Raw genomic sequence first — 57,266 nt, forward strand, 5'->3', positions numbered from 1 at the left:
CCGGCTCCCTGGTCGGCAGGTCGGGACCGCCGGGGCCGGAAGAGCATCCGGCCGACAGCACCAGCACCGCCGCACCCGCGAATGCCGAGACGAGCAAGGCGCGAGGGCGCATCCACCGAACTCCTTCTACCGACCGACTACCGACGAATCTTCCGCAACCTCACCATCTGACCATGATGACGCAACCGCCCGACCGACCGGGTTCGCCTCGAGCGGAATGTCGGTGACCAGGGTTACGGTGGAGACCCCACCGTCCGATATAGGGAGAACCGGGTTGAAAGCCGACCATTCGTCGGGATTTGCCATCGACGACCTCACCGTCGGCGCGTACGCGCACGGCTTCGGCACCACCGCCGACGGCCACCCCTTCGCGTTCCGCACCATCCGCGCCACCTTGACACTGGAGATCTACCGCCGCGACCTCGGCGACGCCGTCCCCGGCCCGGAGGACGTACTCACGGTCGCCGAAGCCACGGTCACCGACATCGACCTCGACGACGAACGCAGTGTCGCCGCCTTGGTGCGGGATATGATCCCCGACGCCGCGACGATCGCCGCCGCCGCGGAACGGGACGTCACGACCGTGCGTGCCCTATTGGGACGGCTCAGCTCCGTCATCGAAGGTATGTAGGAAGTGATGACCCACACACGACTCGCCCGCACCGCGCTCACCGCCGCGGGCCTGCTGCTGGCGGTGGCCGCCGCCGCGTGCGACAGCGGAGCCGACGAGGCCGCGGTCGACGCCGCGCGCTCCTCGGCCAACGCCTCGCTGTCGTCCTCGATCGCCGTCTCCTCCAGCGCCGCCCACCCGCCGCTGCCGACGGCCGCCGACCTGGACGCCCAGATCAAGCGGGCGCTGGACCCGGCGCTACCCGACAGCGAACGCACCGCGCTCATCGAGGACGGGGAATCCTTCCGCCAAGCCATCCCCGACATGTACAAGGCGCTGCAGGACAACCCGCGCGCCGTCTACGGCGTGACCGACCCGGTGTTCGACAACCACGACGGCACCCTGACCGCCACCATGCGCTTGGACAAGGACGGCACCGGCGCCGCGGTCCGCACCACCGTCGTGCACTTCGTGCTCGTCGACGGCAAGTGGAAGATCTCGCGCACCGACCTGTGCGGCATCCTGCGCTCGGCCGACTACCGCACCCCGGCCTGCGGCTGAGCGGGCCCACCACGCGATGCGCCGTTCCGGATCACTGCGGTGGGGGCGGTTCGTCCACCGCAACCGATTCCTCGTCCTTGCCTTCTTCGTGCTGTTCGTCCTGGTCTCCGGCTGGTACGGCCGTGACCTGGCCGGGCGGCTGACCCAGGAGGGCTGGTTCGACGAGAGCAGCGAATCGGTGGCCGCGGCCGAACTGGCCGACCGCACCTTCGGCCGCGACACCGACAGCGACCTGATCCTGCTCTACACCGCACCCGAGGGCGCCACCGTCGACGACCCAGCGGTGCGTGGACCGGTCACCGCGCAGCTGGCCGGACTGCTGGGCGCCTATCCCGACCGCATCCAGAAGATCGACAGCTACTGGGACAGCCCGTTCTCCGCCCAGGCCACCGACGCCACCCACACCCATGCCTTCGCCAGCGTCGGATTACGCGGCTCGGGCACCGCGACGGTCGAGAACTACCTGGCGATCAAGGACCATCTCGGCGCCGGACGCGCCGGCGGCGGCCCCGGCGGCACGACCGTGCAACTGGCGGGATTGCAGCCGATCGTCGAAGGCATCAACACCGGAATGCAACGCGACATCAGGCGCGCGGAGATGATCGCCCTGCCGCTGGTGGCGATCCTGCTGTATTTCGTGTTCGGCGGCGTGATCGGGGCACTGCTGCCGGTGCTCATCGGCGGCATGACGATCCTGGGCACCCAGGGCGGACTGCGTGCACTGACCGACCACATCCAGGTCAACGTCTTCGCCAGCGCCGTGCTGACCCTGGTCAGCCTGGGCCTGGCGATCGACTACGGCCTGTTCACCGTCACCCGCTTCCGCGAGGAACTCGCCGCGGGCCACACCGTCGAAGAGGCCACCGCCCGCACCGTCGCCACCGCAGGACGCACCGTGCTGTTCTCGGCGGCGATCATCGCCCTCAGCCTCGGCGCGCTGTTCATCTTCCCCAACGGGGTGCTGCGCTCGGTGCCGCTGGGCGGCATCAGCTCGGTCCTGCTCGCGGCACTGCTGTCGGTGACCGCGTTGCCCGCCGCGCTGAGCATCGCCGGACACCGCATCGACTTCCTGGGCTGGAAACGCTTCTCCCGCAGCAGGACCGAAGCGCAGATCGACGCCGGATTCTTCTCCCGCCTGGCACTGTGGGCGATGCGCCGCCCCCTGGCGGTGGCCGTGCCGATCGTGCTCACCCTGCTGGCGCTGAGCATCCCGATGCGCCACATCGAATTCGGCGGACTCAGCGAACGGTATCTGGCCGACGACAACCCGGCGCGGGTCGCGCAGGAACGTTTCGACGTCCTGTTTCCCGGTTTCCGCACCGAACCGCTGAAACTGGTGGTGGTCGGCGCCGACGCGCGGCAGCTGAGCGACATCCGCTATAGCGCCAACCAGATCCCCGGCCTGACCGGACGCTTCGAGCCCGCCGCACCCACCACCGACGGCATCAACGTCCTGGCCGCCGGACTGATCGACAAACGCGACGCCGACAGCGTGATCACCGCGCTGCGCGCCATCCCCGAACCACCGGGGGTGGCGGTGATGGTCGCCGGTGTGCCCGCGCTGGAACGCGACAGCATCAACGGACTGCTCGACGGCCTGCCCCTGCTGCTGGCCCTGCTGGTCTCCGCGGCGCTGGCGCTGATGTACGCGGCGTTCCGCTCGCTGGTGCTCGCGCTGAAGGCGGTGGCGATGAGCGCACTCAGCCTTGTGTCCACTCTCGGTGTGCTGACCTGGGTATTCGTCGAGGGCCACGGGGCGGGGATCTTCCACTTCACGCCCGGACCGTTGATGTTCGCGGTACTGGCGCTGATCGTGACAGTGGTGTTCGGGCTGTCCACCGACTACGAGGTGTTTCTGCTGTCGCGGGTCTCGGAGGCACGCATCGGCGGCGCGGATGCCCCCGAGGCCATCCGCTACGGCATCGCCCACACCGGCGGCGTGATCACCTCTGCCGCCGCCATCCTCATCGTGGTCACCGGCGCGTTCGGGTTCTCGGACCTGGTGCTGATGAAATACATTGCCTACGGCATGATCGCGGCGCTGATCCTGGACGCCACCGTCATCCGCATGCTGCTGACACCCGCGGTGCTCAAACTCATCTGGCGATAACGCCCGTCCGGCCGGGCGGCCGGCGGCGCAGAGCCCGGCTACGCGTGCTTCCGGGCACTCGAGGCCGATCTGCGGGCGCCGCAACGTGCGGTGGGTCCGTGCGGCCGACCGCGGTGGCGGGCCCGGGTGTCAGTTGCAGGTCTTGGCGAGCATTTCGACGATCTCGGCGGTGGAGCCGGTCTCGCCGAGGAGTGGGAAGATCCGTTCGACGCTGTTGCGGTGCGCCTCGATATCCAGGTCGGCCATGGCGTCGGTGGCGAGCGTGATGTGGTAGCCGTGTTCGTAGGCTGCGCGGGCGGTCGATTCCACGCCGATGCTGGTGGTGAGCCCGGCCAGCACGATCTGTGTGACGCCGCGGCGGCGTAGTTGCAGGTCGAGGTCGGTGCCGTAGAAGGCACCCCAGGTGCGTTTGGTCACTGTGATGTCGTCCGGGTGGCCGGCGAGGTCATCGACGATGACGTCCCAGCCCTCGGGCAGGGACCCGGGCAGGCTCGGGGTTTCGTTGCGTCCTGGAGCGGCATCCGATCCGTCCGCACGGGCTGTGACCCGCACGAGGATGACCGGGGCGCGGTGTTCGTGGAAGGCGCGGGCCAGCTCGACCGCCCGGGCCAGTACCTCGGGGCCGGTGTGGGGGACCGTGGGAGCGTTGATGATGGCGTTTTGCAGGTCGATGATGACCAGCGCGCTGGAGGAGTCGAGTGCGGTGACAGTCATGAAGTGTGCCTTTTCTGCATGGGCGGCTGCGCCGCGGGCGTCTGGCGTGTGGCTCGGGCCTGTTGTTGCGTGGCTGCGTCTGAAAGTCTTGGCGGCCACTTCACTTGGCTTCATGCGAAACGCCTGCTGCCTGTGGCCGGGGATGGGTTGTTGCCACCGCGAGCTCGGGTGTGAGGAGAGAGTCTTCGCGGCGGGGTAGCAGCAGCGGGCTGGCGAGGATCAGCAGTCCTGCGATCGTGACAGCCGTGCGCGGGCTGGTGGCGTCGGCGAGCAGTCCGCCGAGCGCGCTGAGGATGGCGATGGCGGCGCTGCTGCCGATCGACCAGGCCGACAGGGTGCGGGCGATGCGGTCGTCGGGTGTGTGCTCGAGTCGATAGGTGGCCAGTACCGGGTTGTACAGGCTCATACTGATGATGATCGCGAGTTCGATAGCGATCACCGTCGCGAGGCCGGCTATGCCGGGCTGGACGAACGCGAGGCCGATCAGCCAGACTGCGCGCAGCGTACCGACGGTACGCAGGACCCGGTGTTGGCCGTACCGCGCCACCACACGGCCGGCGAGGCGTGAGCCGATGAGTCCGCCGAGGCAGGGGGCGGCGAAGGCGAGGCCGTACTGCCAGGGCGGGAATCCGAGCTGGCGCAGCAGTAGCACCGCCAACAGCGGCTCGGTGGCCATGATCAGTCCGTTGACGAGCAGCTGGTTGAGGTAGAGCGCCCGGAGCCCGGGATGAGCCAGCAGGTGCCGCCAGCCGTCGAGCAACTCACTTGTCCGGACTCGGTGTTTGACGGTTCGCTGCGGGTGTTCCTCTCGTCCGCGAATCGCCGTGACACCCAAAGCGGAGAGCAGGTAGCTGACCGCGTCGGCCACCACGGTGGTGACCGGCCCGAACAGGCCGATCGCCGCCCCGCCCAGTGGCGGCCCGACAGCGATGGAACTCCAGTTCGTGGACTCGAACCGCGCGTTGGCCACGAGCAGATCCCCCGGCCGCACGAGTGCCTTCAGGTAGGCGCCGCTCGCCGCATTGAAGGCGATCTTGGCCGCGGCGACCACGGCTGAGACGACCACCAACTGGACGAAACCGATCCGGCCGAAGGCGTAAGCCAGCGGGATCGTTGCCATGACCGCGAACCGGGCCAGGTCCATCGTGATCATCACCGGTCGCTTACGGCGGAACTCCACCCACGGCCCGAGCGGCAGCGCGATCAGCGCACCCACTGCCGGACCCACCGCTGACAGCACGGAGACCTGCAAGGGGCTGGCGTGCAACACCAGCACGGCGATCAGCGGTAGTGCGCCGAACCCCAGCCCGGAGCCGTAGGCGCTGACTGCGTAGGACGCCCACAACCATCCGAACTGCCGACCCAGGGATCGTCTGGCCACCAAATCGCGTACCTCCCGCTTCAAGAACTCGCTGTTGACAGCAGCGATCAAAGCAAGGTCGAGAAGCCGGATCAAACAACCGGCCGGCGGCGATCCACAACCGTGTGTTGTGTGAAAAGGATTCTGCCGCATGGATTTCGACGCCGCGCGGCCCTGGATCGGCGCTGCGGACGCCGGCCGGTCCCGAGAAGCTGCTACGACGCGGGCGTTCACTGCGGTAGGCCAACCCGCACCTGCACTCTCACCAGCGAGGACGCCGCATTCGCTGTGTTCGGCGCGCACAGCCGGTCCCCGACTGAGCAGGTCGGCCGACGTGGTTACCGGCCATGCGGCTCGATCCGAGCACCGGCCATCCGGCGCCGGCCACGCCGCCGTGTGCGCAGCGACGACCACACGCCGCGCCGACCGGCCGATCTCCGCGGGTCAGCGGCGAACGGGAAGCACCAGTTGCGCACCCGTCACCGGGTGGTCGAGAACTTCCACCGGATGCTGGTAGACGCGCGTGAGCAGTTCGGTGGTGAGCACCACCCGCGGCGGTCCGTCCGCGGCGATGCGACCGGCGTCCAGCACCGCGACCCGATCGGCGTAGGCGGCCGCGATACCCAGGTCGTGCAGGACGACGACCACCGCCGCGCCGTCGGCGGCGCGGGCGGCGGCCAAACGCAGCACGGCCTCCTGATGGCCGAGGTCCAAAGCGGCGGTCGGCTCGTCCAAAAGCAGGGTGGCGGTGTCCTGCGCCAGCACGCGGGCCAGCGCGACCCGGGCGCGTTCACCGCCGGACAGGGTCGGAAACGAGCGGGTGGCGAGGTGTTCGACGTCGGTGGCGGCCATCGCGGCCGCGATCTGCTCCTCGTCGAGTTCCCGGCGCTCGGTGCGCACCCAGGGCGCGCGGCCCATCGCCACCACTTCGCGCGCGGTGAAGGGGAAACCGACGGTGTGGGTCTGCGGCAACACCGCCCGCCGCCGGGCCATGTCCAAGGGCGTCCAGTGCGCCAACGGTCGCCCGTCGAGTTCCACCGCTCCCGCGCCGGGCGCCAATTCGCCCGCCAGCGCCGCCAGCAACGTCGACTTACCCGCACCGTTGGGCCCCACCAAAGCCACGACCTGTCCCGCGACCACTTCGAAGTCGATGCCGTCGAGCACCCGACGCGCCTGCCCGCCGCTGCGCCGGTCCACACTCACCCCCGCCGCCCGCACCGTCACATCCCCCCGCTGCGGCCACCCCGGCAACTCATGCACCGTCCGCAACAAACTCACCCCACACCTCCAGGCCGCGAGTAACACACCGTCGAGCAGGCTTCTCGGCATTCACCGCATCCAAGTGCCACGCGAGGAACGGCACGCGGGCTCATGCCCAGCCTCCGGAGCGGGCCCGGGTGCGGCGCAGCAGCCAGAAGAAGACGGGACCGCCGATCAGGGAGGTGAGCATGCCCAAGGGCAGGTCGGCGTTGTCGACCAGGGAGCGGGCGGTGACGTCGGCGGCCAGCAGCACCACCGCGCCGACGACGGCGCTAAGGGGGATCAGCACCCGGTGGGCGGGCCCGACCAGCATCCGCACCAGGTGCGGGACGATCAACCCGACGAACAGGATGATGCCGGTGAACGCGACCCCGGCGGTGGCCAGCACCGCCACCACCACGATCACATTGCGCCGCAAACGCTCCACGTCGACACCCAGGTGACGGGCCGCCGACTCCCCGAGCGCCAGCAGATCCAGCCTCGGCGCCAGCAGTACCGCGGCGGCGACACCGACCGCGGTCAACGGCGCCACCACACCCACCGACTCCCACGTGGCCCCATTCAGCGAGCCCAGCTGCCAGAACACGATCTGATCGCGGGCGGCGGGGGAGGCCACGAACAGCAGCAGCGCGATCAACCCGCCCGCGAACGCGTTGATCGCGACACCGGTGAGCACCAGCGTCACGACCTCGGTGCGCCCACCCGAGCGTGCCAGCAGATACACCAGCGACGTGGTCGCCAGCCCCGCGACGAACGCCGCCGCGGCCACCGACCAGGCCGCCACGAACGCCCCGCCCACCACGATGACCGTGCCCGCGCCGACCGCCGCCCCCGCCGACACCCCGATCACCCCCGGCTCGGCCAAAGGGTTGGCGAACACACCCTGCAACAACGCACCCGCTGTCGCCAGCGCCGCCCCGACCAGCATCGCCAGCACCACCCGCGGGAACCGCACCTGCCACAGCGTCACCTCGCCCGAGGGATGCGCGGGCATCGGCCCGATGTCCCACCCGATCCGGTGCAGCACACTGCCCGCCACCTCCCCGGGCGTCGTCGGCACCTGCCCGATCGCCGCCGACGCCAACGCCAACGCCACCAACCCGGCCACCGCGACCGCGAACATCAGCACCACCCGCGAACGGCTACGCGACTTCGGCACCGGCGTCACCGACGGCCGCGCCGCTTCGGTCCGCGAAACACTCATGCGGGCCCGGTGCCGTACACCGCCGCGCTCAGCGCCGCGATCACCCGGCCGGTGTTGGGGCCGAAACTCAACAGCACCGCATCGGACATGTCCACCACACGCCGATCGCGGCCGGCCGGGGTCTGCGCGATACCGGGCACCTTCTGCAACCCCTCCACACCACCGACGGACTTCAACCCGTCCGACATCACCAACAGGACATCCGGCGCCGCACCGATCATCGCCTCACTGGTGATCGCGGTGAACGGCTCGGTCAATCCGGCGACCGCGCCCGCGTCACGCGCGCCCAGCGCCGCGATCAACGCATCCGCTCCCGACCCCGGACCGGCGAGCATCGTGATCGCGCTCGACCGCAGATACAGGAACGCGATGGTCAACCGAGGATCCTGCGCGGGCACCGCGGCGCTGGCGGCGGCGATCTCGTCGCGGGTGCGCCGCGCCAGCGCCTGCCCCCGCTCCGGCACACCCAACGCGGCCGCGACCGCCTCGATCTGCGGCCCCACCCCGTCCATGGTGCGCTCCGGGTCGAAATAGACCACCGTGACACCGGCCGCACGCAACTGCTCGCGCACCGCGGGCGCGGCGCTGGTGGTGTCGGTCAAGAACACCGACGGCCGCATCGCCAGCACCGACTCCACATTCAGCGACCCGTTGCCCCCGGCCACGTTCGGCACATCCCGCACCGCCGGAAACGCCGCCGACGTGCTGCGCCCCACCAGCTTGGGCCCCAACCCCAGCGCGTACACGATCTGGGCGAGGGTGCCGTAACGGTCCACGGCGATGATGCGGGAGGCATCGGCGACGGTCACCTCGGCGCCGTCGAACGACCGCACGGTCACCGGCAGCGCGGGCGCGGGCTCCGGCCCGATCGGCACCGGATCCAGATCGCTCAGCGTCGCCGTCGTCGGCCCGTGCCCGCCGTGCGAGGAACCGGCGTCCGTGGCACACGCGACCGACCCGGCCAGCAGGCTCGCCGCGAACAAGGTCGCGAGCCCACGCCACCACCCGGTTCGGACTCGGTTCCCACGCCCACCCCCGGTCGCTGCAGTGCTCATGCAGGCAAGGCTAATCCGCGGCGCGCGCACTGACGTCGTCGAGGGCCGCGGCGATCGCCCGCGGCAGCTCCAGGGTCTCGGCGGCCAGCACGCCGGTGAGCTGCCCGATATCGCGAGCGCCGACGATCATGCTCGCGATGCCGGGCCGATCCCGGATCCAGGCCAGCGCCACCGCCAGCGGCGAGGTACCCAGCCCGTCCGCGGCGGTCACCAGCGCATCCACCACCCGGGTGGCGCGCTCGTCGAGACCACTGCGGATCTCCGCCGCGGTCGCCTCATCGGCGCCCCGGGAATCGGCGGGAACACCGTCGCGATACTTGCCGGTCAAGATGCCGCCCGCCAACGGCGCCGAGGCGATGACCCCGACCCCGTGGAACCGCGCCGCCGGCACCACATCGGCTTCGGCACCCCGCGCCAGCAGCGAATACGGCGTCTGCGCCGCGGTCACCGGCGCCACCGCGGCCAGGCTGGCCAGCTGCCAGGCCCCGAACCCGCGCACCCCCGCATACCGCACCCGGCCCGAGCGCACCGCCTGCTCCAGCGTCGAGGCCACCTCCTCGAGCGGCGTGCGCGGATCCCACACCGCCACATTCCAGATGTCGAGGTGGTCGGTGCCCAACTCCAACAGCGTGCGATCCAATTGACGCAGCAACGCCCGCCGCGAGGTATCCACCGTGACCTGCGCGGGCACCGGCACCCCCGCCGGGGGAAACCCCCACGGCGCGGTCCCCGCGCACCCGCTGAGTACCAGCTCGTCCCGCGAGACCAGATCACCCAACAGTTCGGCCAGGATGCGCTGCGCGGCCCCGCCCGCATAGGCGGGGGAGGTGTCCACCAGCGTGCCGCCCGCCTCCACGAACGCCACCAACTGTCCCGCGGCGTCCTCGGCGTCGGTGTGCGAACCCCAGGTATGGGTCGCCAGGCCCATCCGCGACACCCGCAGGCCGCTACGGCCCACCGTCCGCTGTTCCATCACCGTGTCCGCGCATTCGTCACGGCGCCAAGCCTAGAGTGTGGATACGCGACCGGGCGTCCACCAGCACAGTGGGTCGCGCTTCGGTGCGCGGGGAAACCGCCGCCCTCGCGGTGGCGGCAGCCCGACAGCCGGGCACGCCGTCGCGTCCTCGACACTGTACTGTCGCTGCGAGATTGGGGCGGTAGTCACGGACAAGCGACCGACCGCTGCATCAATGCCCAGGTAGGGACGCGTATTTCGGGCGGAAGTGGAGGATGGTTCGTGGTTGGCGAGTCGATGACCTGGGTGCAGGCCTTGGTGCTGGGTCTGGTGCAGGGACTGACGGAGTTTCTGCCGGTTTCCTCCTCTGCGCATCTGCGCATCGTGTCGACGGTCTTCTTCGGCGACGACGCGGGCGCCTCGTTCACCGCGGTCACCCAGCTGGGCACCGAGGCCGCGGTGCTGGTGTTCTTCGCCAAGGACATCTGGCGGATCGTGTTGGCCTGGTTCGCGGGCCTGCGCGAGCGGGTGGGCCCGCGCGATCGCCGGGAACTGCCGCTGCACGATCAGCCCACCACGAAGCTTCCCGTCCTCACCGCCGAGCACAGGCGCGTTCTCGACGAGCAGGCCCAGCGCGAACTCGACTATCGAATCGGCTGGTATGTGATCATCGCCACCATTCCCATCGGGGTGCTGGGGTTCTTGTTCAAAGACGAGATCCGCACCGGCGCCCGCAATCTGTGGCTGGTGTCGTTCATGCTGATCTTCTTCGCCCTGGTCATCGCCGCCGGTGAGCACTTCGGCCGCAAGGAACGCTCGATCGAGCAACTGACCACCCGCGACGGTTTGGCCATGGGTTTCGCGCAATGCCTGGCGTTGATCCCCGGTGTCTCGCGTTCGGGAGCGACCTCGACCGCGGGCCTGTTCCTGGGCTTGGAGCGCGAAGCGGCCGTGCGGTTTTCGTTCCTGCTGGCCATCCCCGCCGTGACCGCCTCGGGCCTGTTCAGCCTGCCGGACGCGTTCGAACCCGCTGGTGAGGGCCTCAACGCCAGTGGGCCGCAACTGCTGGTGGCCACCGTGCTGGCGTTCGTGGTCGGCTACGCGTCGGTGGCGTGGCTGTTGCGTTTCGTGGCACGGCATTCGCTGTACTGGTTCGTCGGCTACCGCGTCGTGCTGGGCGCGATCATCATGGGCCTGCTGGCGGGCGGGGTGGTCTCGGCGACATGATCGCTAGGCTGGCCGCATGACGGTGATCCTGTTGCGCCACGGTGTGTCGACCTCCAACAGCGCCCGCACCCTGGCCGGTCGCAGCACCGGCGTCGAGCTCACCGAGCGCGGCGAGGAGCAGGCGAGGGCCGTGGCCGAACGCCTCGCCGGGCTGCCGATCGAACGCATCGTGCACTCCCCGCTGCTGCGCTGTCAGCGCACGATCGCACCGCTGGCGGAAAAGTTCGGGCTGGAACCGGTATTCGACGACCGGCTGCTCGAGGTGGACTACGGCGAGTGGACCGGCCGCCCCATCGCCGAACTGCTGGAAGAACCGCTGTGGAAAGTCGTGCAGCGCCATGCCTCCGGCGCGGTATTCCCCAGCGGGGAGGGTCTGGCACAGGTGCAGGCGCGCGCGGTCGCCGCGATCCGCGACCACGACCGCGCCCTGGCCGAGCAGCACGGCCGCGACGCGCTGTGGGTGGCGTGCACGCACGGGGACGTGATCAAGTCGGTCCTCGCCGACGCGCTGGGCATTCACCTCGACGGCTTCCAGCGCATCGTCGTGGAGCCCGCCTCGATCAGCGTCGTGCGCTACACCCCGACCGCGCCCTACGTATGGCGGCTCAACGACACCGGCGCCGACCTGTCCGCGCTCGCCGCTGCCGGCGCACAACGCCCGGCAGCGACCTCGGCAGCGCCCGGACCGGAGAGCTCCGGGCCAGTCCCCGGTGGCGAGCTCGGCAATACCGGCAGTGCGGATAATGGGAATGCGGAGCGTCGAGATTCCTTGTAAACAACCGAGCGGTCGTTGTATGGAATCCCCGCACCGCGGGTAGTCGATCAGGGTCACGTATCAGGAGGTGCATGTGTCACGCGCAATCCATGTATTCCGCACCCCCGATCGTTTCGTCGCCGGGACCGTCGGTGAGCCGGGCGATCGCGCGTTCTATCTGCAGGCGGTGCAGGAGCCGCGCGTGGTCAGCGTGCTGCTGGAAAAGCAGCAGGTCAAGGTGCTCGCCGACCGGATGGGTCTGCTGCTGGACGAGGTGGCGCGCCGCTTCGGCGCGGAAGTGCCCCCGCAGGCCGAGGACGTCAGCGACAACGCGCCCCTGGTCACCCCGATCGACGCCGAGTTCCGCGTCGGCACCATGGGCCTGGGCTGGGACGCCGACGCCGGGGCTGTGGTGGTGGAACTGCTGGCGATCACCGAGACCGAGGTCGACGAGTCGGTGGTGCTCGACGACACCGAAGAGGGCCCCGACGCGGTGCGGGTGTTCCTCACCCCGATCCAGGCCCGCGAATTCGCGTTGCGCTCCACCCGGGTGATCGCGGCGGGCCGCCCGCCGTGCCCGCTGTGCGGCGAGCCGCTCTCGGCACGCGGACACATGTGCGTGCGCACCAACGGCTACAAGCGCGGTGACATCTTCGGCGCGGCCGAACTGGAGGAGTGATTCGGTGGCCGAGACCGGGGACGGATTCCACAGCGGCGAACTGACGGTGATCGGGCGGATCAGCACCGCCAGCAACGTGACACTGGTCTGCGACGTGAACGACACCGCCATCGACGGCGCGCCGCTGCGGGTGGTCTACAAACCGATCCGCGGCGAACGGCCCCTGTGGGACTTCCCCGACGGCACCCTGGCCGGGCGCGAGGTCGCCTCCTATCTGATCTCCGAGGCCGTCGGCTGGGGCGTGATCCCCGAAACCATTCTGCGCGAGGGCCCTTTCGGGATCGGCATGGTGCAACGCTGGGTCGTCGGCGCGGACAACCACACCGACCGCGGCGACCGCCTGGACCTGATCGACCTGTGCCCCGCGGGCGCGGTGCCGAACGGATTCCGCGAGGTGCTGCGCGCGGTGGACGACGCGGGCAACGAAGTGTCACTCATCCACGCCGACGATCCGCGACTCCAGCGCGTGGCGGTGCTCGACGTGCTGCTCAACAACGCCGACCGCAAGGGCGGGCACGCCCTGGAAGGGCTGGACGGGCAGGTCTACGGCGTCGACCACGGCATCTGCCTGCACGCCGAGTACAAACTGCGCACCGTGCTGTGGGGCTGGGCCGGTCAACCCGTCGGCGACGGCCTGATCGCGGACATCACCGCGTTCGCCAAGCAACTGCCCGGGGCGTTCGCCGACACCCTCAGCGCGCACCTCACCGACACCGAGATCGACGCGTTGATCGAGCGCACTCAGCAGTTGCTCGACGAACCGGTGATGCCGGTGCCGCGCACCTCGCGCCCCATCCCGTGGCCCGCCTTCTGAACCCGGCGCCGCGCAGGACGGTTTCCTGGCACAGTTGAAGCTTCGAACGCGCGGCGCCACGACGAGGAGGACGCGATGCCCCACTCCACTCCGGACCGGGCGGCACCGGCGGTGCGGATCGTCATCGGCGCACCGACCTACCGCGTCGCACTGCATTATGTGCACCTCTACGACAAGAAGCCGTATCCCGACACCGACCTGCACCTCTACGACAACGGCGTCTACTGGCTGAGCTCGGCGGGGGAGAACCACTTCGGCGTCTACGTCCTCACCGAAGGCTCGGTGGACTCCGGGCGCTTCACCATGCGGTTCATCTCTTTGCCTTCCGCGGACTGGGGCGATACGGTCGCCTATCACGAACTCGAGTTCGACGTCGCCCGCGGCGAATTCACCCAGCTCGCCCTCGCCGACACCGATCCCGACATCCCCGAACTGGACGGCACGTTCGCGATCACGCCCAACACGATCGCCGATCCCACCCGCCGCGCGGGCAGCTGATTCAGCGAAACCGAAATCATTGACATCCAACGATTTGCTGGAAGGCGCAGGTCGCGACGGGCGAGCACACCCGCCGGAGGGCCGTGGGCACCGGGCCGGGGACCGATGATCCCCACCACACCTTTACCCTCGTAAGCATGCAGTCCTGGTCCGATACCGCCCTCCCCACCGTCCCCGGAGCAGGACCGCCGTTGCGGTTGTACGACACCGCCGACCGTCAGGTGCGCCCGGTCGCCCCCGGCTCCACCGCGACGATGTACGTCTGCGGCATCACCCCCTACGACGCCACCCACCTCGGCCACGCCGCGACCTACCTGACCTTCGATCTGGTCAACCGTCTGTGGCGCGACGCCGGCCACGAAGTGCACTACGTGCAGAACGTCACCGACGTCGACGACCCGCTGTTCGAACGCGCCGCCCGCGACGGCGTGGACTGGCGCGAGCTGGGCGCCGCGGAGACCGATCTGTTCCGTGCGGACATGGCCGCGCTGCGGATCGTGCCGCCGCGCGACTACATCGGCGCCATCGAATCCGTCGACGAGGTCGTGGAATTCGTGCAGAAACTACTGGCCTCGGGCGCGGCCTACGTCGTCGACGACGCCGAATTCCCCGACGTCTACTTCCGCGCCGACGCCACCGAGCAGTTCGGCTACGAATCCGGCTACGACCGCCCCACCATGGAGCGGCTGTTCGCCGAACGCGGCGGCGACCCCGACCGCCCCGGCAAGCGCGACCCCATCGACGCGCTGCTGTGGCGCGCGGCGCGTCCGGGCGAGCCGTCCTGGCCCGCCCCATTCGGCCCGGGACGCCCCGGCTGGCACATCGAGTGTTCGGCGATCGCCTTGAACCGCATCGGCCCGGAATTCGACATCCAGGGCGGCGGCAGCGACCTGATCTACCCTCACCACGAATACTCCGCCGCGCACGCCGAGTCGCTCATCGCCGGCCGCCGCTTCGCCCGCCACTACGTGCACGCCGGCCTGATCGGGCTGGACGGGGAGAAGATGTCGAAGTCGCGCGGCAACCTCGTGCTGGTCTCGGCGCTGCGCCGCGACGGCGTCGACCCGGCGGCCATCCGCCTGGGGTTGCTGGCCGGGCATTACCGCCAGGACCGGATGTGGACCGACGCCCTGCTCGAGCAGGCGCAGCGGCGGCTGGAGCTGTGGCGCGACGCCGCCGCCCGCCCTGCGGGACCCTCGGCCGCCGACACCGTCGCCCGCGTGCGCCAGCACCTGGCCGACGACCTGGACACCCCCAAGGCGCTCGACGCGCTCGACAGCTGGGCCCGCCGAGCCCTCGACTACGGCGGCCAGGACACCGACGCCCCGGCGCTGATCGCCACCGCCGTCGACGCGCTACTCGGTATCCGCCTGTAGACCGATCCTCTTGCCCGCAGCCCCTCGCCCGTGATGGGGTAGCCGCGTGTGCAAGCTTCCCGGCGCGGGTCTGTTCGGTCCCGGCGGCAAATTGGCGACCCTGGCGGCCGGACGACTACGGCCTGTGGCCGACCCCGCCGATCCCCGCACGATCGCGGCGCGTACCCGGTTCTTCGGGGCCGACACCGTCGACCCCGCAACCGGCGCACCGCGCACCGACCGGGTCGTGCTGTCGTGGGCCGGCTGCACCACCTACGCGGTGGCCATCGGCGGTTCGGTATTCCTGCTCGATGCCTGGGTGCCGCGGCTGACCAGCACCGGATACGTCCCGGCCACCCCCCAGCAGTTGGCGGACCTGGCGCCTACGGCGATCTTCATCGGTCACGGGCACTTCGACCACGCGGGCGACGCCGGCCGCATCGCGCAGGCCACCGGGGCCACCGTGCACGGCACCGCCGAGCACTGCGCGAATATCGCCGCGCAGGTCAGCGACCCGACGTTCCCCACCGTCGCGCACGGTGACGCGGACACCCCGATCGGCACCCGGGAAGACTGCACCGTCGGCGCGGTCGAGGTCACCGTCGTCCGGCATCTGCACTCCGCACGCACCCCACCCGATCCCGTCGGCGGCTCACCACGGTTTTTCCCCCGCCCCGAACCGGGAATCGTGCGCACGCACCCGCCGACACTCGAAGGCCTGCTGCAAGGAGCGCCGCGGCTGCGTGACGCCGAGGGCGGGGTACTGCTGTACCAGTTCCGGGTACCGGGCTTGTGCCTGGTGTGGCACGACTCGACCGGGCCGCTCACCGAACGCGCACCACACGTGTTCGACGTCCTCGCCGCGCTACCGGCCACCGACGTGCAGATCGGCGCCGTACAGGGCTACAACCAGATCAGCAACGGCCTGCGCGATCCCCGCACCTACCTCGAGGCGCTGTCGCCGGGACTGTTCGTTCCGTCCCATCACGACAACTGGCTGCCCGGACTCACCGCGAGCGCGGCGACCTACGACGCGCCGCTGCGCGCGGAACTGGACAAGATCCCCGAGGCACGACGACCGGAACTGCGCGCATTACACGACCCCATTGACTACATCCGGCCCCAGCGGCTGACGTTCACGCTGTGACGGCGCCCGGCGGCGCCGATACCGCAATCGCCACTCCCGCAGAGGCGCCGTCGCGGTCAGGTTTCGGCCCGCGACGGCGCGGGCGCCGCTGCCCTGTCCGCGCCGATCGAACACCGCGTCGTTCCGGGTGCCGCATCCGGAAAAGTGTTGCCGCACCGTGTACTTCGGGTCGAGCAGCGGCGACGGGACCTTCTAGGCGGTCAATGCCGCGACGGCAGTGGCGTACATGGTGTTCTTGATCGCGCCGAGGGTGCCGGGATCTTTGCCGCCCAGCGGAGCGAGCAGGGCCGCGGCGGTGTCGGTGACCGCTCCTTCGGCGGCGGTGGCGTCGACGATGTCGAAGGCCGCGGCGTCGATGCCACCGAAGCGGCGGCCGGTGGTCATCGAGGCGACGGCGCTCTTCGGGGTGAGTTTGGCCTGGATGAGCGCGGCCATGCCCGGGGTGAAGCGGATGTGGATGTCGACTTCGGGAAAACAGAAGTAGCCGCGGTCGGCGCGCATGACCCGGTAGTCGTGGGCGATGGCCAGCATGGCACCCGCACCGAACGCGTGGCCGGGCAACGCGGCGGCGGTGGGCATGGGAAAGGTCAGTACGCGGGCCAGCAGCGCCTGCACCTGCTCGACGTACCACTCGGCGCGCTCGGCGTGAGCGCCGAGCCAGTCCAGATCCAGTCCGTTGGAGTAGAACTTGCCGCTCGCGGTGGTGACCAGGCCCTGGGCGCCGTCGGCCACAGCGGTGTCGAGGTGGGCGCCGACCTGGTCCAGGAAATCCGGGGAGAAACGGTTTTCGTCGCCGCCCAGATCCAGAACGGCAATCTTGTCGTGGTAGTCGAGTGTGGGCATGGTGTTCCTTCCATTCGAGGATCGGTGGCGGGGGTCACAGCGGCGGCGGGCCGACGGCGAGCACGGCGCGCACGGCGCCGCGCAGGTACTCCCGCGCGCGCGGATCCGCCAGCCGGTCACGGCGCAACAGCACGGCGGTGGGCAGATCGACCAGGCACAACGTCATGACGTCGACGGCGTGGCGATCGCCGCGCTGCCACAGCCGGCGCGACAGCCGCACCAGCAGCTCGACCAGTACCGCGTCGGTGGCCGCGAGGTCGGCGGCGACGCTGTCGGGCACCTCGCCCAGCAGTTCCTCGCGCCGCACGGCCAGCAGCAACCGCGAGGAGTCCGGGTGGCGCTCGGCGAAGACGGCGGGCGCCTCGGCGGCCGCGACCACGGCCTCCACGTCGTCGCGCCGGTCGAGCGCCGCGGTGACCAGGGCGGTCTGCAGGTCGAGGAAGCGGCGCGCGGCGCGCAACCAGGTGCGGCCGAGCAACTCCGCGCGGGATCCGAAGGTGTGGTAGATCGCGCCGTTGGAGATGCCGGTGGCGGCGGCGACCGCGCGTGTGGTGACCGCGGCGGGGCCGGAGCGAACGGCCAGTGATTCCGCGGCGTCGAGCACGGTATCGGGGTCGTGCGTCCGGGGGCGGGGCATGCCGACACAATAACAGAGCAGATGCTCTGTTATCGAGCGCGCGCCGTCCGCGGACGCATCATGTTCGGGCGCTAGGTATTTCAGCAGGTAACAGGTACCGAAGAGTCTTCTCGGGATACGCAACGGTACTTCCCGGGCTCGGTCCGGCCGACGCTACGATGCGGTACTGTTCGGTCCCTCCCCCTGACCGAACGAAGAGAACGGCGCACTTATGTCACGAGTGGTCACCAAGGAGCAGTACTTCGACACCGGGTTGGAAGTGCTCGCCGAACTCGGCTTCAAGGGTCTCAACATCGGTGTGCTGTGCAGGCAACTCGGCGTCACCAGCGGGTCGTTCTACCACCACTTCGGCAGCTGGCAGGGATTCGTCGACGCCCTGCTCGAGCACTGGGAGAACCGCCAAGTGCGCATCCTGGGCACCATGCCGTTCAACAAGGGCAACCCCGACGACGACATCCGCGCGATGTCCGACCTCGCCGCCGGCCTGCACCATGCCGCCGAAGCCGCCATCCGCGCCTGGGCGGCCAACGACGAATCGGTCAACCTCGCCCTCAAACGCGTCGACGAATCCCGCAGGCGCACCGTTCACAAAGCGGTCAAAGGCATCGTCCGCGACGACGACACCGCCGCCGTGGTCACCTCACTGGGCATGGCGATGCTCGTCGGCTACCAGCAGATCGCCGCGGGCGGGGAGAATCTGTCGCTGGACCAACTACTGGCCGAATACGCGCGCCTGATCTACAGCCACGCCCAGCGCTGACCCCGCCCGGCTAGCCCAGCAGTTCATCGACATAACACCAACGCCACGCCTCGCCCGGCTCCACACTGCGCATCACCGGATGACCACTGGCCCCGTGATGCTTGGTCGCGTGATTGCCCGGCGAGGAGTCGCAGCAGGCCACGTGCCCGCACGACAGGCACATCCGCAAATGCACCCACGCCAGCCCCTCCGCGACGCACTCGGCGCATTCGTCCGGCCCGGCGTGCGCACGCACCAGCGGCGCGTCCCGCAGATGCGCGCACACCTCCTCACCCACCGGCGCGGCCAACGGTTCCGCGCGCTCCTCCTCGGCCTCATCGAAGCGATCGATGATCGACTCCTCCAGATCCAACTGCGCCAGCACATGCTGCAGGATCTGGTAGTCGACCGTGCCCGAATCCCGCACCCGCAGCACCGATTCGCGTTCGGCACGCAACATCGCCAACCGCAGCCGTCGGTACTCCGCAGTGGGCGTCACCAGTTCCGATTCCGCCCGCCCCAGCCGCTCCCACGCCGCATTCGCCTTCCACGACACGCGATCACGCAACGTTTGCACCACCCCGGTCGGCGTATCCGCAGTGATCTGCTCTTCGAGCGCGGCCAAACCGGCCGTTGTCGCCTGCTGCAACACATTCGCCTTCTGCAACGCGTCCTCGGCGCGACTGGGCGCACGCAACCGCAGCCACCGCACCAGCCACGGCAGCGACGTCCCCTGCACCAGCAACGTCCCCGCCACCACCACCAGCGCCAGCAGCTTCAGCACGGCCAACAGCGGCGTGTCCTCCGACAGCAGCAACACCGCCGCCAGCGTCACCACACCGCGCATCCCCGCCCACGACACCACGACCAGTTGACCGGCCGGCACCGCCGCACCGTTGCCGAGACTGTGCGACACCAGCGAGGAACCGAACACCCAGATCGGCCGCGCCAGCATCGTCACCGCCACCACCGCCAGCGCCGACAGCACCAACGTGGCGTGATCGAGATCGCTGTGCCAAGCACCCTCCACGATCCCGCGCACCTGCAACCCGATCAACACGAACACCGCACTCTCCAGAATGAACTGGATCGTCCGCCAATTGATGCGCTCGGCGATCCGCGACGCGGCACTCTGCCAAGCCGGCGCGTTGTGCCCGAGGATCATGCCGCACACCACCACCGCGATCACCCCGGAGGCATGGATGCTCTCGGCAGGCAGATACGCCGCGAACGGCGCCAGGAACGACAGCGTCGTGTCCATCACCGGATCGGTGATACGCCGCCGCAGCATCGCCAGCAGATACGCCACGACCACCCCCACCGCCGCGCCGCCACCGGCCGCCAGCAGGAAATCCGCCCCCGCCTCCCACACCGACACCGTGCCCGCCGTCGCCGCCAGCGCGGTCCGCAACGCCACCAGCGCGGTCGCGTCGTTGAACAACGACTCGTCCTCCAGAATCGTCACGATCCGCCGCGGCATCCCGATCCGGCGCGCCACCGCCGTCGCCGCCACCGCGTCCGGCGGAGCCACCACCGCACCCAACGCGACCGCCACCGCGAACGGCACCGGCAACAGCCACCACACCACCACCGCCACCGCGAACGTGGTGAACAACACCAACCCCACCGACAACAACGCGATCGTGCGCACATTCGCCCGGAAATCCACCAGCGACGTGCGGATCGCGGCGGTATACAGCAAAGGAGGCAGGAAACCGAGCAGAATGATCTCCGGCTCCAGGTGGATCTCCGGCACGAACGGCAGATACGACGCCGCCACACCGCCCACCGTCAGTACCAACGGTTCGGAGACCCCGAACCGGCGCGCCAGCGCCGCCAACGCGGCCGCCGACGCGACGAGAACAACCAAGCCGATCGCGACATGCACGGTGGAATTCTCGCAGAGCGCACGATCGGCAAACCGCCCGCGCGGTAGATGACACGTGCGCGGTCGGCCGAACTACTGTGCCCGGGCGCACCCACGCGCCATGCTTGTCGACGACAAGGAGGTAGACATGGAGGAGTTCGCGTCCTGGCGGGCGAACGGACGACGCCACACTCATCGCGGCCACCAGATCTTCTGGCGCGACGGAGGCTCAGGCGCCGACGGGACGCTGGTATGCATACACGGATTTCCCACCGCGTCCTGGGACTGGCACCGCATCTGGCCCGGTCTGTGTGAACGTTTCGCCCGCGTCATCGCCCCCGACATGATCGGTTTCGGCTGGTCGGCCAAACCTCGCCACTACGACTACCGCATCACCGACCAAGCCGACCTGCACGAGAACCTGCTGCGCGAACAAGGCATCAGCCGATTCCACATCCTCGCCCACGACTACGGCGACACCGTCGCCCAAGAACTCCTGGCACGCGACGCCGAACGCCGCGCGGCAGGCGACGAATCGCTGGCGATCGAATCGGTGCTCCTGCTCAACGGCGGCTTGTTCCCCGAGGCCCACCGCGCCCGTCCGGTGCAGCGACTGCTGGCAGGACCCCTCGGCCCGCTCGTCGGCGTCCTGGGTACCGAGCGCACCTTCCACCGCAGCCTGGCCACCGTCTTCGGGCCCGACACCAAACCCACCGACATCGAACTGCACCAATTCTGGCTGCTGTGGTGCAGCAAACACGGAAAACGCAACGGCCACAAGCTCATCCGCTACATGGCCGAACGCCGCAAACAGCGGCGGCGCTGGGTGGGCGCACTGCAGCAGTCCCAGGTCCCGATCCGGCTCGTCGACGGCGTCACCGACCCCGTCTCCGGCGGCCACATGGCGCACCGCTACCGCGAACTCATCACCGACCCCGACGTGGTGGAACTGCCCCGAATCGGCCACTACCCACAACTGGAAGCACCGGAACAGACCCTCGCGGCCCTGCTGGAATTCCACGCCGAGCGAGTACACAAGCCCACCGCCTGACTCCCTCCGGCGAACCGTGTTCCGGACCGGCTGCCAGGCCGGTCCGGAACACTATCGTGTAGACGACCGTCGAGGGATGGGGCCGCCACAACCGAAACAGGTTCGCGTGCAAACACTCTCGCGTTCCCCACCCGAGCACCGAAGGAGCCGCCGATGCCCGCCGCCGACCTGCACCTGGACACCATCGAACTCGACCGCACCGGGCGAGTACTCACCGCACGCGTCGTCGCGCCCCCGCTCAACTTCGTCACCCCCGCCGTCGTCCGCGACCTCGACACCCTCACCGCCGCGGTAGACACCGACGACACCATCGGCGCGGTAGTGCTCACCGGGGGACTACCCGGCCGCTTCCTCACCCACGCCGACCCCGCCGCCCTCGGCGGCATGATCGACCGGCCACATCCCTTCGTCCCCGCCCGCGCCGCGGCACCGTTCCTGCGCGCCGCCTCGGTCGCGCTGCGCGTACCCGGCGCAACCGGCCTGATCGAACGCCACGGCGGCGGCCTCGGCGCGGGCCTGGTCTGGGGCCACCGCTGGAAGCGCACCACCTTGCGGATGAACCGCTCCCGCGTCGCCTACCTCGCCGCCATCAACGGACCCGCACTAGGCGGCGGCCACGAAATCGCGCTGGCCTGCGACCTGCGCTACGCCGCCGACGCCGAGCACGTGCGCCTCGGCCAGATCGAGACACTGGCCAACCTCATCCCCGGCGGCGGCGCCACCCAACGCCTCACCCGCCTGCTCGGCGCCGCCAAAGCCATCGAGATCACCCTCGAAGGCACACCCTTCACCGCCCGGGAAGCGCTGCGCCTCGGACTGATTCACCGTCTGCTCCCCGCCGAGGACCTGCTCGCCGAAAGCCACGCCACCGCCGCACGGCTGGCCGCCCGCAACCCGATCGCCATCGCCGAACTCAAACGCGCCGTCTACTTCGGCTCCGACAAATCCCTCTCCCGCGGCCTGGACGCCGAACAAGCCGGATTCATCTCCGTCGGCACCACCGCCGCAGCCGCCCGCACCACCAAAGCCTTCTTCGAAGACCTCGACCGCCTCGCCGACACCCCCTTCCTCGCCGACCCGCAACCATGGTTGGACGGCACCCGCGTCGACCAGGTGAGCAAATGACCAGCCGCGCGGCCGCCACCCACACCCACGAGCCGCACCCGGACCACCCCCGGCATAGGGGGTGGCTGACCACGACGCGGTGAACCCAGACGGCAGGTTCCCAGGCCCGCTCCCGCCGTATCGCAACGGCGACCGCCACCTCCTTACCGTTCGGCGGCGACGGCGTGCATTGGCTCGCGGTGCAGGACCAGCTTGGTGGTGCGGGCCCGGTAGGCCTCGGGCGCGTCCTCCCAGTCCGCGGTAAGGGTCGTGACCAGTTCGGCGGGGAAGTGGTGCCGGGCAACGAACTCCAGCAGTTCCGGCAGGATCGGCCGGACATTCGAGACGCCGATCTCCAGGGTGGCGTCATTGGCGTACATATGCATCAAGGGGACCTTCGTGCCGACGGGCAGGTAATAGCCCACCGGACGGCAGAACCCGCCCGGCGCCAGCGAGCGCAGCGCGGCATCGACACCGGCGGCCGATGACGTGCCTTCCACAGCGATGTCGTAGTCGCGGCGGGGGATATCAGCGAGCCGGAGTCGGCCCTTCGACGCTGTGCAATGCACTCTGGCACCGAGCTTTTCGGCGATCTCGAGCCGCTCGGTCCGGTGATCGACGTAGTCGACTACCTGCGCACCGTGCCGGACCGCCAGCCCGGCCGCGTACAGTCCGATACTCTGCGCCGCGCCGCCCAGAACGAGGACCTTGCCGTCCGGTCGCACCCGCAGGGCGGGCACCACGCAGCGCCAGGCGTCAGAGAGGTTGTCGCTGGCCGCGGCGACCCTCAGGGGGTCGACACCGGCGGGGATCGGCACGAGCATGTGATCGGCGAAGGGGATGCGCAGCAGGTCCGCGACCATGCCACCCCAGGGGCCGCTGGCCGGGCCGAACCCGAACGCGGCCAGGGTCGAGGTGCGTGTGGTGGAGCATTTCGCGGTGAGGCCCAGGCGGCACTCGTGACAGTCTCCGCACGAGACCGCCCAGGGGACCACGACCACGTCACCGCGGCGCAGGGTGGTGATGTCCGCACCCACCTCGATCACCTCGGCGACGCATTCGTGGCCGATACCGAACGGACCCCGGAACGGAACCGGCCCGCAGATGCTGCCCACGACCGGATCGATCAACCCCGCCCGCATACCGAGCTGCATCGCGCGAGACACACGCCGATGGATCGGCAGGGTGTCACCATCGCATCGACCCGCCACGAAGGGACGCACGATCGCATCGCGCGCATCGGTCAGCACGGGTGTGGGGCGGTCCCGCCATTGCAGGTGCCCCGTGCGAACGAGTTGCAGCTCACGCATTCTCGCGCTGCCCCTGCGCCAGTGCGGCCAGCTCCTGGAATTTCACGATATTCGCGGCAGCGCCCCACGTGCCCTCCGGCTGTTCGCGGATCAGCACCCACACCCGCAGCGCGTCACCCGCGGTGAGCCCGGCGGCCGCGAGTATCTGCTCGGTGACCTCCTCGACGAGCCCGGCCTTGCGCCGTTGCGAAAGCCCGCCCTCGGGAACGGTCACATCCACACGGAACCGCGGCAGGTCGTCCTCCAATGCGGCGAAGCACCCGTCGGCCACCTCCTCGACTCGGCACCACGCTTGCGCACGGAAGAACGCGGTATCGGGCGCGCCTTCCCATTTCAGCAGGGTTTTCGGCAGCGACTTCATCAGCTCGCCGCGCGCCTGGGCGGTCAGGACTCCGGTGGGCAGGGTCAAGTGGATCATCGGCATCGGCGTACTCCCTCGTGTCGGTCCGCTGTCTATAACGGTCGTTATAATCTGGGGACGCTACTATATGACAGCTGTCATAGACAAGGAGGTAGGGATGCCGGAATCCCCGGACTCACGCCAAAAGCTCGTGGCCGGAGCGGCCGATATGATCCGGCGACGCGGCCTCAACGCCACCAGCGTGCGCGAATTGGCCAAGCACGCCCACGCACCGCTGGGATCGACCTACCACTACTTCCCGGGCGGCAAGACCCAAATCGCCACCGAAGCGGTCACCTTCGCCGGCGACCTCACCGCGGCACTGCTCGCGCGCGAGCTCGAGAACGGACCCGTCCAGGGATTACGCGTCTTCCTACGGATGTGGCGAAAGCTAGTGGTGGACTCCGACTTCCGAGCCGGATGTCCGGTGCTGGCGGTCTCGATCGAAGACCTCCCCGAAACCGAAGGGGCGCCGCACGAAGCAGCTGCCGCCGCCTTCGGCCGATGGACCGACCTGCTGACATCGTCGCTGCGCGAACACGGCGCCGACCCCGCTGATGCCGAACTCACCGCCACGCTGATCGTCACCGCCGTCGAGGGAAGCGTGGCGGTGTGCCGTGCCGAGCGCAGCACGCGAGCGCTGGACCACATCAGCCAAAAGCTCGAACTGATGGTCCAGGACGCGATCGCGCGGACGCACGGCCAGAACTGATCGACCAGCGTTCGATAACTCCATCAACCGCAGCCGGTGCACAGTGGCACGATCCGCACCCTCAAGCGGTCGGCGCGGGCTCACGCTCACTCACACCGACCTGCTCCCCGGAATCGACCGACGCCCGCGTCACCGCCACCCAGGTGTTGTTCACCGCCGCCGTCCCCGAAAACGTGTCCGTCAACGCCGGGTCGTGCAGCAGGTTCACATTCGCCCCCGGCAACGACGCCGCCACCGTCCACCCGACACCCGGCTCCTGATGCCCCCACCCATGCGGAATCGCCACCGTCCCGACCCGGATGTCATCGCTCACCTCCACCGGCACCACGATCGACCCGGTCCGCGAACGCACCGTCACCGGCTCACCGTCCCGCAACCCCCGCGCCGCGGCGTCCTCCGGATGCATCAGCGCCGTGCAGCGATCCCGCCCTTTCACCATCGAAGGCACATTGTGCAACCACGAATTGTTGCTGCGCAGATGACGCCGACCGATCAACTTCAAGTCGTAGCCGTCGACCGGCGCGGTCACCGCCTTTCCGCGCTGCGCGTCCGTCAGGACCTCACGCGCGGCCGCCACGAAATCCTCCGGCGCCACCTGCACCTTCCGATCCTTCGTGCCGAGCAACGACCGCAACCTCGGCCGCAACGGCCCCAAATCGATGCCGCCCGCCGCCGCACGCGCCTTACCCACGGTCAATCCCTTCCGACCCCGCCGCAACACCCCGTACGGACCCGCCGCAACCCCGAGCGCAGCGATCCGCACCGGGCTCACCCGATCGAACAACCCGTTCAACAGCCGCGCGGTGAACCGACGCGCGGGCAGCGGCACCACCTCGGTCACCAGCCGCGCCATGATCTGCCAATCCTCCAGCCCATCGGCGGGCGGCTCGAACACCCGCGCGTCGAAACGCAAGTTGTTGCGCACACTGAACACCGGGAACAAGATGTTGACGTCCTCCCGCTCCAACGGTGAGATGGGCGGCAAGATGATGTCCGCGTGTCGCGTCGTCTCCGTGATGTACATGTCCACGGCCACATAGAAATCCAGCGAATCCAGCGCCGCCCCCAGCCGGCCGCGCTGCGGCGTCGACAACACCGGATTCCCCGCATACGTGATCATCGCGCGGATCCGGCCCGGCCCGTCGGTCAGCATCTCCTCCGCCAGCGCCGCCACCGGCAACTCCGAACGAAACGACTTGTAGGTCCCGGAACTATCCGTCCACGCCCCGTACCCCACCGGCAGATACTTCGCATACCGCGGCGCATCGATCGGCGGCGTCGCGAACATCTGACCGCCCGCCCGATCCAGATTGCCCGTCACCGCGTTGATCGTGTTCACCAACCAATGCGTCAACGTACCGGTCACCTGCTGACACACCCCGATTCGCGCGTACAGCACCGCCGAGGACGCCGCCGCATGCTCCCTGGCGAGCCCGCGAATCGTCTCCGCGTCCACCCCCGCGTACACCGCCATCTGCTCCGGAGACGCCTCGGCCACCAGCGCACGCAACCGCTCCCAGCCGGTGCTCGACGCGCGAATCGCCTTCTCGTCGCACAGATCCTCGGCGACCAGCACATGCAACATCGCCAGCAGCAGATACACATCCCCGCCCGGCGCCACCGCGACGTGCTGATCGGCCAGCCGCGCCGTCTCGGTCCGCCGCGGGTCGATCACCACGACCTTCCCGCCACGCCGCCGCACATCCCGGATCCGCTGCTTCGCATTCGGCATGGTGGTCACCGACCCGTTCGACACCGCCGGGTTCGCGCCCAGAATCACCAGCCGATCGGTGCGATCGATGTCGGCCACTGGCATCAGCACATTCGAGCCGAACATTCGCCACGCGACGAACTCCTGCGGGAACTGATCGATCGACGAGGCCGAGAAGAAGTTCCGCGTCATCAGGACCGACCGCAGCAGCACCGCGTACAACACCGACGAACTATGGGCCGCCGGATTACCGAGATACATGCCGACCGCGCTGTTCCCGTGCTCGCGACGCACCCGCCGCAACCGCCGCCCGATCTCGCGGAACGCCTCGTCCCATCCGATCGGCTCGAACGACGAACCCACCCGCCGCACCGGCGTACGCAACCGATCCGGGTCATGGTGCAAACCGCCCATCGCCGTCGCCTTCGGGCAGATGTACCCCTTCGACAGCACGTCCTGCGGATTGCCCTCGATCCGCGTCACCTGGTCATCGGAGACCGTGACGAGAATTCCGCAGTGCGCCTCACACAACGTGCACTGCCGGGCAATGGTGGTAGCACTCATGTTCCACAGGCTAACCGGGGACACCACGTTCCGTACAGGGCTGTACGTAAGATTGACGAGCGCGCACGCGCCCGACACGCCCACCCGCCGCGCGCAATCCGGCGCTGCGCTCACGCTTCCGGGCGCACGCCCTACTTTCCCCGCCGCACAGACCATTTCGGACGTCCACAGGCCTCATGATCACGCTGTCCGATCGGCCGATGACCTCTCGGCTCCGAGCTGAACGATCCACGCGGGCGAGCATCCGACCCAATTCGCGCCGCCGCGACTCGGCTCCAGGACACCCGCCGACGACGCGACACTGCTAGGCATGGACGGGCCCTTCCCTCAGCATTAATCGTCACTGTGACGATTAATGCTGAGTTTCGAGAGGGAATCAAGAGGGGAGAAGACGAGCTACGCCGTCGGCACCTCAGCGACCCCACGGGTGACAGGCGCCGGCTTCGCCGCCGCGAATCCCGGCAGGAATCGGTTCACCACGGGAATCATCAGGTGAATCAGTGGGCCGATCCCGAAGGCGTACACCAGCGTTCCGATGCCGACGCTGCCGCCGAGAACGAACCCCGTCGTCAACACGGCCACCTCGATCGCCGTGCGCACCATCCACACCGATCGCCCGGTTCGCCGAACCAGTCCAGTCATCAGTCCATCGCGCGGGCCCGGCCCCATGCCCGCGCCGATGTACAACACACTCGCCACCGCGTTGAGCACCACGGCGGCCCCCATGGCGGCGACCCGCACCGCGAGCAGATCCCACGACGGCAGCCACGCGAGCCCGGCATCGACCGACACGGCGATCACCACGACATTGCTCACCGTGCCCAAGCCGGGCATCTGCCGCAGCGGAATCCAGGCCAGCAGCACCGCGACACCGGTAACCGCCGTGACGGCACCGAAACTGATCGGCACATGCCGCGCCACGCCTTGATGGAACACATCCCACGGATCCAGTCCGAGCTCCGCCCTGACCATGACGGCCATCGAGAACCCGTACAACCACAATCCGACATACAACGCGATCAACCGACGAACCAGCACCGACTCAGCCTGCCCGCAACTGGACACCACAACCAGAGCCAATCACCGATCACTGGACCTCGCAACAACAGCCACCGAAGTCATCCGTAGGTTTTTCTCCGAGCACCCCAATTCGTCACTGTGACGTTTATCCTCAGACGGAAATCTAGACCAGGGGAGCTCACTCTAGGGAAAACCCAAGATTCACCAACTAAGCCGAGAATCACCGGAAAATTTCCACTAAGCGGACAAACGCGCCAAGAGGGTTAGACGGCCCGCGACGCACACCGACCACCCGAGAGCCCAGACCCAACCCGACAAGGGCCGCCCGCGCATCAAACGCGTACCGAGCCAGCGACATACTGCGACAAGCCGCCCCACGACCTGCGCCGAATTTCCGCCGATAATCAACATTATGTCAACTAGAGTGTTGCCCGGTGCCTCCGGACTCCTCCGAATTCAACCTCGGATTCCGGGCTCGGCACCGGACCCAACCCCGAACATGGTCCGGTGCCGAGGTTTTCGGACTCAGGCCAAGATCTCCGCCAGTTCCGCGTGCAGATCGAACAAGGCGGGAATCTGATCCGCCGGTCGGCGTCCCATACCACACTCGGTGGCGATGCCGAACGCGGCGACCGTCGAACGGGCGGCTTCGATGCGCCCCAGCGCGCCCGCACGGCCGTCGGTGGCGTGCACCAGGCCCAGGTACAGGTCCGTTTCCGGCGCGAGGACGAGGTCGGCGAGGGGCTTGAAATAGGCGGCGTCGGTACGCGAGCGTGGGACCGGCAGGTGGAGCCAGTTGACCGGCCGGTCCAGCCCGGCCAGGATCCGGCCGGCGACCGCCGCGAGCCGGCTGGTGTCGGTGGGCTCCGCGAAATGACGGTGACCGAAATCGCCGTAGCAGAGGTGGTAGCCGAGTTCGACCGCTTCGGGCACCGCGGCCCCCAGCCGGACGAGCCGCTGCCCCACTTCGTCGAGCTGCGTCGGGTAGTCCGACCCGAACCAAGAAGGAAAGATCCCCTCGAAGATGGCGAATTCGACCGCCGCATCCCATTGCACCGCGAGGTCTTCAGCCGGGATCGCGGCGACGATAGCGGCGAGTTCTTCCAGCAGACGCGCCTCGTATCTGCGTTCCAACTCCCCCTGCGGCCCCGCGACGAACGCACCGATCACCGCGATAGGCGTCGGCAAGCTCACCTGGAACCGGATGCCCGTCGGAATGGTCCCCTCCTCGCGCAGCTGCCGGAACACTTGCCAGGATTCCAGGGCCGCCTCCGCGTAACCCAACGGACCGAAGTCGATCGACGCCGCGTTCACGCCGGGCTTGGGCTGCACCCGTTCGCTCGGCCCGTACTCCGGGCTGGGCGGCGGAACCGTTTCCAGGTCGGGATGCGCCTGCATCTTCGGCAGCTGCCACACCACCCAGTTGTCCCGGATCCCGGTCTCACCATCCGGGATGCGTTTCAAGTGCGGCCCGATCCGCCGCGCCGCTTCAGAGAAGACCGTCCGCGCGTCCGTCAACGGGACACTGCCGCACAGATGAACTCCGCGACCCTCACCCACCGCAACCTCCTACACATGGCTTGCCGCTGATCGAGCCGACCTGCTCGAACCAGATATTTGCCACACACCATCCCCGAGACTCGGAGCCGGAGCGGGCAATCGCTCAGGTCGTACTACGCGATGCAGCGTAGGCGCGCACCGACGGCCCAGATCCCCAACAATGGGAAACAACCAGCGATCGGTTCACTGGCCCGATACCGGTAAGGCAACCCCGCTGTCCCCCGGGCCCAACGAATCGTTCAGGGTCTTGCCGAACATGCTGTCGGGCAACAAAAATCACGACATGACGGTCGAACCTCCGGCGGTCACCGCTGTACGCCATTCGCCGACCCCGGCATTCCGGGCCGCTCAGGAGGTTGTGTCCCATCTGCGAACTACTCGTCATGGTCAACGGCCTGCCCGGCTCCGGGAAGTCGACATTGGCCGCGCCGCTGGCACGGGAACTCGGCGCGCACTTGATCTCCAAAGACCCCATCAAGGAGGCGCTGGGCTCCGGGCTCGACGACACCACTGTGCTGCCGAACATCGGCGCGATCGCGATGGAGGCAGGGTGGGCGCTCGCCGCCGCACTACCCGGCGTCGTCCTGGTGGACTCCTGGTGGTTCAAGCCGCGCGACGCGCGCTATGCCGCCGCCGGGATCGCGACTACCGGCGCCACACGCGCCGTTGAGGTCTGGTGCGCGGTGCCACCCGAGGTTGCCCGTGCGCGATTTCGTGGCCGCACGCGCGCCGATCTCTACCAGGATGACGCGCATTTGGCCCAGGATTGGGACCGATGGGCGCGATTGGCCGAACCCCTCGCACTCGCTCCGGTCGTCACCGTCGACACCACCGCTCCGATCGACTGTCCGGAACTCGCCTGCCGGGTGATGGCCGCGGCGACAGTCGCCATCGGCGACGTCCTCTAACGACATAATCTGCTGTAGTCCGGACTGCCCTGAGACTCTCCGGCTCGTGGTTATCCTTGGCTCTATGCCGTTTTGGATGGGTTGATGATTTTCGGGTGTGTGCGCTGATGGGTGTTATGTGACGCATATATAGATACGCATAGGAGCGTACCGGAATATTTATTGGCTCGGCAGTATGCGGAACCTTGATGAAACAGTCAGCGACCGATCAGCTTCGGCGGCGGCTTGCCACATCTTCGCACCTGAGATTCATGCGCGCCGACCCGCACCAGCACTCCCCTATTCCATTACGGACGAGGAAGGCCCCCGAACCAGCCTGCTCCCCCGCGCAACAACGGCATTCGCGAACCCAGAGCAAGCTGAACTAACGTTCGAATGATGCTTGGACATTCACATGCGACCAGTGGCGCGTTGGCCTGGTCGGCGGCAGCGGCGACGTTGCCGGTAACGATCTTGACGTTTCCGACGCTCCAGGATGCGACGGGACATCTCGGCACCGTCGATCTGCTGCTGGGGGTCTTCCTCACCGCCGGGGCGGCATTGCTGCCCGATGCGGACCATCCCCAGGGCACGATCTCGCACGCCCTCGGTCCGATCACGCACACTGCGTGCAAGCTGATCTCCTGGGTCTCGGGCGGCCATCGCGGCGCCACCCACTCCTTGGCATTCGTCGCGGCCGTCGCGTATGGCACGTGGGCCGGCGAGCACTGGCTCGGACGCTGGTTCACCCTGAGCCTGGTCTTCTTCCTTCTGGCCCTGGCCGTGCGCGCGCTGCATCTGTGCCCCTCCGGCAACAACTTCAAGGCGTGGGGTCCGATCGTGGCGCTCGCCTCCGCGGGCACCTTCGCGATGGAGCATTGGATCGCCGACAAGCCAGTCTGGCTGCCGTTCGCGGTGGGACTGGGCGCGCTGGCTCACCTGATCGGCGACTGCCTCACCGATCGTGGCTGCCGCCTGTTCTGGCCCTTCGGCCTCCGCGTCAGCCTCCCCATCATCGATCGCACCGGGAACAAGGTCGAAACGTTCATCGTGGCCCCATTGTTCACGCTCGGCACACTGGCCATCCTCTGGTACACCATCACGCACCAGCCCTGATACCTCCGCGCTGCTGTCCAGGCACTCCCTGTCCCGGCTCCGGCGAGGTAGCCGCGACGAACGCTCGACAGCAGCGCGGCCCCGGGCGAACCAGATCACTTCGTGTTGCCCGCAGCCGATCCTGTTTCGTCGACCCTCTCTCCCTCCTTGCTGTTTTGGGATGTTCCCGAGGTTGGTCGTCGGGTGAATGATGTAATATATAGTTTGATGCGCATATCTACGTAAGGAGATATTTTTTGCGGACCGACCAGTCCTCCCTGGTTCCCGCCCGGCCTCGTTTCTCCCAGGAACAACGCACTCCCCCGGCTACCCTGATGCCATGCTCGCCTCGACCATGCAGCCGCAGCGGTGGACGCCGGCCCCCTCCCCTGCTCGGGCACGGCAAAGCCGCAGTACGCCTCCCCTTCCGGGCGTACGGCGTCTCGAATTGCCCGGCGCCGGGCCGGAGGATGTGGCGCTCTCCCCCGGCGGCAGGATCATCGCGGGGGTAGCCGACGGTGCGATTCTCAGCATCAATCCGGCGACCGGTGACGTACGAGAACTCGCGAACACCGGCGGCCGCCCGCTCGGTCTGCATGCCGACACCGATGGACGTCTGCTGATCTGCGATTTCGAGCGTGGACTGTTGGAGCTGGACACTTCGGGCGTGCTGACTGTACTGGTGGACGAGATCGACGGGGAGCCACTCCGATTCGCCAGCAATGTCGTGCGCGATGCCGACGGCACGATCTACTTCTCCGCATCGTCGCGCCGGTACTCACTCGACGAGTACATGGGTGACATCCTGGAGCACTCCGGTACCGGTCGCTTGTTCCGCCGAGATCCCGCGGGCAAGGTGGAAACGCTCATTCACGATCTGCAGTTCGCCAACGGCGTCGTCCTCGCGCCAGATCGTTCCAGTGTCGTCGTCGCGGAGACCGGCGGCTACCGGCTCACGCGCTATTGGCTCACCGGCCCGAAGGCGGGCACGCAGGAACGGATGATCGAGAATCTGCCGGGATTCCCCGACAATCTGGGACTCGGCAGCGACGGCCTGATCTGGATCACCCTTCCTTCTCCGCGAAATCCGTTGCTGGACCACCTCCTTCCACTGCCGGGGATTCTGCGGCGCATCGTGTGGATGCTGCCGGAGTGGGTGCAGCCGAAGCCGGCGCGAACGGTGTGGGTGATGGCGGTCGATTTCGAAGGTGAAGTCGTGCACGACCTCCAGATGGAGGGCACTGATTATTCGATGGTGACCGGTGTGGTCGAGCAAGACGGCGTGCTGTATTTGGGCAGCCTCCGTGAGCGGGCGGTGGCCGTGTCGCGCGTGCCGTAGGACTCCTCCGCCCCAACTTTTCAGTGCACATTTGTACACTCATGCCATGACGGAGAAGGCGCGCCAACGGCAAGCGGAGGTCAGGGCGCTGGCCCGGCTCGCTGGGGACGAACTCGGCGGAGCGGTCGACGGGATCGCGGCCGTGCACCGCGCGATCGCACACCGAGCCTTCGCCGCCGTGCGCTGGGGCGTTGGCCCGGCGGCGGCTCCGGTCGAGCGGATGCACGATGTGATCGCCGAGAGTGTCTATCGTGTGGTCAGCGGATCGGCGGTGGCGGCGGGCATGGTCGCGGAACGGACCGCGGATCTGCCGGGGGCCGCGCCGTCCCGCACGGTGTACGGGTCGGGTTTGGTCGCTGCGGTACAGGGACTCATCGGTGACGAGCTCGAGCGGACGCGACCGATTCTGGCCGGCCCGATGACCTTCCGGATCGACGGCGCTCCCGTGCCCGCCGAGCGGGTCGGTGCGCGTGTGCGGCGGCCGGGTGCGCATGTCGTGGTTTTCCTGCACGGGTTGGTGGAGACCGAGCACGCGTGGCGGCTGGGCGGCGGGCCGACCTATGCCGAGCGACTGGAGTCCGATACGGGCTGTACGGCGCTACAGGTCCGGTACAACAGCGGTCTGCATATCTCGGAGAATGCGGCACAGTTGAGCGAGCTGATGCAATGCCTGGTCGAGCGGTGGCCGGTGCCGGTGGAGCGGGTTTCGCTGGTGGGTCATTCGATGGGCGGACTGGTGGCCCGGAGCGCGTGTTTCGTGGCGAGCGAAGCCGGGTTGCCGTGGGTGCGGCTGGTGCGGCGAGTGGTGTGTCTGGGTTCACCCCATATGGGCGCGCCGCTGGAGCAGTTGGTGCACTACGCGTCGGCGGCACTGGTGCGGTTGCCGGAGACCCGTCCGTTCGGGCGTCTGTTGCGTCGTCGCAGCGCCGGCATTCGGGATCTTCGGAATGGCTCGTTGGTGGAAGAGGATTGGCGGGATCTGGATGCCGACGCGCTGCGTCGCCGGGTGATCCGGGAGGTGCCGTTACTGATGAGTGCGGAGCACTATTTCGTCACGGCTACCGTCACGCGCAGTCCGCGGCATCCGCTGGGCCGCGTGATCGGTGACGGGCTGGTTCTCACCCCGAGCGGTGGCGGCCGTAGCCGGACGCGTCGCATCGGCTTCGACGTGGACAAGGGTATGCATCTCGCGTCGGCGCATCACTTCACGTTGCTCAATCATGGTGCGGTCTACCGCGCGCTGCGCACCTGGTTGGCCTCGGAAGCAGTGCAGGTTCCCGGCGAAGCCTCCTGTTGAGCGATCCTCGGGCGGGACAGGGCGCGGCCGTGTCCCGCCCGGGCGTTCAGAGGAGGTCTTCGGGGTCGGCGTCGGCTTCGAGGCGCACGTCTTCGGCGAAGTGGGATTCAGGGTCGGCGTGGTCGGTGTTGGCGGCGTAGAGCAGCAGGCAGCCGCGGATGCCGTCGAGGAGGTCTTCCAGGAGGTCGAGGGCGGGGCGGGCGGGGTCGAGGCGGCTGATGCGGAAGCCGGTGAGCATCGCCTCGCGGGTGTCGGCGTCGACACCGAAGCGGTGGGCTTGGGTTTCGATTTCGGCGACGCGGGCGACGAGGCTCCACGGGGCCGGGACGCGGCCTTCGTGCACGGCCATCGCTTCGGCGATCAGTTCGAGGACGACTTCGGTGGGGGTGTCGCCCGCGGCGAGTCGTTCGAGCACGAGGGTGGGGGTCTCGACTTGGAGTGCTTCGATGTCGTCGGCTTCGGCGACGACATCGGTGGTGGGTACGCTCGCGGCCTCTCCGGCGACTTCGGCGGCGGCGTAGAGCCAGTGCGCCGCGGCGACGGAGGCGGAGGCGGGGTCGAGTTCGGTGAACAGTTCGATGCTGCCGAGCGGGTCGGCGCGCAGGAGTGCGTCGGCGGCGTGGACCTGGGCCGGGGAGACGTCGGGGCGGGACAGTTCGACGGCTTGGCGGGCGCGGCCGGAGAGGTCGCCGCGTTCGGCGGATTCGATGGCTTCTTGTTCGGTGCGTACTTCGGCGGCGATGGTGTCGAGCAGGGCGTCGTCGTCGATCTCGTGCAGGGTGCGTCCGATGCGGTGGGCGGATTCGACGACGCCGCTGTAGGAGACGAGCAGTCCTTCGTCGGTGGGCAGGTGGGGGCTGCGCAGTCCGGTTTCGACTTCTTTGAAGTTCCGGCGTTCTTCGGCGCGGCGCCATGCTTCGCTGTTGGGGACGTCGGGGTCGCCAGCGGCGCTGGCCGGGTGGGTGTAGGTGCGCCATTGGAACCGCGAGAGGGTGGTGAGGTTCGACGCCAGATCGGTTGCCTGGTCCCTGGTCACCTGCGGGGGCAGGGTGGCCACCGTCTGGGCGAGGTCGCCTCGTCCGGTCGCCCAGGTGGCGACGAGGGCGGCGCGGTCGGCATCGAATGCGTATCTGGTCACTGGGCAAGTCTGGTCGATCGGCGGCGGATGCGCTCGGTCAATTGCTTCGCTCGTGTGAGGTTGTGCGGCGTTTCGCCTGGACGCGCTGGAAGGATGGGGGCATGACTGTCGATCATGGTGATCCCGGCGACGGGCCTTCGGTACCGCCGCCGCTGGCGCCGGTGTCGCATCCGGCTCGCCCCTCGGCTGCGGAGGAGGCGAGAACCGTTGCGGCGTCGGTGAATACCGCGACGCTGGCGAGTCTGGCGGAGGATGGTTCGCCGTGGGCGTCGTTGGTGACGTATGGGTTGTCGGCGGGGCAGCCGGTGTTGTGTGTGTCGCGGCTGGCCGAGCACGGGCGCAATCTGGCTGCGGACGGGCGGACGAGCTTGGCGGTGGTGGCGCCGGATCCGCCCGCGGACCCGTTGGCGGGGGCGCGGATCACGCTGTCGGGTGTGGTCGAGCGGCCGGCGGGCGAGGAGGCGGTCGCGGCGCGGGCGGCGTATCTGGCGGCGGTGGCGGCGGGGCGGATGTACATCGATTACAGCGATTTCTCGTTGTGGGTGTTGCGGGTGCGGCGGGTGCGCTGGGTCGGCGGGTATGGGCGGATGGATTCGGTGAGTGCCGAGGAGTATGCGGCGGCGGAACCGGATCCGGTGATTCCGGTGGCGGCTCGGGCGGTGGCGCATCTCAACGATGATCACGCCGAGGCGTTGCTGGCGATGGCGCGGCGGTTGGGTGGGTACCCGGATGCCACCGAGGCGAGTTGTGAGCGTGCCGACCGATACGGCTTGGATTTGCGGGTGGTGACGCCGCGGGGTGTGGCTCGCACCCGGGTCGGCTATGTGGAGCGGATCAACGCGGTCGAGGAGTTGCGGGCGGCGACGGTGGAGTTGGCGCGGCGGTCGCGGATGGCGTGAGCGCGGATCGTGACGGTTGCGCGACCGGCGACACGCGATTTCCTGCCCGGGCAGTCAGCAATCTTACAGTTACGCTACGGCGATGCGTACACGCACTCACCGGCGCGGGTTCGTCGCGCTGTCGGCTGCCGCGGCGGTACTGATGGCTTCGGGTGTTTCCGCTGCTGCGCCGAGTCCGGGGCTGCCCGCGTTCGATGCGGAGTTCCTGTGGGGTGTGGCGTCGTCGGGGTTTCAATCCGAAGGTCATGCGCCGGACAGCAACTGGTCGCGTTTCATCGCGTCGGGTGGAACGGCGGATCCGTATCGGGACTCGGTGGACTTCGCGCGGCGCTATATCTCCGACATCGATCTGGCGGCGCGTCTGGGCGTGCGGGTCTACCGGGTGGGTATCGAGTGGGCGCGGTTGCAACCGGCGCCGCATGCCTGGGACGAGGCGGCGTTCGGGTTCTACGACAATGTGATCGCCCGGATTCTGGCGGCGGGGATGCGGCCGATGCTGACCTTGGATCACTGGGTGTATCCGGGGTGGGCGTTGGACCGGGGCGGGTGGCGTAACCCGGGCATGGTCGAGGATTGGCTGGCGAACATGCGCAAGGTGGTGGGCCGGTATGCCTCGCGCGATCCGCTGTGGGTGACGTTCAACGAGCCGGCCGCGTATGTCGGCACGGAGTTGCGGACGGGTGGCATCGGTGTCGACGAGGCGCCGGTGATGCTGGATCGGATCGCGCTGGCGCACAACGAGATCTACGACGTCATCCACGGTTATCGGCCGGATGCGCAGGTGACCAGCAATCTGGGCTATGTGGCCGGTGCGGAGACGGAGGTGAATCAGCCGATCGTTGATCGGATCTCGGCGAAGCTGGATTTCATCGGTGTGGATTACTACTTCGCTCCGCTGCCGCAGACGGGTGAGTCGGAGCAGGGCGGCGCGGAGGGAGGTCCTGCGATGTGGGAGCTGCCGGTGCATCCGGAGGGTATCTACTACGCGTTGCGGCATTACGCGCGCCAGTTTCCCGGGCGTCCGCTGTATGTGGTGGAGAACGGTCTTCCGACGGAGAACGGGCAGGTTCGTCCGGATGGGTACAGCCGCGCCGATCATCTGCGGGACACGGTGTATTGGTTGCAGCGGGCGAAGGCCGATGGGATGGCTGTCATCGGTTACAACTATTGGAGTCTGACGGACAACTACGAGTGGGGTTCGTACGCGCCGCGGTTCGGGCTCTACACGGTCGATGTGCTGACCGATCCGAAGTTGTCGCGCCGCCCGACCGACGCGGTCGATGCGTATGTCCGGCTGATCCGCGCGGGTGGTGTGGGGTCGGATTATCAGCCGACGCGAGCTCCGCTCCCCTGTGTCCTGATCGATGGGCCGGACACCTGCGCCGGGGACGACCCGGCTTAGGGGCCGCGGGCAGGCGGATGCCGGTTGTGGCCGAGCGGTGGTGGTGTTCCGGTAACGTCGGCGGGAGAGCACGTGTCGCGTTCGCGGGTGGGCAGCTTCCGCCCGGAAAGGTGATTCATGACCACCGATAGTCACCTGCCGCTCGGCTTGCAGTACCCGGCGGCATCCTTCTCGGAGTTTCTGCGCCGGTACGCGCCGCGGTTGTTGCCCGACGTGGGTTTCGAGACGAGCGGCGGCGGGGACGGCGCCGCGGCGCACGGGACGACGATCGTCGCGATCAGTTATCGCGGTGGTGTGCTGGTGGCCGGTGACCGCCGGGGCACGATGGGGCATCTGGTGGCGACGCGGGATATGCGGAAGGTCTTCGTCACCGACACCTATTCGGCCGCCGGTTTCGCGGGCACGGTGGGGATGGCGTTGGAGATGATCCGATTGTTCGCGGTGGAGCTCGAGCATTACGAGAAGATCGAAGGGGCTCCGCTGACGTTCGACGGCAAGGCCACGAAGTTGTCGGCGATGGTGCGCGCGAATCTGCCCGCGGCGTTGCAGGACATGGCGGTCATTCCGGTGCTGGTCGGCTATGACGTGGACGCTGCCGAGCCGCAGCGGGCGGGGCGGATCGTGTCGTACGACGCGGTGGGAGGCCGGCAGGAGGAGCGTTTCGGTTACACCGCGGTCGGTTCGGGGTCGGTGTTCGCGAGGTCGTCGCTGAAGAAGACCTATCACCGCGATATCGATGAGCGGGCGGCGTTGCGTCTTGCGGTGGAGGCGCTGTTCGACGCGGCCGATGACGATACCGCGACGGGTGGCCCGGATCTGCTGCGCGATCTCTATCCCACCGCGGTGCTGGTCGATGCCGAGGGCGCGGTCGAGGTTTCGGCCGAGCGCCTGACGGAGATCACCCGTGGGGTCGCCGACGCGCGTGCGGCGGCGCAACGGCGCTGAGCGGCGGCAGGTCGTTCGCAGTCCGGGCGGTTGCGGCCCCATGATGACCGGGGTGGAGCCGGATCCCGCAAGCGCCCGTGCGCGAGTTGGGCGTGATCCGGCTCGGAGGTTTCGACCCGCTGCGGGTGGGTCCGGATCGAAATACGGTCCTGCACCGGGTTTTCCATTTTCGGACGTTTCCACCGGATGTGGTGCAGGTTTGTGACCGACGTCGCAGTGCGCACTTGTTAGGCCTGTCACAGCAATTCGGTTGCGCCGGGCAAGGAATTGTCGCGGTGAAACCGCGAAGGCCGAGTTCAACGTTGTGCGCGAAATGTTACTCACCGGTTGGGTCACTCCGGGGTCGGACGCGCCGGGAGCTGCGATGATGCGTGGGACATCGATCACGCTTGCCTGGTGTCGCCGCCGTGCTTACGGTGAATTCCGTCGATGGCCGATGACGCCCGATCGAATTTCATCTCATTGATGTGCCGCGGTTTTCCCCACTTCAGGCAATTCCACTGTTATTGCCTCGAGCGGCAGCGGAATTCATGCGGCACCGGCGAAACTGGAGCAATGGTCCAACCAACCCCCTGGCAGGCAACCGAAGCGCGACACCGCCGGAGCCGCGGCTCCGGACGCCCGGCACGAAGCGCGACGCCACCACGGGGAGTGGATTGGGGCTTCCTGTTCGCCGCGGCCATGAGTTCGGTCACGTTCGCCCTGCTGTTCCAGCCGTGGCTGTCGGCGTCGGGTTCGGGTGGCGAGGTGCGTTCCGACGCATTCGGCCGGGTCACCGGTGTCACCAACGGTTTCGATGAGTGGTCGATCTCGAAGTTCCGTGAGATGAACATCAGCGGCGCCTGGGGTCTGCTGGCCGCCGCCGCGGCGGTCGTCACGGTGTTCGCCGCGGTCGCGCAGGTGCGGTCGCGCTCCCGTGCGCTCGCTGCTCTGGTGATGGGTTCCAGCGTGGCCGTGACGGTTCTGGTGCTCATCTGCTTGCTGTACCTGGATGCCAAAGGGCCGGAGTTGCGGACGCTGATCGATCCGGGTGAAGGTTTCGGTTCGGGGTGGCTGCGCCGGATCTTCGACGAGGATGGCACGGCCGTTTCTGCCGGTGAGCAGCGGATGGCCGGCGCCGGGCTGACCCCCGTGGCGTTGCTCGCCGGAGTGCTGAGTTCCGCCGCCGCGGTGGCCGCCGTCGCGCAGGGCACCCGCCGCTACGGCCTCAGCACGATGCGGGCGTTGTCCTGGCTGGTGACGCCGCTGCCGACCGAGACAACGCCACCTCCGGCCGCCGCAGAGGCACCCCGTCCGGCTGCGCAGCCGACGCCGGATGCCGCCGAGCGGGTGCTGTGGGACGAGTTGGTCTTCGATGACGACCTCATCGCCAACATCACCTGGGTGCGGAATACGAATACACCTGAGAGCGAAACCTCGGCTCACCGTTCGGCGCCGGTCCTCACCCGGTAGGGGTCGGCGGCTCGTCCGTCCCGGGGATGCGCTCGCGTCCGGGCGACCGCGACGCGCGTGATCTGAGGAGGTGACCGCGTTCCAGGCCGCGCGGCCGTTGCTGATGTGGTCGAGGGTGCCGAAGAGCCTGGCGAGATTGACCGGCGCGCACCGGCGCGGTAACGGTTTGCGATCAGCGAGATGTTTTCCGCGCGAGCGGGATCCGGAGTCTCATGCCTGCTCCCGCCGGTCGCCGCGGTCACCGGCTGTGGGTGGTTGCGCGCGCGGCACCCGGACCACGCCGGTGTCGAGATCGATGTCGAACCGCGGCGTGTAGGCCTGTCCGTCGCTGTCCTCGCTGCCCTCGTGGGTCAGCTTCTTACCTGGGAACAGCTCCCCGATGACGCCCATACGACCACGATACGCGGGAGCTGGATGGCGAGTCGCCACGCGATAGCCAAGAGACGGTTCAGTTTCGGCACCTGCGGGGCTGCGGCCCGGTTAGCATCAGTTCGCTCCTGCCGGCCGAGGACCGCGGCACGGGGAGCGCTGGGCGACCGACACCGTAATCGAACGACAGATCGGCCACCGCATGGAACAAGACGCCGACCTCGCCCAGGCCCGGGTCTTCTTGGAGTTGCTCACCCGGCGAGCCCAGACACTGGCGCGGGATATCGAATTCTCCTACCGCGGCGATCCCGCCGCACGCCACGAGTTGCACAGCGAGTTGTGTGCCGTGCGCCGCTTCATCGACCGGCTGCACCGCAGATTCCCGGAAACAGTGCCGCCGCAAGCCGATCGGCAGCCGGCCACTGTCCCGGCGAACCGCCTCGGGGCCCGGCGGAGCCTGGGTTGAGGCAGCCGCGCCGGTGTCAGCGGCGCGGCGCGGCGGCTATGTGGTCGTGGACGGGCACGGTGAGCATGGCGACGATCATGTCCACGATTTCCGCGGCGTCCCCCGGGTGGGCGGTGCGGACCCCCGATTCCAAGGTGCGCTCGTAGTCGGCGATCAACGCGAACATGACGGTGGCCATCGTCTCCAGGCGCTGTCTGCGCAGGCGCCGCGGCAGCCCGGTCAGCGCGGCGTCCAGGCGGGTGGTGATGATGCGGACGGCGGCACGGTCGGCGCCTGCGAGGCGGTGGGCGTCCGCCACTACGGGGTGGGTGCGCACCACTTCCAGGAATCGGCCGAGATGGGTCACCCGGTCGTGGCCGAGCAGTTCTAGGATCGGGGTGGCGAGCATGGCGACGAGGGCGTTCACGTCGTTGGCGCGGCCGTCGGCTTCGTGGGCGGCCAGCAACTGCATGCGGCGCTGCTCGAGCCAGTTCATCCGTCGTTCGACGATGGCTTCGATCAGCCCGGTGCGCGATTCGAAGTAGTAGTGCACCGCGGAGTTGTTGCGCTGACCGGCGGCGGCGGCGATGTCGCGCAACGGCACGTCGACGCCGCGTTCGGCGATGAGGCGTTCCCCGGCGTCGAGCAAGGCGGCGCGCGATTCGTCGCTCGGCATACCCGCACTGTACTAAACACTAGTCTTGACGATGTTAAACACAGATGCTTAATTGAACGGCGTGGATAATGTGGCGGTGGTCACCGGTGCCGCGTCCGGCCTCGGCGCCGCGCTGTGCCGCCTGCTGGCCGCGCGGGGCGTCGCGGTCGTGGCCGCCGACACCGATGCCGCCGGACTGGTCGGGCTGGCTGCCGATACCGCGATCCACACGCAGGTCGTCGACGTCTCCGACGACGACCAGGCGGGCAGGCTCGTCCACGGCGCCGTAGCCGAGCTGGGACGCATCGACTTTCTGTTCAACAACGCCGGCATCCGCCTCGGCGGCGCGGCCGAGCACATGCCGTTGCCGTTGTGGCAGCGGCTCGTGGATGTGAATCTGTGGGGCGTGGTGCACGGCACGCGCCACGCCTACCCCCTGATGCGCGCGCAGGGCACCGGCCACATCGTCAACGTGACGTCGCTCGCGGGACTGACACCGGTGGCACCGTCGGCCGCGTATGCGATGACCGAGCACGCGGTGGTCGGACTCAGCACCGCGCTGCGGGTGGAAGCGGCCGCGTCGGGCGTCCGGGTGAGCGTGGCCGTCCCCGGCGGGGTCGCGGCCGACCTCATCGATTCCGGGATCGACCTGCCCGGCTATTCCTACCGTGAACCGGCACGCCGGATGCCGGTCGGGATGATCAGTACCGAACAGGCCGCGCGGCACATTCTGCGTGGTATGCGAAGGAACAAGCCGTACATCGTGTTCCCGCATTACAACAAGGCGGTGGTGGCTGCCCACCGATGGTGTCCGAGCCTGATGAGCCGCCTCGGGGGCCGGGGATGATCACCGGCGGCCCGATCTTTCAACTGTGCTGGGTGGTGGCCGATCTGGCCGCGGCCACTCGGGCGTTCACCACTCGGTACGGAGTCGGCGACTGGTTCACCATCCCGGAGGTCCATTTCGGGCCCCATTCCGCCGAACTGCGCGGGGCACCCGCCGAGTACACGATCGGCGTGGCGCTCGGTTACGCGGGCGGGCAGCAGCTGGAGCTGATCGAGCCGCGTGGCGGGGTGAGCCTGTATTCCGAGCACTTGGCACGTTTCGGTCCCGGGCTGCATCACGCCGCCTGGGTGCCCGACGACTACGACGCCGCGCTCGCCGAGGCCGCCGAGGCCGGCATCGAGATCGCCGCGTGGGGCAGGTTCGAGGGCATCGGGATGGAGTTCGCCTACCTCGAAGGTGGGCCGATCGGCTCGTACATCGAACTGCTGCGGCTCTCGCGGGAGATGAGGGCGATGTTCGACCACCTGATTCCGGAAGGCTTCACCAACCCATGGCAGTAAGCGGTGATCCACCGGACGGCCTCGACACCATCGAGGCGGTCCGGTGCCGCTTGCGGCAGTTCCTCTCACGTCTCGACGCCGGCTCATTCCCCGGGCACCGGCGCCGGGACCCGCGCGGCGCGCTGGACGCGCCAGGAAGGCGAGCACTATGCGCTTCACCTACGCCGAGACGATGACCGATCCGTCGTATTACCTCGCTCTCGCCAAAGCCGCCGAGGAGGCGGGCTACACCTCCATGGCGGTCGCCGACAGCGTGGCGTATCCGAAGGAGTCCGACGCGAAATACCCCTACACCCCCGACGGCAGCCGGGAATTCCTGGAGGACAAACCGTTCGTCGAGGCGTTCGTGCTCAGCGCGGCGATGGCGGCGGTCACCACCACGCTGCGTTTCACGCCGTTCGTGCTGAAGCTGCCGATCCGGCCGCCCGTGCTGGTGGCCAAGCAGGCCGCTTCGGTCGCCGCGCTGAGCGGCAACCGGTTCGGGCTCGGCGTCGGCATCAGCCCCTGGCCGGACGATTTCGAGATCATGGGGGTGCCGTTCGACAAGCGCGGCGCGCGGATGGACGAGTGCATCGACATCGTGCGCGGACTCTCGGCGGGCGGCTACTTCGAATACCACGGGCAGTTCTACGACATTCCGCCGATCAAGATCAGCCCGGTGCCGACCGAACCGGTGCCGATCCTCGTCGGCGGGCACAGCAAGCCGGCGTTGCGCCGGGCCGCGCAGCGCGGCGACGGGTGGATGCACGCCGGTGGCGACGGGGCCGAACTGGACCGGCTGCTGGCCGAATTGGATGCCCTGCGCGTGGAGTACGGCACCCGCAAGGATTTCGAGGTGCATGTGATCTCGCTGGACGGTTTCACCGTCGACGGCATCAAACGCCTCGAGGACAAAGGGGTCACCGACGTGATCGTCGGCTTCCGGCTTCCCTACACCACCGAGCAGGACACCGAGCCACTGGAGACGAAGATCGCCAACCTGTCGCGCTTCGCGGAGAAGGTCATCGCGCGGGTGGGCGGGTAGATCAGGACGCGAGCGCCGCGGTGGCCGTGGCGAGGGTCTGCGCTCGGTAGCCCGCGCCGAACAGCAGGAGGTGCACCAGCAGCGGGTGCAGTTGATGCAGCGGTGTGCGGGTTCGCCACCCGTCGGCGAGCGGATGGGCCTCGTGGTAGGCGGCCTGGATGCGGTCCAGGTGCGCAGCGCCGAAGAGAGCGAGCATGGCCAGGTCGGTCTCGCGGTGGCCGGCGTGCGCGGCGGGATCGATGAGCATCGCCCGTTCCCGGGTCCACAGGACGTTGCCCGACCACAGGTCGCCGTGGATGCGCGCCGGTGGTTCGGCGGGCCCGGCCAGGTCATCGATGCGATCGATGACGCGCTCGATCAGGCGTGTTCCGTCTTCGCCGAGATGCGGGGCCGCCCGGGCGAGGTAGGGGGTGAGGCGATATTCGGCGTACCACCGCGACCACGGTCCGCTGGTCGGGGTATTGGGCAGGGGCAGGCTCGCGATCCAGCCCTCCCACGGCGCACCGAACAGCTCGGCTCGGTGGGCGTGCAGTGTGGCCAGTTCGCGACCGAATCGCTCGGCGGCCGCGTGGGTCGGGCCGGTTTCCTCCAGCCACGGCAGCACCAGCATCCGGTCGTCGGCGGCCAGCACCTCCGGTAGCAAGGCCTGGTTGCCGGCCGCGGTGTCGCGCAGCCAGGTCAGACCCGCCGCTTCCGCCGCGAAGACGGGTGTCGGCTCGGCTGTCGCCTTCACGAACAGTGCCCGGCCGTCGACCGTTTCGGCGCGGTGCAGCGTCCACGCGTGCCGGGCGCCGATGTCGGTGACGGCGCGCACGGGCGCATTCAGCAGCGCCGACAGCTGGGCCGCGCGGCTCACCGGGTGTCCGCGGTGAGCCGTTTCATGGTGTCCTCGTCGGCGGGGAAGAACGACTCGATGGCCAGTTCGGCGACGGTGACGTTCATCGGGGTGCCGAACACCGTGGTGACACTGAGAAACGACAGCTCGTTCCCGTCGTGGTCGATCCGCAGCGGAACCACCGCCTGGTCGGGTTCGGGGACGGCGAGTTCCACTTCGCCACCAGGGTAGGACCGCAGTTCCTCGAGCAAATCGGCCAGATCCCGAGACCCGGTGACCTCCGCTTGGCGCGCCAAGCGGGCGAAGATGTGGCCGCGCCACTCGGCAAGGTTGCGGATGCGGCCTGCCATGCCATCGGGGTGCAGGCTCAGGCGCAGGGCGTTCACCGGCGGTGTCACCAGCGCCGGATCGGTGCCCGCGATGAGCACGGACACGCCGCTGTTGGCGTCGACCATCGTCCAGTTCTGGTCGATGGCCAGCGCGGGATAGGGCTCGTGACCGGCGAGGATCTGGCGCATGGCGCCGCGAACGGCGTCCATGGCGGGGGTGTCCAGGCCGGGTTGCGCGTAGGCGGGGGCGTAGCCCGCGGCCAGCAGGACGCGGTTGCGTTCGCGCAACGGGATCTCCAGATGCTCGGACAGGTGCACGATCATGGTCCGGCTCGGGGTGGCGCGGCCGGTTTCGATGAAGCTCAGATGCCGCGCCGAGGTGTCGGCCCGTCCGGCCAGTTCCAGCTGGCTCAGCCTGCGTTCCAGTCGCCAATGTCGCAGCAGGTCACCTGCTGTGGGGGTACTCACGCCCCGATCCTACGAACGGCCGGCGGGCGTGGCCATTACCTCTCGGGTAATCGACATCGATACCCGGACCGCCCGGCGCGCGACGACCATCCGTGCGCGGCACGCGGATACCCGGCCGGAAGGGCCGTTCTCCGGCCGGACGTCCGTGCCTTCACGCCATCTCGGGCACGCGCAGGTGCGCGAAGGCCAGATCGAACTCCCCCACCTCGAGGATGTTGGCGCCCACCCGTTGGGTCGCGGTAGCCCTGATCTGATTGACCTGCTCGCGGCTGTCGTTCATCGCCTGCCGGTTCTCCCACACGGTCGCGGCCACCGCTCGGCCGCTGTCGCGGTCGATGAACAGGCTCGCGCTGCAGAATCCGTCGAGCATCTCCGACTGTGGCAGCACTTCCATCTTGAACGTGTCGGCCAGCCGGTCGACCTGGCCCGGATCGACCTGGACCCACGTGCAGCGGGTGCAGGCATCGTTACCGGCCGGGTGGTCACGGTGCATCACCGCGATCTCCCACTCCTCCACGCGTTCCGCCCGCCCGCCGAGCCGTCGGGCCATGCCCTCACGGAGTTGCTGGACGCGTCCTCTGCTGGCATGCAACGCCTCCTCGGTCTCCCAGGAAGTCGTGGCGATGCAGCGTCCCGTCGACCGGTCGGCTATCAAGGACAAACCGACCCACCCTGGGATCTCGGACAGATTCGGCATCAGTTCATCACGCAGATATGCGAGCCCGTCGTCCATCGATGACGGCTGCGCCGCGATGGTGCTGGAACGTGCGTACACGGGCCACCTCCCGCCCTGTCAGGGTGGCGCCCCGGTGGCGCCACCGGACATAACTCACCTTCCTCCAGCCCGCGCCCGCACGCAATGCCCGCATGTGTGCGCGCAGTGCCGGCTCGGGGTGGGCGGTGCGCTTGCGACGACGATGACGACGAACTGGTCGTCGTCGCGCCCGGCAGCCCCGTCCCGGATGGCGCGGCGATCGATGCGGCGGTCGCGTTCCAGGAGCCCGCCGGGCGCTATGTCCTCGTGCGGGCCGACGAGCGATAGCTGGACGCATGCCGATTGGGCGCGCGGATACCGGGTAGGACCCGGGCATGGAACTGTTGGTGATTCTCGCGCTCGCGGTGCTGGTCGGCGCCGTGATCGTGTATCGGAAGAGGACCGGCAAACAGCCCGGCGCACCCGAGGTGCCGGGCAACGACGGCGAGTAGGGAGTGGCTATGAATGCGATGGACCCCGATCCCGCGAAGACCCCCGATCTGGAACCGGGCGGCGGGGTGGCGCCGGGCGCCACACCGCCGGACACCCCGCAGACTTCCGGGCTGTCGGCGCCGGAGCCCAGCACCAGCCGTCACTTCCCGGTCACCGGGGTCGTAGCGATGCTCATCGGTGCGCTGGTGATCCTGTTGTTCCTCGCCGTGGCGGTCGGAATCGTGGTATCGATGCTGTGACCCGCGCCCGGTCGGCCGGCCGGGCGGGTGGTCGTGCGCGAAACGTCACAGGATCGGCCTGCCACCGGTGACCGCGATGCGAGCGCCGGAGACGTAGCTGCCGTCGTCGGAGGCCAGCATGACGTAGGTGGGGGCCAATTCGGCCGGTTGACCGGCGCGGCCCAACGGCGTGTCGTCACCGAAGTTCGCGACCTTCTCGACCGGCATGGTGGAGGGGATCAGCGGGGTCCAGATCGGTCCCGGCGCAACGCTGTTGACCCGGATTCCCCGTTCGCCCAGCAACTGCGCGAGGCTGGCGGAGAAGTTCGCGATCGCCGCTTTCGTCGCGGCGTACGGGGCCAGGGTCGGCGAGGGCATGTCGGAGTTGACCGAGGAGCTGCCGATGATCGACGACCCCGCCGGCATGTGCGGCAGCGCCGCCTTCACCAGGTAGAAGTAGGCGTTGATGTTCAGTTCGACGGTGTGCTCGAATTCCTCGTCGCTGATCTCCTCCAACGTCTGGTGTGTCATCTGGAAGGCCGCGTTGCTCACCAGGATGTCGATCTTCCCGAATTCCCGCACGGCCCGATCGATGACGGCGCGGCAATGGGCGGCCTCCGACAGGTCGCCGGGAACCAGGACGGCTTTGCGCCCGGCCTGCGTCACCAGGTCGGCGACTTCCTTGGCGTCCTCGTCCTCGTCGAGGTAGGAGATCAGCACGTCCGCGCCCTCCCGCGCGTAGGCGATCGCCACCGCCCGGCCGATTCCGCTGTCCGCGCCGGTGATGACGGCTGCCTTGCCGGTCAGTTTTCCGGAGCCGCGGTAGCTGTCCTCACCGCAGTCCGGCACGGGGGTCATCCGGGCCTGGATGCCGGGAACTTCTTGCTGCTGCTCGGGAAACCCCATGTCGGTGTTCTCCTTCTCCGCTTCGTGGGCTTGGGGGTGGTTCACGTGTCCTGGTTGTGCCGCCAGTCGCGCACCGCGTCGCGGGCCCGGTCGAACAGCGCCAGCGGCGGACCCGCCAGCAGGTTCGAGACCGCGGACTCCCCCGCGTGGGGGTGCGGGCGGGTGGGGGCCACGGCTTCGGCGGCGCGTACCGAGCCCGCCATGCGCCGCAACTGGTTTGTCGACAACTGCGCGCGCAGCAGGGTGAACTCCTCGGTTTCCTCGTGCGCGGCGTGCTCGGCCACGGCGTCGGCGAACTTCGCGAGCAGGGCGTCGAAATCGGGATGGTCCACCCCGAGGTCGTACAGTTGCGCGAGCGCGCGTTTGGCCGCGTTCTCCTCCTCCAGTCGCGGCTGCACGATGTCGGCGTCGGCGCCGAAGCGGGCTCGCCCCGCGACCGGATGCACGACCTCCTCCTCGGCGCTCTCGTGCACGGCAAGCAACCGCACCAACTCGGTGAACAGGTCCTGTTTCCCGTCCTCGCCCGCCTTCAGCCGCGCCAGCAGCGCGAAGATCTCCTCGTGCTGGGCGGTCAGCAGCTCGACGACGTCCTGTTCGGTCATCGCACACTCGTTTCTGTCGCTACGGAATGAACTCCTGGACTTTGGTTTTCGCGCCCTGCGCGATCAGATGCCAGGCGTCCGGGTCGCCGCGCAGCACGGCTTCGGCGGTGTCCTTCATCTGATCCCAGGTGGCGTGCGGCGGGATGGGCGGCACGTCGGGGTCGCAGTGCACGTCGAGCACCACCGGCCCGTCGGCGTGCAGGGCGCGGTCCCAGGCCGGCCCGAGTTCCCCGGGTGTCCGCACGGTGATGCCGGTCAGCCCCGCGCTGCGGGCGACTTCGGCGTAGGAGACGTCGGGAAGGGCCTGCGACTGCTCGAATTTCGGTGCGCCGCCCATGGCGCGCAGCTCCCAGGTGACCTGATTGAGGTCGTTGTTGTGGAAGACGCAGACGACCAGACGCGGGTCGCTCCAGCGGGGGCGGTAGCGGGCGATGGTGAGCAGTTCGGCCATCCCGTTCATCTGCATGGCGCCGTCGCCGACCAGCGCGATCGCGGGCCGGTCGGGGTGGGCAAACTTGGCGCCGATGGCGTACGGCACGCCGGGCCCCATGGTCGCCAGGGTGCCCGACAGCGACCCCCGCATCCGGCCGCGCAAGCGCAGGCAGCGGGCATACCAGTTGGTGGAGGACCCGGAATCCGCGGTGACGATGGCGTTGTCGGGAATGCGCTCCGACAGTTCCCACACCACCCGCATGGGATTGACCGGGTGGGCGTCGAGCAGGGACTGGCGTTCGACGGTCTGCCACCAGCGGGCGACGTTCTTCTCGACCTTCTCCCGCCAGCCGCGGTCGTCCTTGCGCCGCACGAGCGGAATCAGTTCCGCCAGCGTCGATCTCGCGTCACCGACCAGGTTCACCTCGGTCGGGTACCGCATGCCGATCATGGCGCCGTCGATATCGATCTGCACGGCGCGGGCCTGCCCGAATTCGGGCAGGAACTGGCTGTAGGGGAAGTTCGATCCGACGATCAGCAGGGTGTCGCAGTCGCGCATGAGTTCGTAACTGGGCCTGCTGCCGAGCAATCCGATCGCTCCGGTGACGTAGGGCAGATCGTCGGGCAGGACGTCCTTGCCCAGCAGAGCCTTCGCCACGCCCGCGCCGGTGCGCTCGGCGAGCTCCACGACCTCCTCGGCGGCCGAACGGGCGCCCTGCCCGATCAGGATCGCCACCTTGGATCCGGCGTCGAGCACCTCCGCGGCGCGCCGGATGTCCTCGTGCGCGGGAATCACACGCCCCGCAGCCTGTCCGGGCGGGCTCGACGGCACCTGTTTGAAGGCGTGCCGCGGTGGCTCGTAGGGCTGCTCCTGCAGGTCCGACGGCAGGATCAGCGCGGTCGGGGCCCGGCGCGCGATCGCGACCCGGAAGGCCCGGTCCAGCGCATTGGGCAATTGACTGGCGACATTCACCTCGACCAAGTAGTCGGACGCGACGTCCTTGAACAGGTTCTGCAGATCGACTTCCTGCTGATAGCTTCCGCCCATCGCGCTGCGCGCGGTCTGCCCGACGATCGCCACCACCGGGACGTGATCGAGTTTCGCGTCGTACAAACCGTTGAGCAGATGGATCGCTCCCGGGCCCGAGGTCGCGGTGCACACGCCCACCTTGCCGCTGAATTTGGCGTAGCCGGTGGCCTGGAACGCCGACATCTCCTCGTGGCGGGCTTGGATTAACGCCGGGTCGTCGTCCGCGCGGCCGAAAGCGGCGATCAGGCCGTTGATCCCGTCGCCGGGATAACCGAAGACCTGCTCGACGCCCCACTCCCGCAGACGTTGCACGACGTAGTCACCGACCTGTTGAGCCATAGGGGGTCCTCCTGTCCTGTGCCGGTGGCAGGGTCCGTCGCCAGGCGGGTACCCGGGGGGTGCGGCGCCAATCAGCGCGCCGTCGGCGCTGGTGACTGCGGCTGGGGCAGCAACCGCGGAAGCAGCACGGCGGCGGCGGTGGCGGTCGTCGCGCAGGTGGTCGCGATCCCCCATCCGACGGGATCCAGCGGGCGGCAACCGAAGTAGGTGCACAGCCCCGGTGTCATCACCACCGCGCCGAGCACCGCGCCACTGGCCGCCGTGGTGAGCCACACCAGTGGGCTGCGGTAACCGGAGACCAGCGTCTGGCCGAGTTGGGTGCCGATGAGCGCGACCAGGCCGATGGTGGCGGCGCGCCGCTGCGTGCCGGTCACGCGGCCGAGGGTCCATGCGACCGACGCGCTGGTGGCCGTCGCGACACCGCGGACGCCGAGGGTGTGCAGCAGATCCGTGCCCAGGTGCGCACGCGGGAGTTCGGCCAAGCGTTCGGCCGCCCGCTCCGCCTGGGCCTTCGGGTCGTCGGTGTCGTCGGGATCGACCGCGTCCCCGTCACGCGACAGCGCCAGCGCCATCGCGGGGAACATGTCGGTGAGCATGTTCACCAGCAGGAACTGCCGGGTGCCCAGCGGAGCTCGGCCGCTGACGGCGGTGCCGTACAGCGTGAAGGCCACTTCGCCCGCGTTGCCGCCGACCAGCACGCCGACCGCGTCGGTGACCCGCTGCCACATGCCGCGCCCTTCGACGAGGGCATGCAACAGCACGAGGGGGTCGGGGCGGGTGAGCACCATGTCGGCGGCGTTGCGCGCGGCGATGGAACCCTGTGCGGCCAAACCGATTCCGATGTCGGCGGTGCGGATGGCGGCGGCGTCGTTGCTGCCGTCGCCGGTCATGCCGACGACGTGACCCGCGCGTCGCAGCGCCGCCACGATGCGCACCTTCTGTTCGGGATCGACGCGGGCGAAGACGGTGCCCTGTTCGATCAACTCGGCCTGCGCGGTCTCGTCGAGGCGGTCCAGATCGGCGCCGGTCACGACCTCGCCCGCCTCGATGCCGAGCTGGCGGGCCACCGCCGCGGCGGTTACCGGGTGGTCGCCGGTGATCATGCGCACGCTGATGCCGTTGCGTTGCAGCGCGGTGACCAGCGGCAGCGTCTGCGGGCGCGGGGCGTCGGCGAGGCCGAGGAACCCGAGCAGGGTGAGTTCGACAACCGCCGCCTCGACGTCGTCGGGTTCGGTGGAAAGGTCGCGCCGGGCCACCACCAGCACCCGCAGGCCCTGCTCGGCCAGATCGCGCACCGCTCGTTCGGCGCGTTCGCGCATGCGCTCGTCGAAGGGGAGGTCGGTGTCGTTCACCCGCACCCTGGTACAGCGCGACAGCACGACTTCAGGTGCGCCCTTCACGATCAGCCGCAGTTTGCGGGCGGTGTGGCCGAGGGTGGCGGCGTATCCGCGGTTGGATTCGAACGGGATCTCCTCGATCGCGTCCCAATGCCGGGCGTCGTCACCGAGTACCTGGGCCGCGGCGTCGACGACGGCGCGGTCGGTGGCGTGCGCGATCGGTCCCTCGGCGGGGTCGGGGCAGGCGCGGGCCGCGGCTCGAAGCAGGCGGTGCGCGTCGTCGGAGCCTGCGTCCGGGGACCACTGGTCGTCGAGATCGGCGAGGGTGGTCAGGCGCAGCCGCCCCTCGGTGAGGGTGCCGGTCTTGTCGAAGCACAGGGTGTCCACCCGGCCGAGGGCCTCGACGGTGCGGCTGGCGCGCACCAGCACACCGTGGCGCGACAGCCTGCGGGCGGCGGCGAGCTGAGCGACCGTGGCCACCAGCGGCAGTCCTTCGGGGACCGCGGCGACCGCGACCGCCACGCCGTCGGCGATGGCGGTGCGCAGGGGCCTGCCGCGCAGGATGCCCAGACCGGTCACGACGCCGCCGCCGCTCAGGGTCAGCGGCAGGGCGCGGTCGGTCAAGCGGCGCAGCTGCGCTTGCACACCGGCCTTTTCCGGCGGGATGGCTCCGGCGGCGGCGCGGCCCGCCTGGGTGTCGTGGCCGACGGCCACGACGATCGCCCGCCCGGTGCCGTTCACCACGGTGCTGCCTTCGAAGACCATGCAGGCGCGGTCGGCCACCGACGTGCCCGGGGTGGCGAGGACCTGCTTGTCGACGGTGATCGACTCGCCGGTGAGGCCGGATTCGTCCATCTCGAGGTCGTCGGCGCGCAGTAGCCGCGCGTCGGCGGGGACCACGTCCCCGGCGCGCAGCACGATGATGTCGCCCAGGGTCAGCAGGTTCGCAGGCACACCGCTTTCGCGCGGTTGGCCCGCGTCGAGTTCGGCGCGATCGATCACCCGGGCGGTCAGCTGCTCGCCTTGGAACAGCCGGTGCAACGCGCCCTCGGCGCGTTGCCGCTGCCAGGCGGACACCAGTGCGTTCACCGCGAGGACCGACGACAGCAGCACGGCGTCCGACGGGGCGCCGAGCACGGCGGTGGCCACCGCGCCGACGCCGAGAATCGGGGTCAGCGGGTCGGCCAGTTCGCGGCGCAGTTGGACCGCGAACGACGCCGCCGAGGCGAGCACGCGCACCCCGGGGATGCGGGCCGCGGTGTCCGGCTGTGCTCGCTCTTGCACCGGCCCGGGCTGCGGCAATCGGCTCAATACCTCGCCGGGTTCGAGGGCGTGCCAGGGCAGCAACGGGGCGAGGGTAACCGGTGGCTCGGTGCGTGCGGTTCGCCATCCGGTGTAGGCGCCGCTGAGCAGACCGGTGTAGTGGGCCGCGGTCATGGGCGAGGCCCGGCCCGCGCTGTCGGGGGCGACGGCCAGCAGCAGCCCGCCCAGCGCTGCCGCCGACAATGCCAGTGAGCGGCCGCGTTCGCTCACCTGGCGGGCCGGAGCGATGGCGGCGAGGACGCGGTGCGCCTGTCCGAGGTCGCGGCAGACCGCGTCGGCGGTCCAGGGCATCTGCAGGGCGTTGCCTTCCCGCAGGGCCAGACCGATCCCGACATCGGCGCAGGCCAGGGCCTTGTGGGCGCGGGGGCTCAGTACCGCGACGACGTGACCGTCCTGTTGCAGTGTGCGCACCCGCGCGCTGAGCGAATGGGACGGGGAGACGAAATCGTCGGCCATCGACCGCAGTTCGGCGGCGTCGGCGCCCGCGGCGAGGGTGACGCGCAGGCCCGCGCCGCGCGCCCGGCTCAGCAGCGCGTGTGCCCGCCGGTCGAGTTCGCGGCCGATCAGGACTCGTCCGACCGGTTTGCCGTTGTCGTGGAGTTCGCGCCATACGGGGCGGGGCGTCGCACCGTCATCGGGTTCTCCGGTGGCGGGGTGCACCAGTTTGCGGTGACCCCCGGACGAGAGGTAGCGATCGGTGTCGTCCGGCTGCGCCTCGTTGTCCGGGCCTTCGCCGGCCTCCCGCTCCCACAGCAGGCGCTGGCCCGCGCTCCACACGTCGGCGACCGACCATCTCTGGTCGGTCGTTTCGGCGTCGAGGACCAAGCGGCGGGCGGTCAGCAGCGATTCTCCGTCGATGACCAGGGCCGACAATCGGTCCAGCCGCCGCCAGACCCGCGGGTGCAGCGTCAGCACACCCGCGCGGCCCAGCACCGTGGAGACGAGGGCGCCGTATGCCTCCCTGCTCGCCCGCGCCGCCTTGGGCGCGCCGAGTTCCAGCGCGTCGGCGGCGCCGAACAGGCCGCGGCCGCCGAGGACGGAGGTGACCGCACCCACCAGCGCACCCGCCGCCGTTTCGTCGGCGACCCGCTCGATCGGTCCCTGCGGCATCTCGACCACGCGGGCCGACGGTGACAGCGGATCGCACACTTCCGCGGGGCGGCGGTCGATCTCGGTCTCCCAGTGCCGCCACTGCGCGTACCTGGTCATCGACTCGGTCAGGGTGAATCCGCGATGCACCGCGTCGATCACCAGATTCGCCGTGCCCGCCGCGGCGCTGTTGCCCAGGGCGTTGCCGATGGCGTTGGCGGTGGTGAGCACCATGTCCGTGCGTGAACGGCCGAGCTGTTCCTCCAGCCGTTTGCGCAGCCGGGGCTGGGTGTCGACGAAGGCTGCCGCCGCGCGCAACATCCGGGCGGGGCCGCGCAACGGCAGCACCGCGCCCACCGCGGACAATCCGATCGCACCCACGTCGCCCGCGACCTGGATGGCCGCTGCCAGCAAGGGTTCCCGATCACCGGGATGTTCGCAGCCACGGCTCCAGTCCAGGTCTCCGACCGCGGTGTCCGCCTCGACGGACTCGATGGCCGACACCAGGGCGGGCAGGTCGGCCGCGCCGTGCTCGAGCGCGGCGACGACTCGGCCGGTCACCGCGTTCACCCGCCACCAGCGCACGTCGCGGCGCCGGTCCAGCGTCCGGTGCAGCGCCCGCGTGACGGCTTCGCTCTTCCCGGAGTCCAGCCCGCGCACCTCGACGGTAGCCCGATCCTCGTAGACCGCCACGCGGCGGCGCGAACGCAGCGCGTGCGGATCGATCAGCGCCGCGAACTCGTCGCGCAACTCCTCGTCGCGTCCCAGCTTCAGCAGCGACGTCCCCGCCCGCGCGCCCGCGGCCACCGCCTGCACCGGCGCCTGGGCCGCTTTGGTTCCCAGATCGATGACCTTCTCCACACCGGCGCGGGCCATCTCCGTCGCCACGGAGGTCGGCGCCTCGAGCCACCACGGTGAGACGACTCCGCGTAGTAAAAAGCTCATACCCGGCAGCTACCCAGGCAAAGACAGAGCAAACCGTCCGCGGCCGCGGTCTCGGACGACCTCGGCCGGGGCGTGGCGCCGGTCAGTTCGTGGCGGTCGGGTCGAGCACCACCTTCACCGCACCGTCGGTCTTCTGCTGGAACATGGCGTAGCCCTCCGCCGCGCCGGTCAGCGGCAGACGATGGGTGGCGAAGGTGTCCACGTCGAGCGGATCGCCGTCGCTCAGCAACGGCATGATGTCCTCGACCCACCGCTTGACATTCGCCTGGCCCATCCGCACCTGGATCTGCTTGTCGAACAGCACCCGCATGGGCAGCGGGTCGAGCATCCCGCCGTAGACGCCGATCACCGAGATCGTGCCACCTCGCCGGACGATGTCGATCGCGGAGTTCAGCGCCGCGAGCCGGTCCACGCCCGCGGTGTCCATCACCTTCCGAGCCACCAGATCCGGCAGGAACGCCGCCGAGCGCTGGGCTGCCGACGCGATCGGCGACCCGTGGGCCTCCATCCCCACCGCATCGATCACCGCGTCGGTGCCGCGGCCCTCGGTCCAGCCGCGGATGATGTCGCCGACCGGCTCGTCGACGGCGCCGATGTCGATCACCTCCACACCGCGCGCGGCCGCCCGCGCCAGCCGCTCGGGCACCCGGTCGATACCGATGACGCGATAGCCGCGATGCGCCGCCACCCGGCAGGCCATGTCCCCGATCGGGCCCAGACCGAGCACGGCCACCGACCCGCCGTCGGGCACCGCGGCGTATTCCACCGCCTGCCAGGCGGTGGGCAGCACATCGGACAGATACAGGAAGCGGTCGTCGGCCGGTCCCTCGGGCACCTTGATATGGGTGGCGTCGGCATGTGGCACCCGCAGATATTCGGCCTGGCCACCGGGCACCTGCCCGTAGAGCTTGGAGTAGCCGAACAGGGCCGCGCCGCAGCCGTATTTGCGGACCTGGGTCGTCTCGCACTGAGTGGGCAGGCCGGTGCGGCACATGTAGCAGGAGCCGCAGCTGATCTGGAACGGGATGACGACGCGGTCGCCGCGGGCCAGTCCGGTGACCGCCGAGCCGGTCTCGACCACACGTCCCATGGGTTCGTGGCCGAGGACGTCGCCGGCGCTCATGTACGCGCCGAGCACTTCGTACAGGTGTAGGTCGGAGCCGCAGATTCCGCTGGAGGTCACCTCGATGATCGCGTCCGTCGGGGCCTCGATCCGCGGATCGGGCACCGTCTCCACGGCGACTTTGCGTCGGCCTTGCCAGGTCACTGCCTTCATCCGCGCGCTCCTCCGGTCGAAGTCGATACAGTCCCCGTCCTACCCGGACGCCGGTACCCGAAACGACCGGCGACCGGGTTTCGCCCGTACGAACGCCGGGTAGGCGCAGAACCGAACGCGGCCGCATCGCCCGGCCCGGGACGGCGCGCACCTCATGGTCGCGGCGGGCGAGGATGCCTCGCCTGGGCCTGGATCCGGTCGCCGGGACCAGCGGTGTCGCGCGATGGGCGCCGTCGGGCGTCGGTCCGCACTCCGACGGCGACACGTCCCATTGCGCGGCACGCGGATCGGGGCTGCTGTCGCAGACCGGGGCGGCCGGGGGATGCCGTGAGCAGGTGGTGCGCCCGATGTGTGCCACCGCCGATCCGGGGTAGGCGGTAGCCGTGGACCATACACGAGCTCCTCTACTGGAAGCGCTTGCCGACTATCACCGGCTGGGCCGCTACGGCTTCACGCCGCCCGGGCATCGGCAAGGACGCGGAACCGACGAACGCGTCCTGGAGGTGATCGGCCGGGATGCCTTCGGCTCCGACGTGCTGGCCACCGCCGGGCTGGACGACCGGCTCTCGCGCGGCGGCTATCTCGCGCGGGCCGAAGCGCTGATGGCCGACGCGGTCCGGGCGGAATCGGCGTTCTTCTCCACCTGCGGCAGTTCCCTGTCGGTCAAGGCGGCCATGATGGCGGTGGCGGGCGGCCACGACGGTGGCCTGCTCGTGGCACGCGACAGCCACAAATCCGTCGTCGCCGGCCTGGTCTTCTCCGGCGTCCAGCCGCACTGGATCACGCCGCGCTGGGATGCCGAGCACCATTTCGCG

The 57,266-nt window shown here is 69.1% G+C and carries 54 protein-coding genes (1 of these 54 running past the window's edge); 29 read left to right on the forward strand and 25 right to left on the reverse strand.

Annotated elements, in window-relative coordinates; translation table 11 throughout:
• Positions 1–223 precede the first annotated feature (223 nt).
• The 3 genes from NA8_RS25785 to NA8_RS25795 are packed head-to-tail and all read left to right on the forward strand — an operon-like array spanning position 224 to position 3,281.
• Positions 224–631: a hypothetical protein gene (locus NA8_RS25785; RefSeq protein ID WP_245664007.1), complete on the forward strand. Its 408-nt coding sequence runs from the start codon at positions 224–226 to the stop codon at positions 629–631.
• A gap of 6 nt (positions 632–637) precedes the next feature.
• The gene (locus NA8_RS25790; protein ID WP_063052947.1) at positions 638–1,171 is read left to right on the forward strand and encodes a WKL family lipoprotein; all 534 of its coding nucleotides are present in this window, start codon (positions 638–640) and stop codon (positions 1,169–1,171) included.
• A gap of 16 nt (positions 1,172–1,187) precedes the next feature.
• A complete protein-coding gene (locus tag NA8_RS25795; RefSeq protein WP_063052948.1) occupies positions 1,188–3,281 on the forward strand; it encodes an MMPL family transporter in 2,094 nt (697 codons plus the stop codon).
• Between the two features lie 129 nt (positions 3,282–3,410).
• On the opposite strand, the gene NA8_RS25800 is transcribed toward NA8_RS25795, so the two are convergent.
• The 6 genes from NA8_RS25800 to NA8_RS25825 all read right to left on the reverse strand — a co-directional run bounded on the left by NA8_RS25800 (position 3,411) and on the right by NA8_RS25825 (position 9,847).
• Complete coding sequence (locus NA8_RS25800; protein ID WP_063052949.1) at positions 3,411–3,995, reverse strand: isochorismatase family protein; 585 nt, start codon at positions 3,993–3,995, stop codon at positions 3,411–3,413.
• 100 nt (positions 3,996–4,095) lie between these two features.
• Positions 4,096–5,376 carry an MFS transporter gene (locus NA8_RS25805; protein WP_063052999.1) on the reverse strand — a complete coding sequence of 427 codons (1,281 nt, stop codon included), beginning with the start codon at positions 5,374–5,376 and terminating at the stop codon, positions 4,096–4,098.
• Positions 5,377–5,799: 423 nt separating this feature from the next.
• The gene (locus tag NA8_RS25810) at positions 5,800–6,684 is read right to left on the reverse strand and encodes a heme ABC transporter ATP-binding protein (protein ID WP_084467086.1); all 885 of its coding nucleotides are present in this window, start codon (positions 6,682–6,684) and stop codon (positions 5,800–5,802) included.
• Between the two features lie 40 nt (positions 6,685–6,724).
• Entirely contained in the window at positions 6,725–7,819 is a 1,095-nt protein-coding gene (locus NA8_RS25815; RefSeq protein ID WP_063052951.1) for a FecCD family ABC transporter permease, read from the reverse strand.
• Positions 7,816–8,874, reverse strand: a complete 1,059-nt coding sequence (locus NA8_RS25820; RefSeq protein ID WP_063052952.1) for a heme/hemin ABC transporter substrate-binding protein — start codon at positions 8,872–8,874, stop codon at positions 7,816–7,818. The genes NA8_RS25815 and NA8_RS25820 overlap by 4 nt, the downstream gene beginning before the upstream one ends.
• Positions 8,875–8,884: 10 nt before the next feature.
• Positions 8,885–9,847, reverse strand: a complete 963-nt coding sequence (locus NA8_RS25825) for an aldo/keto reductase (protein WP_062970540.1) — start codon at positions 9,845–9,847, stop codon at positions 8,885–8,887.
• 279 nt (positions 9,848–10,126) lie between these two features.
• Here NA8_RS25825 and NA8_RS25830 point away from each other — a divergent pair, with 279 nt between their 5' ends.
• From NA8_RS25830 to NA8_RS25860, 7 genes are all read left to right on the forward strand, one after another.
• Positions 10,127–11,056, forward strand: coding sequence for an undecaprenyl-diphosphate phosphatase (locus tag NA8_RS25830; RefSeq protein ID WP_063052953.1), 930 nt, complete (start codon positions 10,127–10,129; stop codon positions 11,054–11,056).
• A 16-nt stretch (positions 11,057–11,072) separates the two neighbouring features.
• The gene (locus NA8_RS25835) at positions 11,073–11,831 is read left to right on the forward strand and encodes a histidine phosphatase family protein (protein ID WP_063052954.1); all 759 of its coding nucleotides are present in this window, start codon (positions 11,073–11,075) and stop codon (positions 11,829–11,831) included.
• A 73-nt stretch (positions 11,832–11,904) separates the two neighbouring features.
• Positions 11,905–12,489, forward strand: coding sequence for a DUF3090 domain-containing protein (locus tag NA8_RS25840; RefSeq protein WP_039798216.1), 585 nt, complete (start codon positions 11,905–11,907; stop codon positions 12,487–12,489).
• A 4-nt stretch (positions 12,490–12,493) separates the two neighbouring features.
• On the forward strand, positions 12,494–13,303 hold the full coding sequence (locus NA8_RS25845; RefSeq protein WP_063052955.1) for an SCO1664 family protein: 810 nt from the start codon (positions 12,494–12,496) through the stop codon (positions 13,301–13,303).
• A gap of 75 nt (positions 13,304–13,378) precedes the next feature.
• Positions 13,379–13,801 carry a hypothetical protein gene (locus tag NA8_RS25850; RefSeq protein ID WP_063052956.1) on the forward strand — a complete coding sequence of 141 codons (423 nt, stop codon included), beginning with the start codon at positions 13,379–13,381 and terminating at the stop codon, positions 13,799–13,801.
• 137 nt (positions 13,802–13,938) lie between these two features.
• Positions 13,939–15,177 carry a cysteine--1-D-myo-inosityl 2-amino-2-deoxy-alpha-D-glucopyranoside ligase gene (gene mshC, locus NA8_RS25855; protein WP_063052957.1) on the forward strand — a complete coding sequence of 413 codons (1,239 nt, stop codon included), beginning with the start codon at positions 13,939–13,941 and terminating at the stop codon, positions 15,175–15,177.
• A 46-nt stretch (positions 15,178–15,223) separates the two neighbouring features.
• Positions 15,224–16,303: an MBL fold metallo-hydrolase gene (locus NA8_RS25860; RefSeq protein WP_084467087.1), complete on the forward strand. Its 1,080-nt coding sequence runs from the start codon at positions 15,224–15,226 to the stop codon at positions 16,301–16,303.
• Between the two features lie 192 nt (positions 16,304–16,495).
• Here the strand turns inward: NA8_RS25860 and NA8_RS25865 are convergent, their stop codons facing one another.
• Complete coding sequence (locus NA8_RS25865; protein WP_063052958.1) at positions 16,496–17,146, reverse strand: enoyl-CoA hydratase-related protein; 651 nt, start codon at positions 17,144–17,146, stop codon at positions 16,496–16,498.
• A 34-nt stretch (positions 17,147–17,180) separates the two neighbouring features.
• Positions 17,181–17,783 carry a TetR family transcriptional regulator gene (locus NA8_RS25870; protein WP_063052959.1) on the reverse strand — a complete coding sequence of 201 codons (603 nt, stop codon included), beginning with the start codon at positions 17,781–17,783 and terminating at the stop codon, positions 17,181–17,183.
• A 211-nt stretch (positions 17,784–17,994) separates the two neighbouring features.
• On the opposite strand from NA8_RS25870, the gene NA8_RS25875 reads away from it, so the two are divergent.
• The gene (locus NA8_RS25875; protein ID WP_040867073.1) at positions 17,995–18,543 is read left to right on the forward strand and encodes a TetR/AcrR family transcriptional regulator; all 549 of its coding nucleotides are present in this window, start codon (positions 17,995–17,997) and stop codon (positions 18,541–18,543) included.
• A 10-nt stretch (positions 18,544–18,553) separates the two neighbouring features.
• Here the strand turns inward: NA8_RS25875 and NA8_RS25880 are convergent, their stop codons facing one another.
• Positions 18,554–20,410: a Na+/H+ antiporter gene (locus NA8_RS25880; RefSeq protein WP_063052960.1), complete on the reverse strand. Its 1,857-nt coding sequence runs from the start codon at positions 20,408–20,410 to the stop codon at positions 18,554–18,556.
• Between the two features lie 127 nt (positions 20,411–20,537).
• Between NA8_RS25880 and NA8_RS25885 the strand changes: the two genes are divergently transcribed.
• Both NA8_RS25885 and NA8_RS25890 read left to right on the forward strand, forming a co-directional pair.
• Positions 20,538–21,440: an alpha/beta fold hydrolase gene (locus NA8_RS25885; protein WP_063053001.1), complete on the forward strand. Its 903-nt coding sequence runs from the start codon at positions 20,538–20,540 to the stop codon at positions 21,438–21,440.
• A gap of 153 nt (positions 21,441–21,593) precedes the next feature.
• Positions 21,594–22,565, forward strand: coding sequence for an enoyl-CoA hydratase/isomerase family protein (locus tag NA8_RS25890; RefSeq protein WP_063052961.1), 972 nt, complete (start codon positions 21,594–21,596; stop codon positions 22,563–22,565).
• A 143-nt stretch (positions 22,566–22,708) separates the two neighbouring features.
• Here NA8_RS25890 and NA8_RS25895 read toward each other — a convergent pair whose 3' ends face one another.
• Positions 22,709–23,854 carry a zinc-dependent alcohol dehydrogenase gene (locus NA8_RS25895; protein WP_063052962.1) on the reverse strand — a complete coding sequence of 382 codons (1,146 nt, stop codon included), beginning with the start codon at positions 23,852–23,854 and terminating at the stop codon, positions 22,709–22,711.
• Positions 23,847–24,278: a tautomerase family protein gene (locus NA8_RS25900; RefSeq protein WP_063052963.1), complete on the reverse strand. Its 432-nt coding sequence runs from the start codon at positions 24,276–24,278 to the stop codon at positions 23,847–23,849. The genes NA8_RS25895 and NA8_RS25900 overlap by 8 nt, the downstream gene beginning before the upstream one ends.
• 94 nt (positions 24,279–24,372) lie before the next feature.
• Here NA8_RS25900 and NA8_RS25905 point away from each other — a divergent pair, with 94 nt between their 5' ends.
• On the forward strand, positions 24,373–24,966 hold the full coding sequence (locus tag NA8_RS25905; RefSeq protein WP_063052964.1) for a TetR/AcrR family transcriptional regulator: 594 nt from the start codon (positions 24,373–24,375) through the stop codon (positions 24,964–24,966).
• Between the two features lie 61 nt (positions 24,967–25,027).
• Here the strand turns inward: NA8_RS25905 and NA8_RS25910 are convergent, their stop codons facing one another.
• The 3 genes from NA8_RS25910 to NA8_RS25920 form a co-directional block, all read right to left on the reverse strand.
• Complete coding sequence (locus tag NA8_RS25910; RefSeq protein WP_063052965.1) at positions 25,028–27,241, reverse strand: molybdopterin oxidoreductase family protein; 2,214 nt, start codon at positions 27,239–27,241, stop codon at positions 25,028–25,030.
• 396 nt (positions 27,242–27,637) lie between these two features.
• Positions 27,638–28,279 (reverse strand): membrane protein YczE, encoded by a 642-nt coding sequence (gene yczE / locus NA8_RS25915; RefSeq protein WP_063053002.1) that lies wholly within the window; start codon positions 28,277–28,279, stop codon positions 27,638–27,640.
• A gap of 507 nt (positions 28,280–28,786) precedes the next feature.
• Positions 28,787–29,821, reverse strand: coding sequence for a hypothetical protein (locus tag NA8_RS25920; protein WP_063052966.1), 1,035 nt, complete (start codon positions 29,819–29,821; stop codon positions 28,787–28,789).
• 356 nt (positions 29,822–30,177) lie between these two features.
• Here NA8_RS25920 and NA8_RS25925 point away from each other — a divergent pair, with 356 nt between their 5' ends.
• From NA8_RS25925 to NA8_RS25940, 4 genes are all read left to right on the forward strand, one after another.
• Positions 30,178–30,729 (forward strand): P-loop nucleotide/nucleoside kinase family protein, encoded by a 552-nt coding sequence (locus NA8_RS25925; protein WP_157106921.1) that lies wholly within the window; start codon positions 30,178–30,180, stop codon positions 30,727–30,729.
• A gap of 378 nt (positions 30,730–31,107) precedes the next feature.
• Complete coding sequence (locus NA8_RS25930; RefSeq protein ID WP_063052968.1) at positions 31,108–31,824, forward strand: metal-dependent hydrolase; 717 nt, start codon at positions 31,108–31,110, stop codon at positions 31,822–31,824.
• 319 nt (positions 31,825–32,143) lie between these two features.
• Positions 32,144–33,142 (forward strand): SMP-30/gluconolactonase/LRE family protein, encoded by a 999-nt coding sequence (locus tag NA8_RS25935; RefSeq protein ID WP_245664009.1) that lies wholly within the window; start codon positions 32,144–32,146, stop codon positions 33,140–33,142.
• Positions 33,143–33,188: 46 nt separating this feature from the next.
• The gene (locus tag NA8_RS25940; protein WP_063052970.1) at positions 33,189–34,439 is read left to right on the forward strand and encodes an esterase/lipase family protein; all 1,251 of its coding nucleotides are present in this window, start codon (positions 33,189–33,191) and stop codon (positions 34,437–34,439) included.
• Positions 34,440–34,485: 46 nt separating this feature from the next.
• Here NA8_RS25940 and NA8_RS25945 read toward each other — a convergent pair whose 3' ends face one another.
• Complete coding sequence (locus NA8_RS25945) at positions 34,486–35,577, reverse strand: hypothetical protein (RefSeq protein WP_157106922.1); 1,092 nt, start codon at positions 35,575–35,577, stop codon at positions 34,486–34,488.
• 101 nt (positions 35,578–35,678) lie between these two features.
• Between NA8_RS25945 and NA8_RS25950 the strand changes: the two genes are divergently transcribed.
• From NA8_RS25950 to NA8_RS25965, 4 genes are all read left to right on the forward strand, one after another.
• Positions 35,679–36,476 (forward strand): HugZ family pyridoxamine 5'-phosphate oxidase, encoded by a 798-nt coding sequence (locus NA8_RS25950; RefSeq protein WP_063052971.1) that lies wholly within the window; start codon positions 35,679–35,681, stop codon positions 36,474–36,476.
• 82 nt (positions 36,477–36,558) lie between these two features.
• Entirely contained in the window at positions 36,559–37,878 is a 1,320-nt protein-coding gene (locus tag NA8_RS25955) for a family 1 glycosylhydrolase (protein WP_063052972.1), read from the forward strand.
• A 117-nt stretch (positions 37,879–37,995) separates the two neighbouring features.
• Positions 37,996–38,823 (forward strand): proteasome subunit beta, encoded by an 828-nt coding sequence (gene prcB / locus NA8_RS25960; RefSeq protein ID WP_063052973.1) that lies wholly within the window; start codon positions 37,996–37,998, stop codon positions 38,821–38,823.
• A gap of 681 nt (positions 38,824–39,504) precedes the next feature.
• Complete coding sequence (locus NA8_RS25965) at positions 39,505–40,275, forward strand: hypothetical protein (RefSeq protein ID WP_157106923.1); 771 nt, start codon at positions 39,505–39,507, stop codon at positions 40,273–40,275.
• Positions 40,276–40,485: 210 nt separating this feature from the next.
• Here the strand turns inward: NA8_RS25965 and NA8_RS25970 are convergent, their stop codons facing one another.
• The gene (locus tag NA8_RS25970) at positions 40,486–40,665 is read right to left on the reverse strand and encodes a hypothetical protein (RefSeq protein WP_063052975.1); all 180 of its coding nucleotides are present in this window, start codon (positions 40,663–40,665) and stop codon (positions 40,486–40,488) included.
• A gap of 181 nt (positions 40,666–40,846) precedes the next feature.
• Here NA8_RS25970 and NA8_RS25975 point away from each other — a divergent pair, with 181 nt between their 5' ends.
• Positions 40,847–41,110: a hypothetical protein gene (locus NA8_RS25975; RefSeq protein ID WP_063052976.1), complete on the forward strand. Its 264-nt coding sequence runs from the start codon at positions 40,847–40,849 to the stop codon at positions 41,108–41,110.
• 16 nt (positions 41,111–41,126) lie between these two features.
• On the opposite strand, the gene NA8_RS25980 is transcribed toward NA8_RS25975, so the two are convergent.
• Positions 41,127–41,765 (reverse strand): TetR family transcriptional regulator, encoded by a 639-nt coding sequence (locus NA8_RS25980; protein WP_063052977.1) that lies wholly within the window; start codon positions 41,763–41,765, stop codon positions 41,127–41,129.
• A 76-nt stretch (positions 41,766–41,841) separates the two neighbouring features.
• Here NA8_RS25980 and NA8_RS25985 point away from each other — a divergent pair, with 76 nt between their 5' ends.
• The 3 genes from NA8_RS25985 to NA8_RS25995 all read left to right on the forward strand — a co-directional run bounded on the left by NA8_RS25985 (position 41,842) and on the right by NA8_RS25995 (position 44,115).
• Positions 41,842–42,591 (forward strand): SDR family NAD(P)-dependent oxidoreductase, encoded by a 750-nt coding sequence (locus NA8_RS25985; RefSeq protein WP_169810565.1) that lies wholly within the window; start codon positions 41,842–41,844, stop codon positions 42,589–42,591.
• A complete protein-coding gene (locus NA8_RS25990) occupies positions 42,588–43,091 on the forward strand; it encodes a VOC family protein (RefSeq protein ID WP_063052979.1) in 504 nt (167 codons plus the stop codon). The genes NA8_RS25985 and NA8_RS25990 overlap by 4 nt, the downstream gene beginning before the upstream one ends.
• A gap of 148 nt (positions 43,092–43,239) precedes the next feature.
• Positions 43,240–44,115 (forward strand): TIGR03619 family F420-dependent LLM class oxidoreductase, encoded by an 876-nt coding sequence (locus tag NA8_RS25995; protein WP_063052980.1) that lies wholly within the window; start codon positions 43,240–43,242, stop codon positions 44,113–44,115.
• A gap of 1 nt (position 44,116) precedes the next feature.
• On the opposite strand, the gene NA8_RS26000 is transcribed toward NA8_RS25995, so the two are convergent.
• From NA8_RS26000 to NA8_RS26010, 3 genes are all read right to left on the reverse strand, one after another.
• The gene (locus tag NA8_RS26000) at positions 44,117–44,971 is read right to left on the reverse strand and encodes a fructosamine kinase family protein (protein WP_063052981.1); all 855 of its coding nucleotides are present in this window, start codon (positions 44,969–44,971) and stop codon (positions 44,117–44,119) included.
• Positions 44,968–45,747 carry a helix-turn-helix domain-containing protein gene (locus NA8_RS26005; RefSeq protein ID WP_063052982.1) on the reverse strand — a complete coding sequence of 260 codons (780 nt, stop codon included), beginning with the start codon at positions 45,745–45,747 and terminating at the stop codon, positions 44,968–44,970. The genes NA8_RS26000 and NA8_RS26005 overlap by 4 nt, the downstream gene beginning before the upstream one ends.
• A gap of 151 nt (positions 45,748–45,898) precedes the next feature.
• Positions 45,899–46,522, reverse strand: coding sequence for an antibiotic biosynthesis monooxygenase family protein (locus NA8_RS26010; RefSeq protein WP_063052983.1), 624 nt, complete (start codon positions 46,520–46,522; stop codon positions 45,899–45,901).
• Between the two features lie 105 nt (positions 46,523–46,627).
• On the opposite strand from NA8_RS26010, the gene NA8_RS34080 reads away from it, so the two are divergent.
• Positions 46,628–46,789, forward strand: coding sequence for a hypothetical protein (locus NA8_RS34080; protein ID WP_157106924.1), 162 nt, complete (start codon positions 46,628–46,630; stop codon positions 46,787–46,789).
• A gap of 173 nt (positions 46,790–46,962) precedes the next feature.
• Complete coding sequence (locus tag NA8_RS26015; protein ID WP_063052984.1) at positions 46,963–47,193, forward strand: DUF6480 family protein; 231 nt, start codon at positions 46,963–46,965, stop codon at positions 47,191–47,193.
• Positions 47,194–47,238: 45 nt separating this feature from the next.
• Here the strand turns inward: NA8_RS26015 and NA8_RS26020 are convergent, their stop codons facing one another.
• The 5 genes from NA8_RS26020 to NA8_RS26040 form a co-directional block, all read right to left on the reverse strand.
• The gene (locus tag NA8_RS26020; protein ID WP_063053004.1) at positions 47,239–48,078 is read right to left on the reverse strand and encodes an SDR family oxidoreductase; all 840 of its coding nucleotides are present in this window, start codon (positions 48,076–48,078) and stop codon (positions 47,239–47,241) included.
• Positions 48,079–48,119: 41 nt separating this feature from the next.
• Complete coding sequence (locus tag NA8_RS26025) at positions 48,120–48,680, reverse strand: hemerythrin domain-containing protein (protein WP_063052985.1); 561 nt, start codon at positions 48,678–48,680, stop codon at positions 48,120–48,122.
• 19 nt (positions 48,681–48,699) lie between these two features.
• Complete coding sequence (locus NA8_RS26030) at positions 48,700–50,481, reverse strand: thiamine pyrophosphate-requiring protein (RefSeq protein ID WP_063052986.1); 1,782 nt, start codon at positions 50,479–50,481, stop codon at positions 48,700–48,702.
• Between the two features lie 71 nt (positions 50,482–50,552).
• The gene (locus tag NA8_RS26035) at positions 50,553–55,175 is read right to left on the reverse strand and encodes a cation-translocating P-type ATPase (RefSeq protein WP_157106925.1); all 4,623 of its coding nucleotides are present in this window, start codon (positions 55,173–55,175) and stop codon (positions 50,553–50,555) included.
• Between the two features lie 82 nt (positions 55,176–55,257).
• A complete protein-coding gene (locus NA8_RS26040) occupies positions 55,258–56,451 on the reverse strand; it encodes a zinc-dependent alcohol dehydrogenase (RefSeq protein ID WP_063052988.1) in 1,194 nt (397 codons plus the stop codon).
• Positions 56,452–56,834: 383 nt separating this feature from the next.
• Here NA8_RS26040 and NA8_RS26050 point away from each other — a divergent pair, with 383 nt between their 5' ends.
• A protein-coding gene (locus NA8_RS26050; RefSeq protein ID WP_063052990.1) for an aminotransferase class I/II-fold pyridoxal phosphate-dependent enzyme crosses the window boundary here: on the forward strand, positions 56,835–57,266 show its 5' portion. Its footprint extends 1,032 nt past the window's final position; only the first 432 of its 1,464 coding nucleotides appear in the window; its start codon is at positions 56,835–56,837; its stop codon lies off the right edge, out of view.

The organism is Nocardia arthritidis NBRC 100137 (assembly GCF_001612765.1).
Lineage (GTDB): Bacteria > Actinomycetota > Actinomycetes > Mycobacteriales > Mycobacteriaceae > Nocardia > Nocardia arthritidis.

Bases quoted from the DNA above. Each gene is read 5' to 3' on its own strand.
- NA8_RS25790 (WP_063052947.1), top strand. From the start codon at position 638: ATGACCCACACACGACTCGCCCGCACCGCGCTCACCGCCGCGGGCCTG.
- NA8_RS25795 (WP_063052948.1), top strand. From the start codon at position 1,188: ATGCGCCGTTCCGGATCACTGCGGTGGGGGCGGTTCGTCCACCGCAAC.
- NA8_RS25800 (WP_063052949.1), bottom strand. From the start codon at position 3,995: ATGACTGTCACCGCACTCGACTCCTCCAGCGCGCTGGTCATCATCGAC.
- NA8_RS25810 (WP_084467086.1), bottom strand. From the start codon at position 6,684: ATGCCGAGAAGCCTGCTCGACGGTGTGTTACTCGCGGCCTGGAGGTGT.
- NA8_RS25815 (WP_063052951.1), bottom strand. From the start codon at position 7,819: ATGAGTGTTTCGCGGACCGAAGCGGCGCGGCCGTCGGTGACGCCGGTG.
- NA8_RS25820 (WP_063052952.1), bottom strand. From the start codon at position 8,874: ATGAGCACTGCAGCGACCGGGGGTGGGCGTGGGAACCGAGTCCGAACC.
- NA8_RS25825 (WP_062970540.1), bottom strand. From the start codon at position 9,847: ATGGAACAGCGGACGGTGGGCCGTAGCGGCCTGCGGGTGTCGCGGATG.
- NA8_RS25830 (WP_063052953.1), top strand. From the start codon at position 10,127: ATGACCTGGGTGCAGGCCTTGGTGCTGGGTCTGGTGCAGGGACTGACG.
- NA8_RS25835 (WP_063052954.1), top strand. From the start codon at position 11,073: ATGACGGTGATCCTGTTGCGCCACGGTGTGTCGACCTCCAACAGCGCC.
- NA8_RS25850 (WP_063052956.1), top strand. From the start codon at position 13,379: ATGCCCCACTCCACTCCGGACCGGGCGGCACCGGCGGTGCGGATCGTC.
- mshC (WP_063052957.1), top strand. From the start codon at position 13,939: ATGCAGTCCTGGTCCGATACCGCCCTCCCCACCGTCCCCGGAGCAGGA.
- NA8_RS25865 (WP_063052958.1), bottom strand. From the start codon at position 17,146: ATGCCCACACTCGACTACCACGACAAGATTGCCGTTCTGGATCTGGGC.
- NA8_RS25870 (WP_063052959.1), bottom strand. From the start codon at position 17,783: ATGCCCCGCCCCCGGACGCACGACCCCGATACCGTGCTCGACGCCGCG.
- NA8_RS25875 (WP_040867073.1), top strand. From the start codon at position 17,995: ATGTCACGAGTGGTCACCAAGGAGCAGTACTTCGACACCGGGTTGGAA.
- NA8_RS25885 (WP_063053001.1), top strand. From the start codon at position 20,538: ATGGAGGAGTTCGCGTCCTGGCGGGCGAACGGACGACGCCACACTCAT.
- NA8_RS25890 (WP_063052961.1), top strand. From the start codon at position 21,594: ATGCCCGCCGCCGACCTGCACCTGGACACCATCGAACTCGACCGCACC.
- NA8_RS25895 (WP_063052962.1), bottom strand. From the start codon at position 23,854: ATGCGTGAGCTGCAACTCGTTCGCACGGGGCACCTGCAATGGCGGGAC.
- NA8_RS25900 (WP_063052963.1), bottom strand. From the start codon at position 24,278: ATGCCGATGATCCACTTGACCCTGCCCACCGGAGTCCTGACCGCCCAG.
- NA8_RS25905 (WP_063052964.1), top strand. From the start codon at position 24,373: ATGCCGGAATCCCCGGACTCACGCCAAAAGCTCGTGGCCGGAGCGGCC.
- NA8_RS25910 (WP_063052965.1), bottom strand. From the start codon at position 27,241: ATGAGTGCTACCACCATTGCCCGGCAGTGCACGTTGTGTGAGGCGCAC.
- NA8_RS25930 (WP_063052968.1), top strand. From the start codon at position 31,108: ATGCTTGGACATTCACATGCGACCAGTGGCGCGTTGGCCTGGTCGGCG.
- NA8_RS25935 (WP_245664009.1), top strand. From the start codon at position 32,144: ATGCTCGCCTCGACCATGCAGCCGCAGCGGTGGACGCCGGCCCCCTCC.
- NA8_RS25940 (WP_063052970.1), top strand. From the start codon at position 33,189: ATGACGGAGAAGGCGCGCCAACGGCAAGCGGAGGTCAGGGCGCTGGCC.
- NA8_RS25950 (WP_063052971.1), top strand. From the start codon at position 35,679: ATGACTGTCGATCATGGTGATCCCGGCGACGGGCCTTCGGTACCGCCG.
- NA8_RS25955 (WP_063052972.1), top strand. From the start codon at position 36,559: ATGCGTACACGCACTCACCGGCGCGGGTTCGTCGCGCTGTCGGCTGCC.
- prcB (WP_063052973.1), top strand. From the start codon at position 37,996: ATGACCACCGATAGTCACCTGCCGCTCGGCTTGCAGTACCCGGCGGCA.
- NA8_RS25965 (WP_157106923.1), top strand. From the start codon at position 39,505: ATGAGTTCGGTCACGTTCGCCCTGCTGTTCCAGCCGTGGCTGTCGGCG.
- NA8_RS25970 (WP_063052975.1), bottom strand. From the start codon at position 40,665: ATGGGCGTCATCGGGGAGCTGTTCCCAGGTAAGAAGCTGACCCACGAG.
- NA8_RS25975 (WP_063052976.1), top strand. From the start codon at position 40,847: ATGGAACAAGACGCCGACCTCGCCCAGGCCCGGGTCTTCTTGGAGTTG.
- NA8_RS25980 (WP_063052977.1), bottom strand. From the start codon at position 41,765: ATGCCGAGCGACGAATCGCGCGCCGCCTTGCTCGACGCCGGGGAACGC.
- NA8_RS25990 (WP_063052979.1), top strand. From the start codon at position 42,588: ATGATCACCGGCGGCCCGATCTTTCAACTGTGCTGGGTGGTGGCCGAT.
- NA8_RS25995 (WP_063052980.1), top strand. From the start codon at position 43,240: ATGCGCTTCACCTACGCCGAGACGATGACCGATCCGTCGTATTACCTC.
- NA8_RS26015 (WP_063052984.1), top strand. From the start codon at position 46,963: ATGAATGCGATGGACCCCGATCCCGCGAAGACCCCCGATCTGGAACCG.
- NA8_RS26020 (WP_063053004.1), bottom strand. From the start codon at position 48,078: ATGGGGTTTCCCGAGCAGCAGCAAGAAGTTCCCGGCATCCAGGCCCGG.
- NA8_RS26025 (WP_063052985.1), bottom strand. From the start codon at position 48,680: ATGACCGAACAGGACGTCGTCGAGCTGCTGACCGCCCAGCACGAGGAG.
- NA8_RS26030 (WP_063052986.1), bottom strand. From the start codon at position 50,481: ATGGCTCAACAGGTCGGTGACTACGTCGTGCAACGTCTGCGGGAGTGG.
- NA8_RS26035 (WP_157106925.1), bottom strand. From the start codon at position 55,175: ATGAGCTTTTTACTACGCGGAGTCGTCTCACCGTGGTGGCTCGAGGCG.
- NA8_RS26040 (WP_063052988.1), bottom strand. From the start codon at position 56,451: ATGAAGGCAGTGACCTGGCAAGGCCGACGCAAAGTCGCCGTGGAGACG.